At 46.4% G+C, this 57,671-nt stretch carries 43 protein-coding genes (1 of these 43 running past the window's edge); 32 read left to right on the forward strand and 11 right to left on the reverse strand.

Features of this window, described 5'->3' with window-relative positions:
* Positions 1-228: 228 nt before the first annotated feature.
* Complete coding sequence (locus tag ACESLK_RS18550) at positions 229-2,565, reverse strand: beta-propeller domain-containing protein (protein ID WP_373231189.1); 2,337 nt, start codon at positions 2,563-2,565, stop codon at positions 229-231.
* 31 nt (positions 2,566-2,596) lie between these two features.
* Between ACESLK_RS18550 and ACESLK_RS18555 the strand changes: the two genes are divergently transcribed.
* The 5 genes from ACESLK_RS18555 to hprK all read left to right on the forward strand — a co-directional run bounded on the left by ACESLK_RS18555 (position 2,597) and on the right by hprK (position 9,154).
* Positions 2,597-4,078, forward strand: coding sequence for an MDR family MFS transporter (locus ACESLK_RS18555; RefSeq protein ID WP_373231190.1), 1,482 nt, complete (start codon positions 2,597-2,599; stop codon positions 4,076-4,078).
* A gap of 147 nt (positions 4,079-4,225) precedes the next feature.
* On the forward strand, positions 4,226-5,758 hold the full coding sequence (locus tag ACESLK_RS18560; protein WP_373231191.1) for a spore germination protein: 1,533 nt from the start codon (positions 4,226-4,228) through the stop codon (positions 5,756-5,758).
* On the forward strand, positions 5,755-6,861 hold the full coding sequence (locus ACESLK_RS18565) for a GerAB/ArcD/ProY family transporter (protein WP_373231192.1): 1,107 nt from the start codon (positions 5,755-5,757) through the stop codon (positions 6,859-6,861). The genes ACESLK_RS18560 and ACESLK_RS18565 overlap by 4 nt, the downstream gene beginning before the upstream one ends.
* Complete coding sequence (locus ACESLK_RS18570) at positions 6,854-8,005, forward strand: Ger(x)C family spore germination protein (protein ID WP_373231193.1); 1,152 nt, start codon at positions 6,854-6,856, stop codon at positions 8,003-8,005. Before ACESLK_RS18565 ends, ACESLK_RS18570 begins: the two co-directional genes overlap by 8 nt.
* A 237-nt stretch (positions 8,006-8,242) precedes the next feature.
* On the forward strand, positions 8,243-9,154 hold the full coding sequence (hprK, locus tag ACESLK_RS18575; protein ID WP_373231194.1) for an HPr(Ser) kinase/phosphatase: 912 nt from the start codon (positions 8,243-8,245) through the stop codon (positions 9,152-9,154).
* A 14-nt stretch (positions 9,155-9,168) separates the two neighbouring features.
* Here the strand turns inward: hprK and ACESLK_RS18580 are convergent, their stop codons facing one another.
* The 3 genes from ACESLK_RS18580 to ACESLK_RS18590 form a co-directional block, all read right to left on the reverse strand.
* Complete coding sequence (locus tag ACESLK_RS18580; protein ID WP_373231196.1) at positions 9,169-9,960, reverse strand: GGDEF domain-containing protein; 792 nt, start codon at positions 9,958-9,960, stop codon at positions 9,169-9,171.
* Positions 9,957-10,247 (reverse strand): hypothetical protein, encoded by a 291-nt coding sequence (locus ACESLK_RS18585; protein WP_373231197.1) that lies wholly within the window; start codon positions 10,245-10,247, stop codon positions 9,957-9,959. The genes ACESLK_RS18580 and ACESLK_RS18585 overlap by 4 nt, the downstream gene beginning before the upstream one ends.
* Positions 10,248-10,323: 76 nt before the next feature.
* A complete protein-coding gene (locus ACESLK_RS18590) occupies positions 10,324-11,079 on the reverse strand; it encodes an EAL domain-containing protein (RefSeq protein ID WP_373231198.1) in 756 nt (251 codons plus the stop codon).
* Positions 11,080-11,408: 329 nt separating this feature from the next.
* Here ACESLK_RS18590 and ACESLK_RS18595 point away from each other — a divergent pair, with 329 nt between their 5' ends.
* From ACESLK_RS18595 to ACESLK_RS18630, 8 genes are all read left to right on the forward strand, one after another.
* Positions 11,409-12,308: a carbohydrate ABC transporter permease gene (locus ACESLK_RS18595; protein ID WP_373231199.1), complete on the forward strand. Its 900-nt coding sequence runs from the start codon at positions 11,409-11,411 to the stop codon at positions 12,306-12,308.
* A gap of 24 nt (positions 12,309-12,332) precedes the next feature.
* The gene (locus tag ACESLK_RS18600) at positions 12,333-13,172 is read left to right on the forward strand and encodes a carbohydrate ABC transporter permease (protein WP_373231200.1); all 840 of its coding nucleotides are present in this window, start codon (positions 12,333-12,335) and stop codon (positions 13,170-13,172) included.
* A 137-nt stretch (positions 13,173-13,309) separates the two neighbouring features.
* Complete coding sequence (locus ACESLK_RS18605; protein WP_373231201.1) at positions 13,310-14,716, forward strand: ABC transporter substrate-binding protein; 1,407 nt, start codon at positions 13,310-13,312, stop codon at positions 14,714-14,716.
* Positions 14,717-14,791: 75 nt separating this feature from the next.
* Positions 14,792-16,618, forward strand: a complete 1,827-nt coding sequence (locus ACESLK_RS18610; RefSeq protein WP_373231202.1) for a cache domain-containing sensor histidine kinase — start codon at positions 14,792-14,794, stop codon at positions 16,616-16,618.
* Positions 16,611-18,209, forward strand: coding sequence for a response regulator transcription factor (locus ACESLK_RS18615; RefSeq protein ID WP_373231203.1), 1,599 nt, complete (start codon positions 16,611-16,613; stop codon positions 18,207-18,209). The genes ACESLK_RS18610 and ACESLK_RS18615 overlap by 8 nt, the downstream gene beginning before the upstream one ends.
* A gap of 13 nt (positions 18,210-18,222) precedes the next feature.
* On the forward strand, positions 18,223-20,025 hold the full coding sequence (locus ACESLK_RS18620) for a hypothetical protein (protein ID WP_373231204.1): 1,803 nt from the start codon (positions 18,223-18,225) through the stop codon (positions 20,023-20,025).
* Between the two features lie 20 nt (positions 20,026-20,045).
* Positions 20,046-21,185 (forward strand): glycoside hydrolase family 88 protein, encoded by a 1,140-nt coding sequence (locus tag ACESLK_RS18625; RefSeq protein WP_373231242.1) that lies wholly within the window; start codon positions 20,046-20,048, stop codon positions 21,183-21,185.
* An 18-nt stretch (positions 21,186-21,203) separates the two neighbouring features.
* A complete protein-coding gene (locus tag ACESLK_RS18630) occupies positions 21,204-23,069 on the forward strand; it encodes a DUF2264 domain-containing protein (RefSeq protein WP_373231205.1) in 1,866 nt (621 codons plus the stop codon).
* A gap of 143 nt (positions 23,070-23,212) precedes the next feature.
* Here ACESLK_RS18630 and ACESLK_RS18635 read toward each other — a convergent pair whose 3' ends face one another.
* Together ACESLK_RS18635 and ACESLK_RS18640 are read right to left on the reverse strand one after the other, a co-directional pair.
* Positions 23,213-23,347 (reverse strand): GMC oxidoreductase, encoded by a 135-nt coding sequence (locus ACESLK_RS18635; RefSeq protein WP_373231206.1) that lies wholly within the window; start codon positions 23,345-23,347, stop codon positions 23,213-23,215.
* Between the two features lie 257 nt (positions 23,348-23,604).
* Complete coding sequence (locus tag ACESLK_RS18640; protein ID WP_373231207.1) at positions 23,605-23,778, reverse strand: hypothetical protein; 174 nt, start codon at positions 23,776-23,778, stop codon at positions 23,605-23,607.
* A gap of 529 nt (positions 23,779-24,307) precedes the next feature.
* Here ACESLK_RS18640 and ACESLK_RS18645 point away from each other — a divergent pair.
* From ACESLK_RS18645 to ACESLK_RS18695, 11 genes are all read left to right on the forward strand, one after another.
* Positions 24,308-26,053, forward strand: coding sequence for a cellulase family glycosylhydrolase (locus tag ACESLK_RS18645; RefSeq protein ID WP_373231208.1), 1,746 nt, complete (start codon positions 24,308-24,310; stop codon positions 26,051-26,053).
* A 574-nt stretch (positions 26,054-26,627) separates the two neighbouring features.
* The gene (locus ACESLK_RS18650; RefSeq protein ID WP_373231209.1) at positions 26,628-28,391 is read left to right on the forward strand and encodes a sensor histidine kinase; all 1,764 of its coding nucleotides are present in this window, start codon (positions 26,628-26,630) and stop codon (positions 28,389-28,391) included.
* Positions 28,375-30,000: a response regulator gene (locus ACESLK_RS18655; protein WP_373231210.1), complete on the forward strand. Its 1,626-nt coding sequence runs from the start codon at positions 28,375-28,377 to the stop codon at positions 29,998-30,000. Before ACESLK_RS18650 ends, ACESLK_RS18655 begins: the two co-directional genes overlap by 17 nt.
* 190 nt (positions 30,001-30,190) lie before the next feature.
* Positions 30,191-31,546 (forward strand): ABC transporter substrate-binding protein, encoded by a 1,356-nt coding sequence (locus ACESLK_RS18660; protein WP_373231211.1) that lies wholly within the window; start codon positions 30,191-30,193, stop codon positions 31,544-31,546.
* Positions 31,547-31,615: 69 nt separating this feature from the next.
* Complete coding sequence (locus tag ACESLK_RS18665; protein WP_373231212.1) at positions 31,616-32,488, forward strand: carbohydrate ABC transporter permease; 873 nt, start codon at positions 31,616-31,618, stop codon at positions 32,486-32,488.
* On the forward strand, positions 32,488-33,309 hold the full coding sequence (locus tag ACESLK_RS18670; RefSeq protein ID WP_373231213.1) for a carbohydrate ABC transporter permease: 822 nt from the start codon (positions 32,488-32,490) through the stop codon (positions 33,307-33,309). Before ACESLK_RS18665 ends, ACESLK_RS18670 begins: the two co-directional genes overlap by 1 nt.
* Positions 33,310-33,449: 140 nt before the next feature.
* Entirely contained in the window at positions 33,450-36,884 is a 3,435-nt protein-coding gene (locus ACESLK_RS18675; RefSeq protein WP_373231214.1) for a LamG-like jellyroll fold domain-containing protein, read from the forward strand.
* Positions 36,885-36,987: 103 nt separating this feature from the next.
* A complete protein-coding gene (locus ACESLK_RS18680; RefSeq protein WP_373231215.1) occupies positions 36,988-38,058 on the forward strand; it encodes a peptidyl-prolyl cis-trans isomerase in 1,071 nt (356 codons plus the stop codon).
* 141 nt (positions 38,059-38,199) lie between these two features.
* Complete coding sequence (locus ACESLK_RS18685; RefSeq protein ID WP_373231243.1) at positions 38,200-38,589, forward strand: TIM-barrel domain-containing protein; 390 nt, start codon at positions 38,200-38,202, stop codon at positions 38,587-38,589.
* A 149-nt stretch (positions 38,590-38,738) separates the two neighbouring features.
* Entirely contained in the window at positions 38,739-38,882 is a 144-nt protein-coding gene (locus ACESLK_RS18690; protein WP_373231216.1) for a hypothetical protein, read from the forward strand.
* Positions 38,883-39,005: 123 nt separating this feature from the next.
* Positions 39,006-39,167 carry an aspartyl-phosphate phosphatase Spo0E family protein gene (locus ACESLK_RS18695; protein ID WP_373231217.1) on the forward strand — a complete coding sequence of 54 codons (162 nt, stop codon included), beginning with the start codon at positions 39,006-39,008 and terminating at the stop codon, positions 39,165-39,167.
* A gap of 335 nt (positions 39,168-39,502) precedes the next feature.
* On the opposite strand, the gene ACESLK_RS18700 is transcribed toward ACESLK_RS18695, so the two are convergent.
* The 3 genes from ACESLK_RS18700 to ACESLK_RS18710 form a co-directional block, all read right to left on the reverse strand.
* On the reverse strand, positions 39,503-39,673 hold the full coding sequence (locus ACESLK_RS18700) for a hypothetical protein (protein ID WP_373231218.1): 171 nt from the start codon (positions 39,671-39,673) through the stop codon (positions 39,503-39,505).
* A gap of 123 nt (positions 39,674-39,796) precedes the next feature.
* Positions 39,797-41,293 (reverse strand): alpha-L-fucosidase, encoded by a 1,497-nt coding sequence (locus ACESLK_RS18705; protein WP_373231219.1) that lies wholly within the window; start codon positions 41,291-41,293, stop codon positions 39,797-39,799.
* A gap of 98 nt (positions 41,294-41,391) precedes the next feature.
* Complete coding sequence (locus tag ACESLK_RS18710; RefSeq protein ID WP_373231220.1) at positions 41,392-42,210, reverse strand: AraC family transcriptional regulator; 819 nt, start codon at positions 42,208-42,210, stop codon at positions 41,392-41,394.
* A 608-nt stretch (positions 42,211-42,818) separates the two neighbouring features.
* On the opposite strand from ACESLK_RS18710, the gene ACESLK_RS18715 reads away from it, so the two are divergent.
* The 4 genes from ACESLK_RS18715 (at position 42,819) to ACESLK_RS18730 (ending at position 47,542) form a co-directional block, all read left to right on the forward strand.
* The gene (locus ACESLK_RS18715) at positions 42,819-45,848 is read left to right on the forward strand and encodes a glycoside hydrolase family 9 protein (protein WP_373231221.1); all 3,030 of its coding nucleotides are present in this window, start codon (positions 42,819-42,821) and stop codon (positions 45,846-45,848) included.
* A 90-nt stretch (positions 45,849-45,938) separates the two neighbouring features.
* The gene (locus ACESLK_RS18720) at positions 45,939-46,163 is read left to right on the forward strand and encodes a beta-galactosidase trimerization domain-containing protein (protein WP_373231222.1); all 225 of its coding nucleotides are present in this window, start codon (positions 45,939-45,941) and stop codon (positions 46,161-46,163) included.
* 6 nt (positions 46,164-46,169) lie between these two features.
* A complete protein-coding gene (locus tag ACESLK_RS18725; protein ID WP_373231223.1) occupies positions 46,170-46,337 on the forward strand; it encodes a Beta-galactosidase C-terminal domain in 168 nt (55 codons plus the stop codon).
* A gap of 86 nt (positions 46,338-46,423) precedes the next feature.
* On the forward strand, positions 46,424-47,542 hold the full coding sequence (locus ACESLK_RS18730; protein WP_373231224.1) for a GNAT family N-acetyltransferase: 1,119 nt from the start codon (positions 46,424-46,426) through the stop codon (positions 47,540-47,542).
* Positions 47,543-47,605: 63 nt separating this feature from the next.
* On the opposite strand, the gene ACESLK_RS18735 is transcribed toward ACESLK_RS18730, so the two are convergent.
* Together ACESLK_RS18735 and ACESLK_RS18740 are read right to left on the reverse strand one after the other, a co-directional pair.
* Entirely contained in the window at positions 47,606-50,614 is a 3,009-nt protein-coding gene (locus ACESLK_RS18735) for a glycoside hydrolase family 2 TIM barrel-domain containing protein (RefSeq protein WP_373231225.1), read from the reverse strand.
* A 45-nt stretch (positions 50,615-50,659) separates the two neighbouring features.
* Positions 50,660-52,087 (reverse strand): alpha-L-fucosidase, encoded by a 1,428-nt coding sequence (locus ACESLK_RS18740; protein WP_373231244.1) that lies wholly within the window; start codon positions 52,085-52,087, stop codon positions 50,660-50,662.
* A 371-nt stretch (positions 52,088-52,458) separates the two neighbouring features.
* Here ACESLK_RS18740 and ACESLK_RS18745 point away from each other — a divergent pair, with 371 nt between their 5' ends.
* The 4 genes from ACESLK_RS18745 to ACESLK_RS18760 form a co-directional block, all read left to right on the forward strand.
* Positions 52,459-53,424: an ABC transporter permease gene (locus ACESLK_RS18745; protein WP_373231226.1), complete on the forward strand. Its 966-nt coding sequence runs from the start codon at positions 52,459-52,461 to the stop codon at positions 53,422-53,424.
* A 30-nt stretch (positions 53,425-53,454) separates the two neighbouring features.
* The gene (locus ACESLK_RS18750) at positions 53,455-54,348 is read left to right on the forward strand and encodes a carbohydrate ABC transporter permease (RefSeq protein ID WP_373231227.1); all 894 of its coding nucleotides are present in this window, start codon (positions 53,455-53,457) and stop codon (positions 54,346-54,348) included.
* A gap of 145 nt (positions 54,349-54,493) precedes the next feature.
* On the forward strand, positions 54,494-56,254 hold the full coding sequence (locus ACESLK_RS18755; protein WP_373231228.1) for a type 2 periplasmic-binding domain-containing protein: 1,761 nt from the start codon (positions 54,494-54,496) through the stop codon (positions 56,252-56,254).
* A 125-nt stretch (positions 56,255-56,379) separates the two neighbouring features.
* Positions 56,380-57,671, forward strand: the 5' portion of a protein-coding gene (locus ACESLK_RS18760) for a glycoside hydrolase family 43 protein (RefSeq protein ID WP_373231229.1). It continues 220 nt past the right edge of the window; the window shows 1,292 of its 1,512 coding nt (coding positions 1-1,292); its start codon is at positions 56,380-56,382; the stop codon falls past the right edge of the window.

Consider the following 57,671-nt stretch of genomic DNA (forward strand, 5'->3'; position numbering starts at 1 on the left):
GATTTGAACGTAGCATGGAAACACCATCCGTTCGGTATAAGTTTAGTTATATTATACCATATTAACGCGGTGTCGCATTAAATTAATTGGACATAATAAAAGCTGTCGAGACTTTCTCGACAGCCTGAGGACCCGTCAAGGGTCCTTTTTTTTCACCATATAGGAAATTATATAATTCCGAGGAGTTGGGCTACTCTCTTTCAAAGCCCCCGCCCGAATAAACGGGATTTAATGCTTCGGAGGTGCAGGGTAAGTCAGCGATCCATTTTCCTTTAAGCTGCTCATGTTGTTTGCTTTGAGCATCCGCTCAGACAGGGTGTACAGAGTGTTGCCGGCATATAGAATACGGCGAATGGATTTGCCATAGTCAAACCCGTATTGACCGCTCTTGCTCAGATCATTCTCAGATAGGTGGGTAATCCGTCCGCGCAGGTCAAAGCCTTTTTCTAGATCAATGTGGTATATAAAGGCACCCTGGTAGGTGAACTGACCATAAGCGGGGAAACCGCCTTGTTCGATAGGGTTCTTGTCTTTAATCTCCATTAACTCCACCGGAAAAGCCATCAGACCTTTGGATTTGGAGAATAAAAGCGCCTTATGGTTGTATAGCAGCTCGGATTGCGTTCCTCGATCACCGATTATTTCTTTGAATTTTTCCTTCGGCTGGCTCACATCCGATACGTCGAACAGCGCGATTTTCATTCCCTGGTAGAACGCCATCATCTCGTCCTGTCCCATTCCCTTAGAAGGAAGCTCTACGGTCTCCTTACCAAAGCCGATGATATGATTCTCGTCATACGGATGAAGATAATCGCTATAGCCCGGAATCTTTAATTGCCCCAATACAGCAGGCTTCACAGGATTGCTTAGGGCGATTGCGAACAGCGGATCAACGTTGCGGAATGTAACCATGTAAGCGCGGCTGCCCATGAACCGCGTCGAATAAATACGTTCCCCAGGTGCTAGATTCTCAAGCGTTCCCACGGTTTTCAGCTGCTCATCCAATACATACAGGTTGTTGGTCGACCTCTCCGCACCGCTAGCCCACATATCTCCCTTGGTTGTTGCGATTCTAAAGTAACCTTCATACTCATCCATGGAGAATTGATTCAGGATCGAGCCTGGTACGGAGCCTTCGCCGATATAGACGATATTCCCCTGATCGAGCCGGAATTTGTACACCTGCGTCTCTTGACGATAAGTGTCGCCGCTAGGCAAGTATTTCGCAATGGCAACATATAGGTGTTTCGAGGACGCGTAGATCGTTTGTCCAGAGCCAAGATAAGCAGTAACCTGCATTTCCTGTGCGGGCTTCGCAAGATCGACTGCGCCGATTAGCAGCGTGCTGTTTTCGGGCGATTCAGGGAAGTAACGGATATCGCTAAGCGGCAGCCTTTTCAAATCCTTGGAAACGGCTGAATCGCCGTACATAGGCTCAAAGTCGTTATTGTTGTATTTATTCGTGATAACATACAAGGAGCTATCGATTTTGCGCGAGGAAATATAGCTCCCCTCTAGCTCGGTTTCGCGAGCGAGCTTAGGCTGGCCGGAAGCGCTCATATCATATACTTTCGTCTGGACTGTGCTGCTCACGGGCCGTGGAGGCATAATTCCCATTTTGTTAGAAGAGGAACCTTCGCCAGCGGGGTCTGAACCTCCGATTCCAGGCTCTATCGGCATAGGAATAACTGTATTGTTCTGACCTATAACGATAAGTTGATTGTCATCGACGTACAATTCTTGCGGGTAAAACCCTTCTTTCGGAGAGTACTCCAATGTCGCGGCTAGCTTTGGTGCAGACGAATTGGAAATATCCGAGATCAGGATGCGGGAGCCGCTTAGCTGGTAGATAAAGCTGCCATCCGTTTTGGCCCAATCGGCTTCATCGACTCCTTCGACTTGAACATTTGTTTGAGAATAGTCGCCGCTTGCACTAGCAGGGGATTCTGAAGCTGCAGCTGATAGGCTGTTTTCTGCGACTTTTGAAATAACCGTACCATCGGCTGTTTCTGCGAAGCCTGTACTACCGCGATAATAGATGCTGGTGTTTTTCTCGATCTGTTTCAGTAATTGTTCCAGTTTCTGCTTCGTACCGATAATAGGAAGCTCAGCAGGCTCATCGATATGAACGATCTTGTTGATCCCATCCCATGCCACGACGGTTCCAAGTGACTCGGATATGGCTCGCAAAGGTACTAGTGTCACTTTCCCTTTTATCAGCGGTGCAACATCAAGCTTAATGATTCGGCCGTTCGCCATCAGGACGTTCGAACCCAAAGTTAGAGCAGCAGAACGATTCCCTCTGGTTAACGTGATCGTTTGCCGCTGCTTGGAGTCCATCTTCCAAGCTACCTTTGCGCCGAGAGCTTCTGCCACTTCGCGTAAAGGCACAACTGTTGTTTTATTGAGAGTAATAACGGGGGCAGACAGCTTCAAAGGGACGCCGCTCACCCAGATTTGAGTGCCGGATTGCGCGGATACGGTTTGCTTTAAGGGATCTGCTACGGAAGGGACCGCAAGCATGACAACGGCAAGTAAGGCTGCAACGAAAGCTTTCTTACGCATAATTATATCCTCCTAAGCTTGAGGGAATGGAATGACCGCAGGTTATGCAGCATCTTGTATGTTCATTGACGGCTTCTGGGATGATATGGTTGCAGTAAATTGGAAAGAAGGACATATGAAGATGTCGCGTAAAAAAACGAATCGTATAGTCGTGACGGTTGGACTTCTGGCCGCTTTATTCATGGGAGCGTTGGATGCAACCGTAGTCACGACGGCCACGCCAACAATCACGGATGAATTAGAAGGATTAAGCCTCATTAGCTGGATATTCTCGATCTATACGCTTACCATTTGCGTCTCGACGCCGATTTTCGGTAAGCTGGCGGATTTATATGGCAGGAAGTCAATTTTCACCATTGGATTACTGCTGTTTCTGGTGGGTTCAGTGTTATGCGGCGCTGCACAATCGATGTCCGAGCTGATCTGGTTTCGCGCGATTCAAGGTATAGGGGCCGGAGCGCTAACACCGGTAACTTTTACGATTATTGGGGACCTGTACACAGGAGAAGAAAGAGGTAAAGTTCAGGGCGTGCTCTCGTCTGTTTGGTCGGTTGCGGGTTTACTGGGACCGTTCGTGGGGGGATATTTCGTCGATGCGATGTCTTGGCGCTGGATTTTCTACATGAATGTGCCAGTGAGCGTGATCTCGTTTATTCTTGTGTTTGGTTTTCTTCATGAAGGCTTTAAGAAGGTATCCAAGAGCATTGATTATTTGGGAGCGTTAACATTCACGATCGGCATATCGAGTTTGCTGTTCGCTCTGCTCACGGGTGGAGAAACCTATGCCTGGAGTTCTCCAATAATAGTGGGACTCTTCTTTACAGCGGCACTATTCCTCTTGATCTTCTTGAAGGTAGAAGCTCGGGCGAAGGAGCCTATGCTTCCGCTAAGCTTATTCCGGGAAAGAAAAATATCGATTTCCTATATCTTAGGCTTCCTTGGCTTCTGTGTCGTGGCAGGTGCTTCGATCTATTCTCCCATGTGGATTCAAAAAGTTTCAGGCTTCAGCGCGACGAACTCGGGACTCATGCTCATGCCCATGTCGGTGGCTTGGTTAGCCGCGGCGAATCTATCGGGCAGGTTTATGTTCCGAGTCGGTGCAAGAATATTCATGTTACTTGGAGCGGTAGTTGTAACTCTAGGTGCAATATGGCTTTATCTCGTGGATATCCATTCTCCATATTGGTACTTTATTGGCATCGTTGTTTTCATGGGCTTCGGGATGGGCTGCATAAGCACGACAGCGATAGTTACGATCCAGAGCGCGGTTGGCGGAAATATGCGGGGAGTAGCCACCTCTACGAATTCATTAATGAGTGCGCTTGGACAAACCGTGGGCGTAGCGATATTCGGCATGCTTCTAAATCGCACCGTCACGGAGGATACCCCGGAACAATTGGCCAATGGGATGCACGTGATTTTCGGTTTTATCCTAGTGATTACGCTTGTTAACTTGCTCGTGGTTAACTTCCTGCCATCAGAGCGCAAGAAGGCGAAGAGCCAGAGTAACTAGCATATAACAAAGAGGCTGTGTTCGATCCCTGTAAGAAAAGAGAATCATTTGGCCACATTATGGAAACCTTACAACGGAGGTTGTTAATTCCAATAATGGAGCAGATCATCTATGTTCAAGTTTTTCTTCAGAAAACGCGTAAAAAAGATGAGCGCGGCTAATAATCAATCGCAAACAGATTCTTCGAATCCCAATTCCAAAAATATTCAAGATAACATCGACTATATCAAGAAAATAATGCATTCCCCGAATGATCTCCTTACGAGAATCTTTACCATCGGGGGGAGCGAGCATCTTTGCGCGATCGTTTGTATCGACGGATTGGTTGACAAAGACCTGCTCAACGGCAAGGTTATTCAGCAAATTCAACTGGGAATGTCGATTGCTCGCAAAGAGGTTCCAGCCTCGGGTGAAGACATCATTACCGAGCTGGAGAATGAGGTCTTAGCAACCTACGATATCAAGAAAGCATTTACGATGGATGATGTAATGTTCGCTATCCTTTCTGGGGATACGGCTTTATTCATCGATGGAACGGATCAAACGATCCTATTAGGGAGCAAGAAGTGGGAAAGCCGGAGCGTCGACGAGCCGGTAACAGAATCGCTGGTTCGCGGACCGAGAGAAGGATTTACAGAGAATATTCGCACTAACACTGTACTTATTCGCAGGCATATTCGCGATCCTAATCTGCATTTCGATTCTTATAAAGTGGGGAGACGATCGAAGAAGGATCTCATCGTCTGTTATATCGACGGGATTGTTCAACCTGAGCTTGTCGAAGAAGTTAAGCGCAGAATAGATACGATAGATATGGACGACGCTCCGGAATCGGGATATATCGAGCAATGGATTGAAGATAGTTTCTTATCTCCCTTTCCTCAGATTCTTCATACGGAGAGACCTGATAAAGTATCCTCAGCTATCTTGCAAGGAAAAATAGCCATTCTGTTAGACGGTACTCCTTTTGTGTTGACAATGCCAACAACATTCGTGTCATTATTACAGTCGCCGGAGGATTATTATGAACGTTGGCTGATTGGAACCTTGGTCCGTCTTTTAAGATACTTGGCGGTGTTTGCTGCTGTATTTCTTCCTGCTATGTATGTCGCTCTCGTCTCATTTCATCAGGGGATGATCCCCTCGAAGTTAGCTTTTTCGATTGCCGCCTCCAGAGAAGGCGTTCCATTTCCTGCCGTTCTTGAAGCGTTATTAATGGAAACGACCTTGGAGATGCTTCGCGAGGCAGGAATTCGACTGCCTAAGCCGATCGGTCAGACGGTAGGAATAGTGGGCGGTTTGGTCATTGGAGAAGCTGCAGTGCAGGCCGGCGTTGTAAGCCCCATTATGGTCATTGTCGTAGCAGTCACAGCTATTGCTTCATTTACCGTACCTTCTTATAGCGCTGGAATTGCCTTTCGAATTTTGCGGTTTATAACGATAATAGCCGCAAGCATCTTTGGCCTTTATGGCATTATGCTGGTATACATCATGATCAATATCCATATTGTCCGACTAAAAAGCTTTGGAATTCCGTACACTACTCCGTTTGCGCCAACCTTCTTGCATGATTGGAGAGATCTCTTAGTACGGGCGCCCTTGCACATGTTAGGGAAAAGGCCCCAGTTCATGCAGACGGAAGACGATAAGCGGATGGGTAAAAGAGGGAGCGGTTCATGAAGTCATTTGAATACGGTGACAACGAGATCAGTACTAAAGAAGTCTTCGCCATCGTAAGTAACATGCTGATTGGATTCGGCGTGCTTACACTTCCACGTTCCATCGTCACGGTAACCAAATCAGTTGATGGATGGATTTCTATATGTATAGGGGGGGTGATAGCGGCTTTTTTTCTCTGGGTAATTGCGAAGTTAGTTTCCCGGTTCCCCAAAAAAGGTTTTTACGATATCACTACAGCTATCATTAATAAACCCGCTGCTAATATTTTAACTTTAATGATTAGCGTATACACTATGATGTTTGTCTGTTATGAGACAAGAGGGTTAGCAAGCATAGCGAGATTATATTTGTATGACCGAACGCCCGAAGAAGTGATCTGCCTTGTTTTTCTTCTGGTGCTGATCTATGGCGTATCAGGTCCAAGTATCGCGTTATTGCGTGTTAATCTAATGTTCATGCCTATCGTGATTTCCATAGTGCTGGTGCTCATCTTCATGAACATCGGTTTTTTTAATTACCATCAGTTAAAGCCCTTTTTTATCACAGAATGGGTAGACGTGGTGAAAGCGTCGAAGGAGACGGTTTTTTCGTTCCTAGGCTTCGAGGTTCTTCTGTTTTATAACGTACATATCAATCAACCCAAGAAAACTGTAAAGGCAGCGTTGTTTGGAATTTCAATTCCTTTTATCCTTTATTTAGTAGTATTTATTTTTCTTATTGGAACATTTGGCGTAGAGGTTGTTAGCAACACGCTTTACCCGACAGCGGAATTGGCCAAACAGGTGGAAATCACGGGAGGTTTCTTAGAGCGGTTCGAATCTCTTTTTTTTACTATCTGGGTGATGACTTTATTTAACACGGCATCTATGGCTTTCGATGTAACGATTCTGGGCCTCATGTCCGTATTTAAGAAGGCGAAGAGAATGCCGCTTATCCTATTCTTGTCTCCCTTGATGTATATCATTATCATGCTGCCGCAGAATATTAAAGAAATCGCATCCTTTGGGGAATGGATCAGCTATGCAGGTATTCCGGTAGCCTTTCTGTTGCCGCTTGGTCTATTTCTGACAGCGAAGATACGAGGTGTGAAGGGTAATGCATAGGCTGGCAAAGTGGTTATGGATGGTTTGCATCGCCATGTTATTGACGGGTTGCTGGGATCGGGTTGAAAGTGAAGAGAGAGGCTTCGTGGTCGGGGCGGCCATTGATACAGCCGTTGAGAAGAAGCTGAAGCTAACCTTCCAGTTCGTGGTAACTAGCGCGTTTCAAGGAAAAGGGGAGGGCGGCAAGCAAGGCGGTGACGCATTCCTTAATGTCTCAATGGAGGGGCATACGTTATTTAAAGCGCTTAGAGATATGTCCACCCAAACAAGCCGTTCCCCCTACTTGCAGCATAATAGAATCATTCTCGTTTCAGAGGAAATGGCTAGGAAAGGGGATCTTGGCAAGGCTCTGGATCTATTCATTCGCGACCATGAGATGAGAAGGATAACGAAAGTTATGATTGCCGAGGGGGAAGCCAGCCCAATACTAGGCATAAAACCTTCTTACGAGAAATTGCCGGTGCTTTACATCGATTCCATTGCCGAGAATCCTTATAAGAGCTCGAAAATATTGTCCCCTACAATTATTGGGAAGGTCTATGGCTTTCTCTTAGGGAAAGCAAGCTTTGCCATACCCAGAATTGCAAAGATGAAGGATAAGGTTGAAGTGGCCGGGGCTGCCATATTTAAGGGCTCAAATAAAAGAATGGTAGGGTTTCTTAATGAGAATGAAACGATGGGCTTAAATTTTTTTACAGGGAAAATAAAAGGAGGCGGACTAGAGCTTAAATTGAATAATCAATACGTGGTATTTGAAATCAAGGGCTCCAAGCGAACCCTCGATGCGGATGTCTCCGATCCCGAACACCCGGTGTTTAACATTAACATCTTTACCGAAGGAAATGTGGCTGAATCGTCTACGAGCCTTGATTTTCTTGATCCGAAAGTCATTGCTGAGGTTCAAGCGAAGACTGTGGAGAAAATCAAGAGTTTAACGGAAGATACGGTAGAGAAACTGCAAAAGGATTATAAAACCGATGCGCTCGGCCTAGGAACATTCTTGAAACAAGAACACTATAGGGCATGGCAAAAGATCGAGAAGGATTGGGATCAAGGAAACAATTTGTTCTCAAAGTGCGTAATCCGCGTTCATGTCAAAGTGAAAATGCGGATCATCGGAGCGATTATTGAAACGGAAAAGTAGGTGGTCTTCAGATGTGGGAATCCATTATGGAAGAAATAATAGGAAGAATTCCGAAGGCTGTGGTCATCATATGCGCAGTGTTATCCTCGTTAATTCCGTGGTGCGTCTATAGGATTAATCAGTCCCTGCATCGCTATGGCGATCCTCCTTGGAAAAAGAAATAAGATGTTTGAGGAAATTCTTCAGCTCAAAGATGTACTATAATAGGAAAGGTGAGTTAGAGGCAGGAGGATGAATATGAAATCGATAACCGTGCAAAGCTTAATCGAGCCGCTCAATCTAGAGGTGCTTACAGGAGCAGATCAGCTGGACAGAATCATCACTCGCTCAAGAGCGCATCGTCCAGGCTTGGAATTTACGGGTTACTTTGACTTCTTCCCGATCGAACACGTTCAGGTGCTCGGAAAAAAAGAAATCAATTATCTACATACACGAAGCGAAGCAGAGCGAAGTTTGCACATCGGGAATGTGGTTAAGTATCATCCGCCGTGCTTCATTGTGACGTCCAATCAAGAGGGTCTGAAGTACCTAATGAAATATTGCGAGCAGGAAAAAATACCGCTGTTACGTACCGCAGAGCCAACAGTAGAGTTTATGGCGAAGCTTGATTCGTTCCTTATTAAGGCTCTTGCACCGAGTATGGCCATACACGGTGTGTGCGTGAACGTATCGGGTATCGGAATATTGCTTAGAGGTAAATCAGGCGTCGGCAAGAGCGAAACTGCCCATACTTTGATCCGGAGAGGACATCGTCTGGTCGCGGACGATGTCGTCCTTCTGAAGAGATTGAGTCCTCATACGCTGCTCGGGACGCACAACCATACTACCCGTGAATTTTTGGCACTTCGAAGCATTGGACTGATTAATGTCGTACGCATCTATGGAAGGAAAGCCTTCCAAGATGAAACCCGGATTGTACTCGATATCGAGCTGACGCAATGGCAGGATAAAGCCTTGAATAATGAGCTTGAGCTTGAGCCTAAATTCTCGGAGTATCTCGATGTCCGCATCCCTCATATCGAAATTCAGCTGCAGCCGGGAAGAGATGTTGCGGGACTTATTGAAGCCGCAGCAAACAACTGGTACTTAAAGCAGCAGGGCTATAGCGCTGCAGAGGAGTTTATGAAACGCCTGGAAAACGAGTGCTGATGTTATTGTAATTATCAAACCCGATAAAGCTTCGCTTCCGTAGACATAAGACTGGCTCTGGAAATAAGCTCGCGGAAAGGCAAATCGACAAATTCCGGAACGTTCCGCTCATTCACCCATCCCACGTCAGCCGAGATGCTGGCCATGCCGATAACCAGTGGTTCGGATATTCCTTCAATTAATTGCTGGACGACTGAATCCGCTTTTTTCGTAATGACAGTGAATTCGTCTCCAGCGTATCGACAGATAAAATCGTCAGGGCCGAAAAAAGATTTAAGTTTGAGCGCAAACTCGCGAATGAGATCGTCGCCGACTGGATGACCGAATTGCTTGTTCACTTCTCCGAAGCGGTTCAAATCGATAAAGAGGAGCTGAAAGGTCTCACGGCGGGCTAGTAGTTCCTCCCCGATGGCATGGATATAAGGAGAACGGTACAGGTTTGTCATCGAGTCGTTCCATTCGGCCAGTCTGGTGACGAGCGATTCCCGAGTTACCATGCCTGCAACGTGATCGTCTTGAATGACAACGAGTCGTTCGATGACTTTCTTCTCCATCGTGTGAATGGCATCCCATAAAAACGTGTGTAATGGCACGCTGATTGGATCCGGCGTCATCGCGTCGGCCACAATCCGGTTAGGATGGGTTGCGCGCACATCCCGAGAAGTAATGATGCCGGTGATCTGGCCGTCATCCATCACTACCAGAGATCCGATGCGGAGTTCGTCCATTACATTCGAGGCATGCCAAACGCTTTTATCCGAAGATACAGTATGAACGGGTACGGTCATGACATCCGCCACTTTCATGGCATATCCACCTCACGGTGTACCGAAACTTCGATTTTCAATTCCGAACGCAGCACCATCGAGTCGCTGATCATGTTCTCCGTTTCTTCCATAATAATGCGAAGCAGTACTTTTTCATCTAGCATTTGCAGTAAAGAACTGCGGATTAGGACGGCTTCAATTTTGGGGTGCTCCATTTTGATGATAGTGAATTGTTCCGGGGACAATGCTTCTGCCATTCGGCGCACCGCTTCCGGACCTATCGGAGCTCTTCTTCCAATGATGAGCATATCCTGCATGGGGGGCATTTCAAACTCGGAAAATTTTAACGAGAGCATGGCTCTTCTTGAATAATTAGATCTGGGGTCCAATTCAATAACTCCCTTAATTATCGATTAAGCGGAACACGTTTACAGAAGTGCCCGGCAGGGGTTGAGGTATGGTCAGCAGATAACCTTGGCCGAGTGTTACGCCAAGGTTATGAGCTTGAAGTAAATCCTCAGGTTCTTCAATTCCTTCCAATATGAGCTTGGATTCATCTGCGCAATAATCCACGAAGAACTTTATCATTTTCTGTTTTTTTTGGCTGCCGGACAGATTTTTGCTGAAAAATCTATCCATTTTAACGAAATGCGGGGTTAGCTCTATCATTCTTTTTAACGTGGTGGCTCCCTCCCCAACGTCGTCAAAAGCAATCAAGAAGCCATACCTTCGCAGGAGGTTGATATTCTGAGTAAACAATCCGTTATTCCAATCGCCCATTTCCGACCTTGCTTCATTGATTTCGAATACGATGCGGGAAGACAGCTCCCCATATTTCCGTACGACCTTATGTAGAAAGAGGGGGAAGGCAGCATCAGTCAAACTAGAGGGGAAAATATTAACGAATAAATACTCATCAGATTCCCTCCGGTCGGTTTCGGAAAAATAAAAAGCAATTGCGTTGTAAACAGACAAAGTATCTAGCTCGAACAAACTGCCCTGTTCTGCGGCAACCTGAAATAGGCTATCCGTTCCGGTAATGGACTTGCTGCGGATTAACGCTTCATAACCCAATGTTTGTCTACCGGGGATATGGCAAATCGGCTGGAAAAGATGAAAGAGGTCTCCTTGTGCGACAAGAGCTGCGATCGTTAGCATAATGGCTTCCTTTCTGGAAACGACAATTACGGTATCCAGGACGCCACAGACTAAATTACCATGTCTAAAGAACTATGTGCGATCCTTTATACCTATACTATTCGATTCGCCAAAAACCGACGAATTCCTACAAAACATACGTTCCCTTTTACAAAATTTTCTTGTCCTATTGGAATACATCCCGGATCCCATTAAAATAAATTGGGTAAACAAAGTAAAAATTAGCGAGAATATGATCAAAATACCGTCAAAGGCTGACGGTATTTTTTTTTATAATAAAGTTAAGTTAAAAACGACTGAACTGATCATTACGGATTGAGGTGTTATTTATGAAAGATACAAAAATCGAACGATTACTCAAGAGTGATACGTTTGCAGGCTATTTGTTCGTCGGTCCGATGCTTACCGGCGTGTTCATTCTTGTTCTGATCCCAATCATAGCCACGCTTGTGCTGGGCTTTGCGGATTGGAATTTCGTGCAGGGCTGGGATGGGATAAGCTGGGTTGGTCTGGATAATTTCCAGCGGCTGACGGAAGAGCCGCTGTTCAAGAAATCGCTGACGAATAACTTGATTTTCTTATTAGCGGTTCCGATCTATATGCTGATCTCCATGGTGCTGGCTATCTTAATTGATCGATATGTGTATTTGAAAGGGTATTTCAAGGTTGCTTATTTCATGCCCTATATTTCCACAACCGTCGCTGTTGCGATTGTCTTTCAGGTTTTATTCCAACCCTCCTATGGGCCGATTAACGAAACGTTGAAGTCGCTCGGTTGGGAGAATCCCCCGATGTGGCTTGCAGATCCTAACTTTGCATTAGCATCCGTCATGACGATCTCCGTATGGATCTCAATCGGCTTTAACATGATTATATATATGGCCGGTCTGCAGTCGATTCCGAGGGATCTTTATGAAGCGGCGGATATCGATGGAGCGAATGCCTGGGTCAAATTTAGGAAAATCACATTCCCCCTATTGTCTCCTACTTCCTTCTTCTTGCTCGTTACGGGTATTATTTCAACATTTAAAGTGTTTGATCTCATTGCCGTTATGACGCAAGGGGGGCCGATCGGTTCGACGAGTGTAATGGTCTGGTATTTATATGATCAAGCATTCGGGAACTTGGAGATCGGTTATGCATCCGCAGTGGCTATGGTATTGCTTGGGCTTGTACTTATTATTACTTTCGGGCAATGGTTTGCTCAGAAGAAATGGGTCAATTATTAAAGGGGAAGGAGGGGCGTTATTATTATGGTAACACTTTCAAGATTGAACTGGAGCAGAGCTATTATCACGTTAATCATGTTCGTTGGGAGCCTCTTATTCCTAGCACCGTTCTTCTGGATGCTCGTGTCCTCAGTTAAAGAAGAAATCGATGTATTTTCCTATCCCATTCAATGGATACCGAAGACTTGGAACGCGGTGGAAAATTATAAGGAAGTATGGTTCGGGGATTATCCGTTTTATCTCTATTATTGGAATTCCATTAAAGTCAGCATTACAACGACGGTCATATCCTGTTTGGTTTCAAGCTTGGCAGCTTACGGCTTTTCCAAGATTAAGTTCAAGGGCAGCTCATTTCTGTTCCTGATCGTTCTGGCTACCTATATGGTTCCTCCTCAAGCGATCCTGGTACCGCAATTTATTTTGTATCGTAATATCGGACTGTTCGACAGCCATTTAGGCCTAATCCTGTTAGGAAGCTTCAGTGTACTGGGGACGTTTATGTTAAGGCAGTTTTTCATGGGAGTAAATAACGAGTTTCTCGAGTCGGCTAGAATCGATGGCGCGGGTCACTTCCGAACGTTCTGGTCTGTTGCTTTTCCTCTCGTTAGACCGGCTGTTGCGACGTATGCCATTCTAAGGTTCATCTGGACTTGGAACGATTATCAGAATCCCCTTATTTTCTTGCGATCAGATCATTTGTATACGATCCCGCTAGCCATACAGAAGTTTACTTCAATGAGCGGAGAGTTCTATTCACTCATTATGGCCGCAGCAGTGTCTGCGATTGCTCCGCTCCTTATCATTTTCATCATTGGTCAGAAGAGCGTTATTGAAGGAATTGCGTTAGGTGGAGTTAAGGGTTAGCTAATAATAATGAAAACGCAAACAAAAGAGTAAAAATAATTCAAATAAAGTAAATATTGTTTTATATCGTACAGCGTTATTCCCGCTATACTTTGGTTGCAAGACAAGGTTTCCTACACATAGGAGGGTTCATATCGATGAGAAAAAAATGGTTATCCGGTATTGTGGCCGGCGTGCTCATGACAGGATTATTAGCAGGCTGCGGAAGTAGTAACAATAATAAACCGGCGGCAAGCTCAAGCGCGCCAGCGGCGTCAGCGTCAGAGTCTGCTAAGCCAAGTGAAGCTGCCCAGCCCGTAAACTTGCGACTGTACACTTTCGGTAACGAGCAAAGCTACAACTGGAAGCAAACGGTTGCTGCCTATGAAGCGGCTAATGAAGGTGTGAAGGTTGAAGTTGTCGTGCTTAGCGACAAGGGTGACACTCAGGATGCTATGAAGAAGCTGGACCTAGCAGCAGCTTCTAATGACGAGATGGACGTATTGATGTTCAGCGATCCTGCAAGTTATGCGCAGCGCGTTGCACTTGGTATGGCCGAGCCTCTTGATGAATTTATCGCCAAGGAAGGCTTTAAGCTAAATGAAGAATACAAGGTGGATACCGCTTTAGATGGCAAGGTTTATGCGTTGCCAGGTAAATTTAATCCTTGGTATGTATTGGTTAACAAGGATCATCTAGATGCTGCTGGTCTAAAGGTACCTACAGATTGGACTTGGGATGAGTACGCGGAATATGCGAAGACTCTTACTCAGGGCGAAGGTGCTGCTAAGCGTTATGGAGCCTACTTCCATGGCCCGCAAAACGGCGGCTGGATGGAATTCCTGAAGCTCATGATGATGAATCAACCGAAGGACTCTGAATATCTCAAGGCGGATGGAACATCTAATCTGGACAGTCCTAACTTTAGAAAAACGTTGGAGCTCCGCGTGAAGATGGAGAAAGAAGATAAGTCCTCTGTTCCTTACACAGATATGATCTCGCAAAAGCTTGCATACCGTACACAATTCTTTAATCAATCTGCAAGCATGCTTACAATCGGCAGCTGGATGAATACAGAGATTGGCGGTACAGAGAAGGTTCCATTGACGTTTAACGTAGCTGTTGCTCCTTTCCCTAAGAACAACCCAGAGGATCCAATTGGCTATGCTCCAGTAACCACGGATTATGTAGCGGTTTCTGCTAAGTCTAAGAATAAAGAAGCAGCTTACAAATTCGTTCGTTGGTACACAACGGAAGGGCAATTGGTACAAGGTAAAAATGTTCCGGCCTGGAGTAAAGTCACTAATGATGATATCGGCAAGCTTATCGACACCATTCTAAGCGGCACGAAAAATCCGGAGCTGGTAGACAAAGCTTCTCTGGTTAACACGCTTGTCGCATCGAAGGGTGCTGAGGTAGTCGCTCCTACATCTTACCAAGCCGAGGTTTACAAGGCGATCAATGAAGAATACGAGAAGCTGATCTTGGATAAACAAGACATTGACACAACAATCAAAAATAGCCAAGAGCGCACACAAAAAATTATCGAAACAAATAAAAAATAGATTTGATATAATGACCCTATAGGGGACGGCTAGCCGCGTCCCCTATTTTTTCAATTATTGGAAGGGGACATTACTGTGGTTAGGAAGCTTAGAGCTCTATTCTCTTTCCGTTCCATCCGGTACAAGCTTATGATTGCTTCTGTTGCCTGCATTTTGGTTCCTGCTGCGATTTCTTTGCTTATTTACAATTCGCTGACCCAGGAAGCCGTGAAGAAACAAGCAATGTCCAATGCGGAGGACTCGCTGTTACTTGTTAATGGTTCCGTAACCTTTTTGCTAAATAGCATGCTGAACATCGCTAATTCCATTCAGTTGAATGCCGATCTGAGTGCTTATTTTAAATTGATTAATGCAGGTAATGAAGATAAAACCGACCCCTATCGTGAGTTTTCAGACAAGAGACGGGTGATAGAGCAACTCGATGCCATGGCTATTGTTGGAGAAAAAATCAATGTCACCGTACTTTTAGCTAATGATGCGTATTTCACGAACTATTCCACAGAGGAGTATCATCCGTTAGCGATCAAGAACGAGGTGTGGTTCGAGAAGCTGAAGGAGTATAAAGGCTATGAGACTTTATGGATCGGCACTACACCAACCTCATTCCAGCTCGATAAACTGGAGAACCCTTATCAAATCTCCATAGCCCGCACGCTGCGGGTTGGAGAATCGGGCTCCATCTATGGTTATATCGTTGTGACGATTATGGAGAATAAGATTAACAAAATTTTCGATCAACTTTCCGAGGGTAAAGAGGTGTTACTTGTTGACGAGAATGATCGGATTCTATCTAGTGCAAGAAGCGAGCAAATTGGTCAGCCCTTCATTCATGCGAGGCCTTTGGAGGGGAAGACAGGCTCCTATATCGCACCGATTAATGAATCGAAATATCTAATAACAGAGCAGGCTCTTTCCGTCAACAACTGGCGTCTCGTGTCCATGCAGCCCTATCAGGCAGCGATTGTGGATATCAGCTCCATCTTCAGCCGCGTTTTTACCGTTCAAATCATTTCGTTTGTAGTCTTCTTGCTCCTGCTGCTTGTATTGCTGCGTGCATTTACGAAGCCTTTGATACGGCTAAGCAAGACGACGTCTGCCGTGCAGAGGGGCAACCTAAATATTCGTACGGGCGTTCGAGGTCAGGATGAGGTCGGTCGCCTCGGATTTCTATTCGACCAGATGCTTGATCGGGTTCAGGAAATGATCGCGGAGGTCTCGGATACGCAGGCACGTAAGCGAAAGGCTGAGTTGAAGATGCTGCAAGCGCAGATCCACCCCCATTTTCTATTTAATGTATTGAATTCGATTCGGATGAAGGTTATGCGGCGAGGTGATCGGGAGAGTGCCAATATGATTGGATCGCTGTCCAAGCTGCTTCGAATGACCATCAGCAGGGACAAAGACGAGATCCATTTGCATGAAGAGCTTGAGCTGATCACCTATTATGTCGAGCTGATGAATTTGCGTCAGAAGGAAGAAGTTAAGCTGTCATTAGACATTGCCCCTGACGCGTTTCATGTGCCAGTACCGCGGTTTTTTCTCCAGCCTATAGTCGAGAATGCCCTTATCCATGGGTTGAGCCAGAAGGCCGGAATTATTCGAATCGAAGCAGAGATCACTGAAGGGCGGTTAACCCTTAAGGTTGAGGATAATGGTGTCGGAATGGATGAGGCGAAGCAGGAAGCACTCAAGAGAAAGCTGCAGGGTGCGGAAAGTCCTTCTGAAATCGCCGTTGAAGAAAATGGACAGAGTGGATTCTCAGGCTTTGGATTGCTGAACGTCGTCGAACGAATGAAGATGATCAGCGGAGATGATTTTCAACTAGAGGTTAGAAGTGCCCGGGGAGAAGGGACAGTTGTTTGTTTGACCATTCGTTGCCAGGAGGAACAGACAGATGTATAACGTGATGCTGGTAGATGATGATTATCCGGTAATCGAGTTATTATCGGAGGCGATAGATTGGGAGCGGCTGGGGCTGCGGCTTATGGGCTGTTATGAGAATGGGGCTAGCGCTTGGGAGCATTCCGAGAGGGAGTTGCCGGATATTCTGATTACGGATATCGGCATGCCGAAGATGGACGGACTCGAGCTCTCTGCTCGGGTGAAGGAGCGTAAGCCTGGTGTTCGTATCGTTATCTTGTCGTGTCATGATGAGTTTTCCTATGCCAGGCAGGCGATGAGGCTGAATGTGCAGGAATATTTGCTGAAGGAATCGCTTGACCCGGAGGATCTTGTTGTTCTATTGAAGCAATTCAAGGAAAGTCTGGATGAAGAGCGTCAATGGGACGGGGAGCAAGCCCGTCTTCATGCACTAGAGAATAATACGAAGGAGCTTCGCAAGGAGCAAATTCTGAAAAATTTAATTCATCAGCCGCTGCTCTCTCCTTTGAAATGGTTGCAGGAGGTTAGTGCGTTTGGGCTCCTGCTACAAGGAGAGTATTGCATACCAGCAGTCGGTCATCTGGATGAATATCGGAAAGTGAAGCACCGATTTGCTTCAGATCAGACACTAAGGTTCGCTGTCGCTAATGTAATGAATGAGGTGTTGAATGAGGTGACGATTCATGGTCTTCATGTCTGCTACAACGAGCGGAAGCAATTGCTGCTATTCACTTACAAGCCGAGCTTAAAGACGAATATATATGATCTTGTGGTAACCTCCCTGTATAAGGTTCAGGCAACTCTTCTTAAAGTACTCAAGGTAAGGATGACCTTTAGAATAGGTAAAGGCTGCGGATCTCCAGAGAGCTTAAAGGAAAATCTGTATCAGCTTGTATCAAACGAGGAACAACGATTTTATCTTGAACAAGGGGAAATCGTGAAGGAGCAAGCCATTCCGTTATCTTCCCAGAACCTCTTCTCCGAATATGATGCTGCCCGATCGGAATTACGCGATGCGCTTCTCGCGAAGCGGACACAGGAAATCGGTGAAGTTGCGAGCACGTGGATTATGCGAATTAAAGGTGAGAAGTATCCGCCTGCTATGGTTAAGGATTGGGTGCTTAAACTGCTACTGGATTTGAAGCTTCAACAGAATTCCATGCACTTAGCAGGGACAACTCAATCAGCTGAGACTTTAAGCAAAGACATTGCGGACATTGATTCCTTCGCAGAGCTGCAGGAGTGGTTGTCCACCTATCTGCAGACGGTCTCAAGCGGCACAGAAGTCGCTGCGGGCAGCAAACGTCCGGAGATGAAGGAAGCGTATAAATATGTTTCCTTAAACCTGCATAGAAGAATAAGCTTGGAGGAGGTAGCCGAGCATCTCCATTTGAATGCCAGCTACTTTAGCCGATTGTTCAAGAAGGAGATGGGGATCACCTTCATCGAGCATGTCACGCACATGAAGATGGAACGGGCGAAGGAATTGCTCGATCAGACACCTCATACTGTCGGCGCGATTTGCGAGCAGCTGGGCTATGACAACCAAAGTTATTTTATTAAGACATTTAAGGCGCACACAGGGGTTACGCCGGTAGAATACCGGGGATAAGGCGGGATGAATGATGAATAGGGAACAAGTTGGTAAGCTTATGGGCAAGCTGTCTGCCGCAGATTTGACGTTATATTACCCAGGCGGACAACAGAATGAATTCTGGTCTGCCGTTCTCGATAGTCCGAGCTACGAGCAAGATGTACGTGCGGTGAAGGCGGAAGGTGCGCGATTATTGGGGACTCAGACGCCTGAGCTAACCTATGAGCTATTCTCCGAGTTCGAGCGTGAGGGTAAACGGCTTGGTTACGAGCATGTGTACTTCGCTCGCAGAAGAAGGCTGAATACCTTTGCTTTGCTGTCTTTGTTCGAGCCTGAGAATCTATCGTATCTGGAGGAGCTTTGTGAGATTATCTGGGCAATCTGTGATGAGTATACCTGGTGCTTGCCTGCACACTTGAAGGATTGCGAAGCGGATAAGACAATTGATTTGTTCTCTTCGGAGACGGGCTTCACGTTGAGCGAGATTAGCTTATTGCTGGGAGAGCGGTTCCCTCCTCTGCTGAGAAACCGGATTGCCGCAGAGGTGTCGGATCGCTTGTTCGTACCCTATTTGGAGCATGGGCCGCATCACTGGGAGACGGCTAAGCATAATTGGTCTGCCGTATGCGCGGGCTCCATTGGCGCTGCGGCATTGCTGCAGAAGGGTCCCTTGGCAAGGCTCGAGGAGATCGTGACCAAGGTGCTTGGCAGCATGAACTGTTATCTCGAAGGCTTCGGAGAGGATGGCGTTTGTCAGGAAGGGGTCGGCTACTGGAATTATGGCTTTGGCTATTACGTCTATTTCTCTGACCTGCTGAAGCGCAGAACACAAGGAAGACTTAATCTCTTTGCGAGCTTTAAAGTTCACCAGATTGCGTTGTTCCAGCAAAAAGTATATTTATATGGCAACGCGGTAGCCAACTTCTCCGATTCCGTGCCTTTTGTAGGCATTCAGATAGGACTTACTCATTATTTAGCCAACATCTATCCGGATATGGAAGTGCCTTCTCTAGAGCATCGGACAGAATACACGGATGATCATTGCAGCCGCTGGGCGCCTGCTCTACGAAATTTCATTTGGTTGGATTCTTCAAAGCAAACGTCTGATTGGGCAAGCGCAGCTTATTATATGGTCGATGCGCAGTGGTTAGTTTCCAGGCATGAGACTAATAATGGGCGTTTCGGATTCGCAGTCAAGGCAGGTCACAATGGGGAGCCGCATAATCATAACGATGTCGGACATTTCATTCTAATGGGCGAAGAGGCGATTATCGCGGCGGATCTTGGCTGCGGCGAATATACGCAAGCTTACTTCGGCGCTGGCCGTTATGATTATGATTGCAACGGATCGCAGGGACATTCCGTTCCTATTATCGATGGTTTTGGGCAGGTTGAAGGAGAGGGACATGCGGCGGAGAATGTGAAAGTCCAAACGGGAGCGGGTGAAGACTATATGGCTCTTGAGCTTTCGGGAGCCTACAATGTACCGCATCTGCGTAAGCTTAAGCGCAAGCTAGTCTGGCATAAGACTGACATGCCTTGGCTTTCGCTAGAGGATAAATTTACGTTTTCCTCTGTACCTAGGCGAATCACGGAGAGAATCGTAACGCGGTGCCGGCCAACGGTAATGGAGAATGGCATTGTTGGGTTATCGAACGGAGCTGATCAGTCTGCTAGCATTCGATATGATACTCATGGTGCGGACGTTCTGATTACGGCTCGATCCTACAGTGATCACTTCGGGCAGGCTTCGGAATATTATACGATCGATTTCGAATTGAAAGAGCTGAGTCTAGTTAATCGGTTTTCATTGACCATAGAAATGAAAGAATAAAGGAAGGCAGCGTGGTGGAGATGTCGAATATGGAGAAACCGGATTGGTTAGAGGAAGCATGGCAAGCAACGATAGACAAGGTAAGTCGGACTAGTCAGCGAATTGGTGCAGGCTTTCCTCACGCAAGTCCGAACGGCACATACGTGCTGGAGCATCCCTTTTGGTGGACGGCTGGTTTCTGGCCGGGATTGTTATGGCTGCTATATGAGGGGAGCAATGATGAGCGATTCCGGAGCATTGCCGAGCAGTGTGAGGAGCGTCTGGACGAGGTGTTAGACGGGTATGATCGATTGGATCACGACCTTGGCTTCATGTGGACGTTAACGAGCATTGCTTCTTATAAGCTGGCGGGTGGTGGGGAGCAATCGAAGCGCAGAGCGCTGAAGGCTGCCAATTATCTTGCTGCAAGGTTTAATATCAAGGGGCGCTACATCCGCGCTTGGAATCCTTGGTTTGAAGGGGAGAATAACGCGGGCTTGGCCATTATCGACTGCGCCATGAACACGCCGCTGCTTTATTGGGCGTCACGAGTCAGCGGTGATCCTCGCTATGGTCATATTGCCGAAGCGCATATGGACACTGTTCTGGAGCGCTTTATTCGTCCGGATGGGTCGGTTTATCATATTATCTCATTTGATCCGGACACCGGCGCGTTCGTCGAAGGGCTTGGAGGACAAGGTTATGCGCCTGAATCTGCCTGGTCACGGGGAACGGCTTGGGCTTTATATGGACTAACATTGTCTTACCACCATACGGGCAAGCAGAAGTACTTGGATGCTGCTAAGCGTGTCGCCCATTTCTTTCTTTCTCAGCTTCCGGACGATCATGTCCCTCATTGGGATTTCCGCCTTCCGCCAGAGGTAACGAAATACCGGGATTCGTCCGCGGGAGCTTGCGCTGCATCGGGCTTGCTTCTGCTTGCGGAGAAGGTAGGTCCTTTACAGTCGCAAGCGTATCGTGAACCGGCGATCCGCATATTGGAGTCGTTATATCGCAACTACTGTGCTTGGAGTGATCCTAGCGAAGAAGGTCTCATTTTACAGGGAACCAGTCACTACCCGGAGAACAAGAATATAGATGTACCTCTTATTTATGGAGACTTTTTCTTTGTTGAAGGTTTAGCCCGGTTAAGGGGAGCAAATACGAGTTTCTGGGAATAACAGACTGGGGGAACAGGGATGAGTGAGATCAAGCTGCCTATTCAATTAAATCCGTTGCGGACGAAGGATGATTTACGTCTGGCGTTTCAACAGCTAAGCGAGCCTTTGTCACCTTATTTAAGTGAAGGGAAAGCCCGACTGCTGCTTGGGGGGAGCGGAGCTAGCTCTTCGGAAGCGGTCGGCGAGATGGAAGGTTTCTGCAGAGTGTTATGGGGAATGGTGCCGCTATTGGCCGGTGGTGGGCATAGCGAGCTATGGAAACCCTATTTGCAAGGGATTATTAATGGAACGAATCCCCATCATGCTGAATATTGGGGAGAACCGGGCGACTATGACCAGCGTCTCGTTGAGATGGCTGTCTTTGGTATGGCTCTGTCGCTTATTCCAGAGCAAATCTGGGAGCCGCTGGACTCTGTACAGAAACAGCATTTATACGATTGGTTGAATGCCATTAACTCTCATCCGGTGTACGATTGTAATTGGCTGCTCTTCCACGTTCTCGTTAACATGGGGTTCAAAAGGGTGGGGCTACCTTATGATAAGGAAGGGATGGAGAAAAGCTTAGATCGCATAGAAGCCTTTGATCTCGGTGGAGGCTGGTACGCGGACGGGGTAGGCGGGCATAGCGATTATTATGTACCTTTCGCTCTTCATTATTATGGTCTTGTATATGCGAAGCTTATGGAGTCGGAAGATCCGCATCGAAGTCGATTGTTCAAGGAACGAGCAGTGCTGTTCGCCCAAGATTTCATCAGCTGGTTCAGTGTGGATGGTTCGGCGCTCCCCTATGGGAGAAGCTTGGCATACCGGTTCGCCCAGTCCGCTTTCTGGAGTGCACTTGCCTATGCGGAGATCGAGGTTTATTCACCTGGTGTCGTGAAAGGAATCGTACTTCGCAATTTACGGTGGTGGTTCGAGCAACCAATATTTCTCCCTAATGGAGTACTTAGCATCGGTTACACCTATCCGAATCTTGTTATGGCGGAGAACTACAATTCACCAGGCTCGCCCTATTGGGCGCTCAAAACCTTCCTGATCCTAGCTCTGCCAGATGATCATGCCTTCTGGCAAGCCGAAGAGCTGCCGCTTCCTGCTCTGCCGGAGAGTTCCGCTCAGCTTCCGGCGCATCTCGTCTTGTGCAGGGAAGAGGAGAGCGGTCATGTCGTTGCCTTCAATACGGGACATCCCTCTACGAACGAGCATACGCACACTTCAGCCAAGTATGAGAAATTTGCATATTCCACAGCCTTCGGTTTTAGCGTACCCCGTGCGGAATGGGGATTAGCGCAAGGGGCATTCGATTCGATGCTCGCTCTGAGCGAAAGGGATAACTTGTTCCGTGTGAGAAGGCGCAATGAAGAATATCGAATAGAGGATAATGTTCTGTTTACAAGATGGAAACCATGGCATGACGTAGAGGTAAGAACTTGGATCGTGGCAGGATTACCTTGGCATGTGCGGGTGCATAGAATTGAGACTGAACGAATGCTTACAGCCGCTGAGGGCGGCTTCGCACTAGCACGAGGCGAGGATTTAAGCTTGCATCAGGAAGCTTTTTCCGTGAAGGCGGCTTGCTTCAAAGGAGTGAGTGGAATATTAGGCTTTCACGGATATGCTGAGGCTGAAGCGGTGTATCCCCATGCGAATACGAACCTGCTCTATCCTCGCACGGTCATTCCTACCTTGAAGGCGGAGCTCGGCATAGGAATACATTGGCTTGTGTCCGCGGTTTATGGTAAACCGGCGGGTTTAGAGCAAGCCAACAGCTCGCTCAGTGAGGATCAGTGGGGACACAACAGCATACCAAGCGTTACCATAGAGCAAGGAGAAATCCGGATCAATATGTTGACTGGGTCTTATTCGATAGACAGATTATCCCATTAATCTGTGACGTCCACGTAAGTTGACATAGTCCGATTGCCACAGGTTGAAGTGTCGACATAACCGGAAAAGAGAATCAAATATCAATATTTAATACGGACCTCAAATAGACTGGGGATGAGTGAAAGCTTGATTTTGCTTGTGAGTCAAATTTGGATTTCGGATCCAATATAAGGCATGGCGCTGTTATCAGCCACATAGAGGCCGGGAACACCCCGAATTTGACCGAATGGGTCGGCCGCTGAAGTAGATGTCCCCGATCCGGCATGTTCCCGAATCATGCATATCCCTTGCAGGGGTCATGCAGATAGTCGGGTTGTCGTTTCGGGGTTCCAGACAAAGGTATTCAAAGAAGCGACAGGGCTTTCACCCGGAGAAAATCAGAGGTTGAACCCATCCTGACAGCAATGCAAAAAAAAGCGGTTTTTGCTCTAAAGCGAGCAAAAACCGCTTTTATTGTGCGCCAACCATGGGCGCTATCTACAGGGTGCAAGTCCCGAGTGACGAAGGCAAGTAGTAGTCATTAGCAGAATTAACATTAAACGGCTTGCATGTCACCCAGCAGGCATTCGCAGGAGATTTCCGTAATGGCGAAATGGGTCTGCTTTAACATTACATGCGCACTAAACGGATCCGTTGCAGATAAGTCATAAGTTGCGATAATTATATGCGAGAAGTCGACATGCTTGCCATAATCCCCCCACCAAAACATCCTCAAGGGTCGGTTGTCTATATTGTGCTATTACATGACTTAAAAATTAAGGTTAACTTCTATAACTTTCTATATAATCAGAAATTGAAATGAGAACAACAAGTCACTGTGGGAGTGATGCAGGTTTGTTTGTAATAAAAGTGAAACATGAAACGCTTTGAGGCAAATAGGTTTTCTTTTTTATTGCGACTTTTGAGAGCGGTTTCATGCTTTTGTGCCGAGAAGAGGGAACGGAAAGCGCGCTGGATTGCGCAGCGGGACCGGTCTTACTGAAGTCGATTCGAAAATGTCAATGTCAATAGGAAAAATTGTTCGCACCTCGCTTTTGGAGGTGAAACAATAAAAGACCCTGGCCGTCAGGCCGGAGCCGATGCGGAATGATGAATTCCGAGAGGCTTAATCATGTTATAGGGGGTGATGCATATCGTCTGACTTTCATGAAGTCATTCGAGCAAGCAGTTTCTTTATTCTTGCTTCAACAGCAAGTCGAGGAATATTGCAATAAAACAACTGACAGGAGGGATTTTCAATGAAAAGAACAAAATGGATAAGAAAACTGACTGCTTTGGTTGTAACGTTATCTATGATGCTTGCGTTTGGTTTTGGCAATTTGCAGCCCGTATCGGCAGAAGCGATATCTCCGTCGCAGGCCTATGTCCAGGCAATGGGCATAGGCTGGAACGTATTTAATACCTTTGATAGCTTGAGAACTGACGATTTCTCGCTATCTGATGAGACTTCCTGGGGGCAGCCGAGGGTAACTCAAGATTTGATTTTATCAGCTAAAGCTAAAGGCTTTGACAGTATTCGTATTCCAATGACCGCATACACAAGGTATACATTAGGCGCTGATGGACACTACGTAATTAATTCAGCATGGCTGGAAAGATATAAGGAAGTTGTTGACTGGGCCGTCGATGCGGGATTCTATGTTATGATCAACCTTCATCACGATTCCTGGATATGGCTTTCAAGCTGGGATGGAAATACGCAATCAGAGGAATATAAACGATATGTTGATTTATGGACGCAGCTTGCGGATTATTTCAAGGATGAACCCAATACCGTAATGTTTGAGACCATAAATGAGCCTGGATTTACAGCAGCTACAGGGAGTATCACTACCCAAGATAAATTGAATATGATCAATCAAGCTGCATATCAGGTTATTCGCAACTCAGGTGGAAATAATGCAACAAGAATGGTTGTCATTCCAACGTACTATACAAGCGCTGATGTTGATAAAGCAGATGCAACCTATAACTTTATTGCCGGTCTGAATGACCCGAACATTATTGCAACCGTGCATTTTTACAGTGACTGGGTATATAGCGGCAACCTTGGTATAACTGGCTTTGACGAACAGCTTTACATCGGATCCCCTGAAACGCCCAGAAAAAATATAGATCTGATGTTCAATACTTTATATAATTCTTTTATAGCTAAAGGTGTCGGAGTTGCCATTGGCGAATATGGCTGGTTAGCCCCTGATGAAGGCGCTGCAGCGAATCAACCGGGTGAAAAGCAGAAATATTTAGAATATTTCAACTACAAGGCGTCGCAATATGGAATTAGCCCGATGATCTGGCCAGGTGCATTTGATCGAGTTGCTGCACCCTATGCCTGGAATCCTTTATACGGGCCTGTAATAAATGCAGCTGTTCAGGGACAGCGATCCTCATATTCAACAGGGTTGAATGAAATTTATATCAAAAATAAGGTTACCAGCGGTATTCAGATTCCGCTTACTCTGAATGGGAATAGCTTTGTAGGGATTGCGGGATTAAATAAAAAAGATTATTCATATCATGCAGCAACTGCAACACTTACTCTTTCCAAAGAATTTGTAAATAAAAAATTCAATGGGGGTTACGGCATCATTGCTGATCTGGTTTTAAGATTCTCTTCAGGAGCCGATTGGCATCAATATTTAATCAAATATGCACCACCTGTATTTCAAACGGCTATAGGCACAACAACAGATGGCATTACTATTCCGGTAACCTTTAATGGTTCTAAGATAAGACGTGCTACAGCCTTTGACGGATCCGGCAACAGAATTGGGCCTAATTCTTGGTTCCGCTATATGCAGTTTGGCAATGAATTTACAGCAGACTATAATAATGGTACATTCAGTATCTTAAATGGGTTTTTTAACAGTTCCGTACTGGACGGAACAATAAAGTTTACTATCGAATTATACGATGGGCAAGTCATTAACTATGCGATACAGAAGAGTGGAACGGATGTAACAGGTATAGGGGTAGTTCCCTGATTGTCTCTCATTAACACTAAGAGGTTGTCCCAGAACTGGGACGCCTCTTTTTTCAACATGCTACACAAAACATCCATGGCATGTTAACCGCAACCCCGGCATGAAAGGTATGAGCATGCTGGGGTTGTGGTTTATGTGGTTCTCCATACTGGTAAGGAATGCAATCGGAATAAATGAGAATTCGAAGTGTTAATAACCCTTTGTTGCGAGCCTTTTGCGGGAATCATCCATACGTTATTCACTCGCTTCGATTAAGTTTGTTTTCTACAAACGTAGGTTAGGAATCTATCTTCATCAGCATATCACATTGTTGTTATGATAATGAAGCTGGAGAACGCTGGCTATCGAGCTGAAGTAATAGAACGATTCTGCAATCCGGAGCAAGGCGAACAAGCCTTGCTCCGTCTTGTCATTGACTCAGGAATTTTCGGATTTCCGTCATGTGTTGGATGTTCTTGTCGAGATGTGAGCGCTTCGATCCCATCATTTATGCAGTGTTCTTCGACGAAAAATGACTGTAAAATAGTTTTAGAAAGTAGATGAACATATGCGTTTTCGAGAAGAGGGAGAGAGAATGATAACGAATACCGCAAAGTTTAGTAGTATCAAATATAAGTTTGTTTTAGTATATCTGATATTGACTGTCGTCTTCAGTTCAACGATCATCATCTTCTGGGACTTACGAACGAAATTGGAAGTGGAGAGTTCGGCCAATGACTATATTAGCGATATGCTTAAGATATCGGGGGACAGCTTGACGGTAGCTTTAAAGGACATTTATGCGCTTGTCAGTATTGCGAGCGATGATAGTTTCGTGATTGATCTCGTGGCAAACGACAAAGAGCTGGAAGGGTACGCGTATTTGCAGCAAACTCGCCAAGTATCGAAATACTTAGGAAACATGTTTGTCTATAAGCATTATCTGAACGATATCATGATTGCCGACCTGGATGGACAAACTTATTCTAATGGAAATACGATCTCTTTTGACTATCTGAAGGAGCAGAGTTGGTTTTCCAAAATTGCAAATCCGTCAGGGGAGATCGCCTTTATTCAGCCGCATTATAATTCTTCTCAAACCTATGTATCTTCGTACAGTGACGATCGGGTTATGTCGATTGCGCGTTCGGTTCGGGACGAGAACCAAGTATTGGGCTTTGTTATTGCCGATGTCAGGAGTGAGCTGCTTCGCGATATTTTCTCCAGCAATATGCACGATGTGAATATGCTCGTTGCGGTTCGCAGTTCTGGAGAAACCGTCTATCATTCGCTCGACAGCGGAATCTCCTCCGGAGAGATTGCGCAGTTAACCCAAGACATGAACGATAATGAAGGAAACTATTATAAGAGGATCAACGGAAAAGATATGTTTATAGTATACCGCTACATGCCGACTACGGACTGGTTAATCGTGGGCGCCATTCCGAAACAAACGCTGCTTACCCAGTATAGCCAGACCCGGAACACGTCTCTGCTTCTATCCCTGCTATTTTGTATAGTGGCTGCAGGTATTTCCATCGTCGCGTCCTCCGTCTTGACCAAGCCGATTCTGCGTCTCAACAAAGCCATTAAAAGGTTTGACGGGAATCAATTGCTAGTCCATCTGGATACGAATTCCAAAGATGAAATCGGTCAATTGTCAAGACAGTTCAGCTTGATGGTTAAGCGGATTCAAGATCTCATTATTAACATCAAGATTCGTGAACAAGAGAAACGAAAAGCCGAAATACGTGCGCTGCAAGCCCAAATCAACCCGCACTTTCTTTATAACACGCTGAATACGATCAAGTTTTTATCGGTTTATCATGGCGCCGACAACATCCATGATGTAGCGGAATCCTTGTCTCGCATTCTGCACATTAACATGCAGGAAAAGCTCTATAACACGGTCGAAGAGGAAAGGGAATTCTTGCAATCCTACTTAAATATCCAGGAGTATAAATATTCTAACAAGTTTACATTCCGGTTCGAGATCAGCGATGATATTCGATCTAATCTCATTCCCAAGCTAGTGCTGCAGCCCTTTGTGGAAAACAGCTTGATTCATGGCATAGGGAAGAAAAAAGGTCCAGGTTTCATTCTGATTAAAGGGTATCGGCTTGGAGATACGATTGTTTTCAAAATCGTGGATGACGGCGTCGGTATGACGCAAGATCAAATCGATGATGTGCTCACAGGAAAGCAAGGAGGCTTAGGCATTCGCAATGTGGCCTCCAGGCTTGCGATTTCATACGGCGAGCCTTATGGCGTTACCATCTCAAGCGAGATTAACCTTATTACGAGCGTGGAGATCGTCATTCCCGCCATCTTCACAGAGGAGAGTGAAGCCATTGTATAGCGTTCTGCTCGTTGATGATGAGCTTCTGTCGAGAACTCACTTGAAATTGTTGGTTAAATGGGAGGACCATGGCTGCACGCTGGCTGGGGAAGCAGCGAACGGACGAGAAGCGCTTCAATTTCTGGAAGAAGGGAAAGTGGATATCGTGATCTCGGACATTCTGATGCCCGAGATGGATGGAGTGGCGCTTTCCGGCGAAATAAATCGGCGATATTCCGATATTCCGATCATCATGTTGAGCAACTATGACGATTTTGAATTGGTACGCGGAGCTTTGAAAAATGGAGCTGTTGATTACTTGTTAAAGCATCGTCTGAACGCCTCGGTTCTGCTGGAAACGCTGGATCGGGCGAAGGCGCAAGTCAACGAGGCTCGAGGCAAGCTGCGGGATTCGGGTCAAATTCGACCGCGAGCCGACCAACTGCATGCGTTAAGAGAAAAGTTCGTGGTTCAGCTGTTAAGCGGATACGTCAAAGCGGAAGAAGTGGAGGAACACCTGCGTCTCCTGCAGATGAGATTGGATGCCAAGCACGTGTTGCCTGTCGTTATGGAAATCGACGGCTTCCATGAAATTGTCGCCAGCAGGGGATTGAAGGAGGAATCGATTCTTCAGTTTGCGATTACGAACATTGTAGAAGAGATCCTGCTGGAATACGATAAAGGAATTATCAGTCATGTAGGCAACGGAAAATTCATCCTGCTGCTTTCATTCGCCAACACAAAGAGTATGGCTTATATTGATCAAGTCATACAGGGAATTATTGACCGTTCCAGCGTCTGCCTAAAGAAATTCGTCAAGGTTTCGGCAAGCTTTGCGATCGGAAAACCGTGCTTCTCCATCCTTGAGGTTGGAAAAAGCTACGAGCAGGCCGTCGAAGCGCTGCGGGAAAAATTTTACCTCGGGAAGAGCAGCGTGGTTCGAGGCGGAGCAGCCAAATTCAACGCCAGTCCTATGCTCAGTCTCGATCCTAACGATGAACTGAGACTGATTGCAAGCGTGAAATCGCTGAGTCGCGATGACGTATCGGAAATCCTGGAGTGCATTTTTTCCAAATTAAAAGGGAATATGGTGAGCCCGGTGAACGCCAAAATGGTGTTCAGCGAATTGATTAGCGCCATAAACCGCCTTTGCAAAGAATATCACTTGGACATGGCTGATCTTTACGATCAGAACGAGGTTCCGCACGAAGTATTGGTCCGGCTGGAAACCTTGAACGAAATCCAATCCTGGATCAGGGCAGTGTTTGATCGGTTATTGACAATGCTGGCACGCAAGAGAAACGAAAACTTATCGCTATTCATCCAACAAGCCGTTCATTACGTGAATCATCATTATTGCGAAGACATTTCACTTTCCGACGTTGCAGGAGCAATTGCAATCAGCAATAATTACTTGAGCTCGCAGTTCAAGGAAGAAATGGGCATCGCTCTGACCGAGTACATGAGCGATTTACGGGTAAACAAGGCGAAGCTGCTGCTTGCCGAAGGAAAGCTGGATCTGAAAGAAGTAGCCCGGCAATGCGGGTTTAATTCGTACACTTATTTTCTCCAAGTCTTCAAAAGGAAAACCGGCCTGACGCCAAAAGAATTTCTTCGTCATGACGCTTAGGGGGCAATAGGGGATCCTGATTGGGATTAAGGCAACGAGGGAGCGAAAGCCCTCTCTTTTTTTATTGGTAGAACAGAGCTTGGATCGTAAGGATTTATAGTAATTCGGAGAATCTTGTAATTAATGCGGAAATCAATTGACCTATACTCAAAGTGTAAACAAAACAACCTAATCACGTGGAGGTCAGAACATGAAAAAGAAAGCACTAAGCATTATCGCGGCGGTTCTTCTTGCCAGCATTTCTTTAACGGCTTGCGGAGCCGGGGGGAGCAAATCTTCCGAAAGCTCCAATCCGGGAGCCAGCGCAAGTACAGACATGACAAGCACGGCAGAAACAAATTCGGCGCCGAAGGAAATAACGATGCTGATGTTTACGGATTGGTATAAGCCAGGCATACAAGCCGTCGAGAAAGACATTAACGATAATGCCGACAAGCTGGGCTTCAAGCTGAATATCGAGAAGATCGCAGGCGGTCAGCAGGGTGAGGATTTGTATCGGGCTCGCGCTGCAGCCAATGAGCTTCCTATGCTGATTGCCCACTACGGAATATCCACTGGTTTGAAGGATTTAGGTGGATTTGAACGATTCCAGGAAGTAGGCGGCGATTGGACAAAAGATATTCCGGAAGCCATTATGGAATCGTATATAGATTCTGAGAGCGGCAAGGTGTACGGGATTCCGTTCGACAGCATTAACGTGTCCGGTGTCTTCTATAATAAAAAAGTGTACGAAAAGCTGAATCTTTCCGTACCGAAGACGTATGCGGAGTTCCTGGCGAACTGTGAGAAGATTAAAGCGGCAGGAATTACGCCGATCTACTTGTCTGCTAAAGATACTTGGACGGTCAACCTCTTTGATGGTGAGGGTTGGCATATGGAGAAAGAGTCGCAACCCGAATTTGTTGCGAAGCTCAATAACAACAAGGCTCATTTCACCGATTACACCGGCTTTAAGAATGCCATTCAAAAGCAGAAAGAGCTCTTGGATAAAGGATACTTTCAGAAGTCGTATCTTGCCGATGGCTATGACGGAGCCCATAAGGCGCTTGTCGATGGCACGGCGGCGATGGTCGTTAACGCTACGTGGATGATGGATGAAATCAAGGCGAAGTTCCCGGATCAAGCGAGCGATATCGGTGCCTTCCGTGTGCCGTTCGATGATAACAACAAGGTCAGTATCTTTACACCATTCACCTTATCCGCTACGGATAAATTCGAGGATAAAGAGTTATTGAAGAAGTTTATCGACTACTTCACTTCCCAAGCTGCGCAGCAGAAGTTCTTTGACGCGCAAGGCGGCATTTCGTATCAGAAAGGGGTTACCTCCTCCTTACTTCCTGCGCAAGCGGATCTCAAAGCTTATGTTGACCAAGGCGGCGGGTCCAATTACTGGGCTATCAACCTGAAATATGATGCCGTTTCCGATTCGAATAATTATATCCTGGACTATTTTACAGGCGGCAAAACGTTAGACGAGGTCATTACGGCTATGGATACGGTATTTGCCAAGAGTGCCAAGGCCAAAGGAGATCCAAACTGGAAGTAATTCACTAGGACGATAGGGGGGGCCGATTCCATAAGGAGTCGGCCTCTTATAGAAAGAGAGTGGAGAACCATGAGTAAAGCGTTGTTAAGAAATTATCCGTATGTCATGCTGCTTCCCGGATGCCTCGTTTTTTTGGTGTTCTTTATCGTTCCCACCCTTCAAGGGGTTTATTACTCCTTCACGAATTGGAACGGCTTCGAGGCATCCTGGGTAGGTTTTGATAACTTTATATCGTTCTTCCAGGATCGCGATTTGAGCAAGATTGTCAAGAATACGTTGGTGTTTACAGCGGTTACTACGTTCTTCAAGGTTGGGCTAGGTATTGCGGCAGCTGTTTTTCTTAACAGGAAATTAAAGACAAAGTACTTTTTGCAGACCGTCATTTTTTCTCCCGCCATTCTAAGCAATGTGGCTGTGGGTTTGATGTTTGTGGCGATTCTTCATCCCGAAGCAGGCTTGGTCAACAAGCTGCTGAATGGTCTTGGTCTTGATTTTCTGGCGATGGATTGGCTGCATGACAGGCGCCTCGCGTTATATGGTGCTTCCTCAGTCGAAATATGGAAATGGACCGGCTTTAATATGGTGATCCTGCTCGCAGGCTTGCAGACGATTCCAAGGGACTTCTATGAAGCGGCTGATACAGCCGGCGCATCCGCTTGGCAGAAGTTCCGGCATATCACGCTGCCGCTTCTGATGCCGGCGATCAATAATGTGCTCGTTCTGAATCTGATTGGCGGTTTGAAGGTGTTCGATATGATTGCCGTTACAACGAATGGTGGGCCGGGAACGGCCACCGAAGTCATTAACACCTGGATATACAAGGCATATGGATCAGGACTCCTGGGGCAATCAAGCGCCGGCAGCGTCGTGTTGGCCGTGTTGGTCACACTGGTCTCCCTCTCCACCTATTATGTTTTGCGGAAAAGAGAGGTGGAACTGTAATGAATCGAAGAACGATCTCCCGTTTTGTTGTCGAAGCGGCATCGGTGCTGCTGAGTTTGTCGATTCTCATTCCTTTCTTTATGGTGGTCATCAACTCGCTCAAGGATCTTGCAGGCTCAGCGGAAATGTCCCTAACCCTCCCGAAGATTTGGCATTTCGAAAATTATGTGACTGTCTATCGGGAAGCAAATATCTTGCAGGCGTTTAAGAACAGCTTCGTCATTTCGTTCGCGGCTGTGGCAGGGCTGGTCATTTTCTCAGCGATGGCCGGCTATGTTCTTCAGCGCAGGAAGAACAAGTTCACCGAAATGGTGAACCTCGCCATCATGTTGGGCTTGGTCGTTCCAATGTTCATTATTCCAACTTATGTCCTGGCTAAAAATCTGCACTTGACAGGCGGGTTGGAAGGAATGATTCTGGTCTGCATTGCGATCAACTTTCCGATTGGCGTATTTCTATTTTCCGGTTATTACAAAACGATTCCGAAGGAAATCGACGAGTCTGCGCTGCTGGACGGCTGCGGGCCGTATTCGCTCTTCTTTCGGATTATCTTACCGCTGTTAATGCCTATAACCGCTACGAATATTGTGATTCAATTTTTGTCTGTCTGGAACGACTTTGGCACATCCATCTATTTCCTCAATTCACAGGCGAATTACAATCTGATTATGACCACTTTCCTCTTCTTCGGAACGCACTCGGCGGACTGGAACTACGTGTTCGCGGATCTGGTCTTTATCTCGGTTCCTGTTATAATTATGTACCTTTTCTTCCAGCGTTTCGTGATCTCAGGGCTGACTAACGGAGCCGTCAAGGGCTAATGGAAGAAGGATGTTTGCAAGTCCCTGGAGGTGAGCATCATTTTCCGATAAATCGCGAAGAGTTGCAATCGCAATCTTGGGACATCGGGAAAAGCTTGACACAAGGTGAAGATGATACATTACAAGGAGGAACAATAAGAATGATGAAGTTTAGGTTAAGGATCGTTGCTTGTTTCACTTTAGCGCTGCTTGCTTGTCAATTGCTTGCGCCGGCGGTCAGCTTGCTCCCGGGTGGCGCTCGGACGGCTTATGCCGCTGCGACTCCGACACATTTGTATGCGATGAATGAGGGAAGCGGAACAACGGTAACGGATTCCGCGGGAAGCTCTAATGGAACGTTGAACGGAGGCGCATCTTGGACGGCTGGGAAAAGCGGGCAAGGTGTCAGCTTGGACGGAACGGACGATTATATCAGCTTTCCGGCTCTTGTTCAGGGGTATACCGACTTTACGATTTCGACTTGGGTGAAGCTGGATGCCCTGCATACATGGGATCGAATTTTCGACTTCGGCTCCGGCACGAATGCGTATATGTTGTTGACGCCCAAGTCCGGCAGCAACACGCTTCGTTTTACAATTACCAATAGCGGAGGCGGCGGTGAACAATTCGTTGAAAGCGCCAAATCAATCCCTACGGGCGCTTGGATGCATTTGGCTGTCGTTTTATCGGGTTCTACCGCAATTCTTTATGTGAACGGGGAAGAGGTTGCGAGAAATACGATCAGCCTGACGCCTGCGAGGCTTGGCACATTAACGAATAACTATATCGGCAAAGCCCAGTATACTGGGAATCCTTATATGCAAGGAACGGTAGACGATTTCCGGGTATATAACTCGGCTTTGTCGGCTTCGGATCTCAGTAGTCTGGTGCACACCCCTTCCGCGTATTATGTCGATTGTTCGGCAGCAATGAACGGATCGGGAACGATTGCCAGCCCGTGGAATGCGCTGACTAGCGTAAACAATAAATCCGGTGGGTTTGGTCCTGGCGATGCCATTTATTTGAAAAAAGGCACAGCATGCTCAGGACAACTGAAGCCGACAGGTACCGGTACGAGCGTTTCTCCCATTGTTATCGACTCCTATGGTACGGGAGCACCTCCGATCATCAACGGCGGCGGAAGCACAGAAGCAGCTGTCTATTTGCTAAATGAAAGCTACTGGACGGTACAAAATCTGGAGGTTACTAACGATGCTTCGCAGGATGAGATGAGAAGCGGGATTTTGGCAGAAGTTACCGACAGCAACACGTACTATGGCATTACCATTCGAAATAATAACGTGCATAATGTTAGAGGAGTATCGATTGGAAACAATGAAAAATACGGCAGGTATTCGTCCGGCGGTATTACGGTCCGGGTTCCGAGTAAATACCATGTTAACCAGCCTGGCACAGGACATTTTGAAAATGTGCTCATCGATTCCAATAACGTACACGATGTAGGCAGCATAGGAATAACAACAACATCAGGGGATGGAATCGTTCCTCACACTTATATTAAAAATTTGGTTGTTCAAAACAACAACATCCAAAGCGCCCAAGCCGATGCTATCTATATCGGCGCAGCGGATTCGCCGTTAATACAGTATAACACGTCCTATGATATCGGCTTTCAAGCAATCAATTCTGGAGCTATCGCTCATATGTGGTCATCTGCTACCTTGAATCCTACGTACCAATTCAACGAAGCCGCCCGCATTTTCAAGACGAATGATTCCCAGGCTTGGGATTGCGATTGGGGGATCACGTCCGGGGCATGCACCTATCAGTATAACTACAGCCATGACAACTCAGGCGGCTTCTACCTCAATTGCGCGAATTGCACCAGTTGGAACTACAAGAGCACCGCAACACAAGTCATTCGCTACAATATCAATCAGGGCAGCAGCCGGATCAATAATGCCGGCGATAATGCGAGAATGCTTGTTTACAACAACGTATTCTACAGTCCGAATCAAGTCTTTAATACCAATCCATACAGTTGGAGTAATTTGACTAATGTTCAATTTAGCAGTAACGCACTTGTCTCCAACAATATTTTTGTTGGCGCGGCCGGATCGGTATTAGCTGAAAAAGCAGGTCTTGTCTACGATTCGAACTTGTATTATGGCTTTACTTCGCCAACGGATGCCCATGCAGTTACAGGCGATCCCAAGTTTGTGAACCCTGGAAGCGGCGGAGATGGAAGAAATACGGTTGACGGTTATCAGTTGCTGACAGGGTCACCGGCGATTGGCGCAGGTGCAGTAATCGCAGATAATGGCGGACTGGATTACTGGGGAAATACGGTATCCGCTACGGCGGCGCCTAACATCGGAGCCTATAACGGTTCGGGTATCGCCAATGCGAATCTGGCATCCAACCCGGGCTTTGAAACGGGAAGCTTAGGGGTATGGAGCTCCGGCGGAAGCGTGGTTAATGACGGCAACGCGCATACAGGTTCCTATGCGGTGAAGCTGACAGGCTCGTCTGTCGGTGCGAACCAGACGGTGAGCGGCTTGAAGCCGAATACGACTTACACATTGTCCGGATGGGCGAAGGTGTCGAGCGCAGGGGATATCGCATCGATCGGCGTCAAAAATTTTGGCGGCAGCGAAACCTATCAAACCACCAACGCCACAGGCTATTCGAAAGTATCCGTAACCTTCACAACCGGTTCTTCCAATACGAGCGCGAACATTTATATCTGGAAAGTTTCCGGAACCAGCACCACCTATGCAGACGATTTTGTCCTGATTCCAGGCGGAGCGACCAGTAATTATGTTATGAATGCAGGTTTGGAGCTTGGAATTTTCGGAAACTGGACAGGCGCTTCGGCATCTGTCGTGAATGATTCGGCAAATGCCCACAGCGGATCTTATGCCGCCAAGCTTGTCGGCTCCTCGGCAAGCATCAGCCAGACGGTCACTGGGCTGAAGCCGAATACGCTTTACAGATTCAGGGCTTGGGTCAAAACGGTCACACCGGGAGACAGCGTAACGATCGGCGCAAGCAGCTTTGGCGGCACCAATGCCTCCAGCACTGTGTCCGGTATGGGTTATACCCAAGGCACAGTAACTTTCACGACAGGTCCGAACAATACATCGGCTACGATTACCTTGTCGAAGCTGAGCGGAACCGGAGACACCTACATCGACGATATCTTCGTCAGACCCGGCAATATACCACTCGCAGGTGTAGGCCAGCCTGGATTCGAGGCCGGTAATTTAGGTTGGTGGAGCCCTTATGGCACACCAAGCGCAGTTAATGACGGGAACGCTCACAGCGGTTCGTATGCAGTAAAATTACCAACGTCGACAGGGATCGATCAGTGGGTTTATGATCTGAAACCGAACACGACGTACACGCTTACCGCTTGGGGGAAAGCTGGCTCAGGAGGAAGCTTGCTTTTCGGTGTCAAGAACTATGGCGGGACAGAACTGACTTATACGTTTACTTCTACGAGCTATACGAAAGCATCGATTACGTTTACAACAGGAGCAACCAACACGACCGCGGACATTTATTTCTATGGATTAAGCGGAACCAATCCCTCTTATGGCGATGATTTCGTGATTACCGAACAAGACATCTAACACAATTACCGAGCAAGACAATTAACACAATGGAATGATCTTATGGGGAATGTCCACAATTGGGTTGTTCCCCATGAGATTTTATGCACATTGAGGAGGCACAATGAAAAAGAGGCGGCTGTGGGGCGTATTGCTCATTTTGGTTGTTGTGTTGATCGGGGCTTGGATAACGAAGGCTGCAATAAAGCAAGGGCATGATCAGCCGATCGCTTTTGTTAATCAAGAAGCCATCTCGCAGAAGGAGTTCGCGTTTTTTCTGGATCAGCAAAAGGCTTCGGTGCATGACTATTTTAAACAGATATTTGGCGCAGGGGACTCCCCCACCTTCTGGAGTGATTCATTCGGAGGCGAAGTTCCTATGAATAAAGCGAAGCAGCAAGCCATGGATCAGCTTGTTAAAGTGAAGGTTCAGCAAATCGAAGCCAAGAAGTACGGTATTCTCGATGATGCTTCTTACGATGCGTTTCTTTCCGGCTTGACAAAGGAAAATGAGCGCCGCAGCGCAGCTATTGCCAAGGGTGAAATCATTTACGGACCGACCCAATACACGGAACACATGTATTATGGATATGTACTGAGCAATTTAGCCATAAAACTTAAAAATACGTTAGCTGAAAAAAGTTGGAAGATTACAGAGAGTGAGTTGCAAAGCTACTACGATCAAATCAAGAATAAATATTTCAGAAATCCGGAGCCGATGACGATTCAAAGGCTGGGCATATTATTTGCGGATGATCAAGGAAATATCGATGAAGGCGAAAAGAAAACCGCATTATCAAGGCTTCAGCAACTCGTGGCTGAATTGGAAAGCGGCAAAACGTTGAATGAAGAAATCGCACGATTGAAACAGGAAACATATCTCCGAATTGATACTGACGAGCAAGAGTTAGGGAAATTTGACCGCGCGGATTACCAAGCTAACGGACCAATCAGACGGACAGCCGATATGCTTGAAAAGGAGCAGACAAGCGAAATTTTCGAATTTCACGGCGGTTTTTATATTATAAAGCTCCTAGAGAGGGAAGATCATGGATTAAAGGATTTCGAATCTGTCAAGGACGATGTGACGGAGAAATATATAGATAAAAAATATGACGAGACGGTAAATGAGTGGGTACGGGAAGCTGAGGTAAAGATCGATCAAAAGGTATATGACAGCTTCAAAATTCAATGAGCTTTTTGCTGAGACAAGATAAATGGGAGTGAGGGTTACACATGTTAAGAGCATGGGCATTGCGGGAATCCCGTGGTGGACTACTGATATAGGGGATTCAATGGAGAGAATACGGACGATCCTTCTTTCCGCGAATGCTTTATCCGTTGGTTTCAGTATGGCGCATTCTGCCCGGTATTCCGCTTGCATGGCGATCGGCAGCTTACTCAAAAGCCTATCGGTACGACAGGCGGGGGCCTATGTGCCAGCGGGTCGGATAACGAAGTATGGAGTTACGGGCAAGAAGCGTATACGATCGCAAAGAAATATCTTCAAATGCGGGAACGCCTCAAGCCGTATATCACTCGTCTCATGAAGGAGGCACATGTAAAAGGCACCCCGCCAATGCGTCCGTCGTTCTATGATCTCCATCAGGATCCCACAGCTAGGGAGGTTGATGATCAATATATGTTCGGACCCGATATCCTCGTTCGTTGCACCGGTATTGAAAGAAGGAGCGAGAAGCCGAAGCGTCTATTTTACAACCGGTAGCAGGTGGTTGATCCTTATACGGAACAAGTCCTCGATTGAGGGCAGCATGTGGTTGTTGATTCGCCATTGGAAACCATACCTTTGTATCTGCGCGAAGTATCGGATGTTCCGTTGAGTCTGAAGCAGGACGAATTGTTGGGGGGATGAGCATGCAGAAAAAACGCATGTCGGCCATACATTTGCGCGATCCGTTTGTGCTTGCCGACACCAATGAGAAAAAATATTTTTTGTACGGGACCCTTGGTTACGACATTTTCCGGACTATGCATGCTAGCCATTCAAGCTCCAAATGATTCGCCAAACGAACGACCTATGCTATTCCAAGTGATGGTGGAAGGCAACAATCTTACCATTGGATAAGTTTACTGAAGCATGTGATGAAATAATCTTTACAGTTTAGCTGTGGAGGTCACAACATGAAAATGGAAAATTTGCGCGATCAATTATATCAATTAGCTTTATTACATCGATATAATCTCCTTCATCCTGATGTCATACGTAAGAGTCAAGAGCTAGATCTTCTGATAAATGAAATGACTTATGTAAAGCCGAAGGGTCCTCGTGATGAAATTGAGTAAGCGAATTCGAATCGGCACGACTATTGCGATTGGAATTCCAACTGATTATTGCACCAATTTATGAATGAATCCATCTTAAGGCGAATACGCAGAGAACTCCCTCACCTCGTCATTGCCGCGAATATGCATCGTGCGATTCTGCCTGGACAAAGTCAGATAAAGGCCGCGTTGCGCAAAGAGGATTCCGAGCAAAGGCTCCGTTTTCGATCGTGAACACGTTCCTAGACCGCATGTGTCTGTCAGGGATATTTGTGAGTTGCAGGATGAGCAATGGCGAATCGTTGACGAAGGTATGCGCTGCTATCAACGGATTGCCCCGCTTATAAAAGACGGGATCAGCTTTTGGTTAGGAACCAACAATAGAGAGCTACCGCCATCCGCTGGATGGGCAATGTATACTTTGAATGAATAGAAAAGGCACCGAAGGAGTTGCCTTCCTCCATACCTTCGGCGGTGAATTGCCGGAGCAACTGGAAATACAGCTTCCCGCTCCATACAACTTTCAAAATAGCGGATATGTATTCCGACGATTCGACTGCTTTCTGTATCAAACGTGAATTCTCTCATAATGCGAAAAAAAGCCGGCTACCGTAATCAAGGTAACCGGCTTCGTTCGTACCAAATGATAGTTATGGCTTAAGTTCAATCGCCAGGCAGTTGACGTACGGCGTCGGCTGCCGGTCCGGCAGCGAAACAATCAGAGCTCCGTAAGGCTGTTCGAACGGAACTTCTCCCACGCCAAGCAGTCGCACGGATTCTACTTGGTCTGCCGGTGTCAATGTGCGTATGACGGCACGTTGATCTTTCGGCCAACGCATCTGGAATGCGTACAGTGTATTTCCCTTTTGGGTGAAACGGAAGTCGCCGGAGTTCCAATCTACCCTGTCTTCCTTGAAATGATCAATGACGACGCTGGAATAGCCTTCGCCCGATATTCGGAACGGCCTGGTGCCGTACACGCCTTCCCCGCAAATCCGGATCCATTTGGCCATTTCCTGCAGGATATAAGTGCACTCGTCATCGATCGTGCCGTCCGGCTTCTGCGGAATATTGAGGAGCAGGTTGCCGTTCTTGGCAATGATGTCGACCAAAATTTCAATGACGTGCCCCGGTTTCTTGTATTCGTTTTTCACATGGTAGAACCAATCCCCTACACACGTATCGGTCTGCCACGGGTCAGGCTTGATGTCCGGCTCCTGGCTGCGCTCAATGTCGAGGATGCCGATACGGTAAACGTCTGGCCTGCGGTCTTTCTGGTTATAAACTGCGCGATTAACCCCGCCGTTGGCCGCAGCGCTCGTATTGTACAAGTGAGCTGCCGCATTCAGCCCGGCAGCGAATAACGGGTCATCCAAGGAGGCGTCCCGTCTATCCCAGGCACTAGCGAACGGAAGCCCTCCATCGGAGTACAGCAGATCCGGCTGGTACAAATCGATGACTTCCTTGATGATGTCGAACCAGCGCTGATTCCACCAAGGATTGGCTGAATACCATGGCGTCGGTGCGAATAGCGGTTGGTCCGGATCATAATGCTCGCGGTTCGGCAAATACAAATCCTCGTACTCGGGATCGTTTCCGTCATAAGGGATGCCCGCGTAAAGGCCTTCCTTATCCTGTCCTTTATTAAATTGAAACCAGCTGAACGTCGCTCCCAGATGCTCGGTCAGACCGAAAGGCAGTCCCCGGCGGGAAGCTGCGGCTTTCCACATCGCAACGATATCCTTCTTCGGTCCCATATTGACCGAATTCCAACGGTGGATTTTCGAATCATAGTTGAAGAAATTGTCGTGGTGCATAGCCTGTGCAACGAAATACTTGGCGCCGGCAGCCACGTACAAGTCCATCAGCGATTCAGGATCGAATTTTTCCGCTTTCCACTGCTGAACGATATCTTTGTAGCCGAATTTCGACGGATGCCCGTAATGGCGAATATGGTACCTGTATTGGTCGGAACCTTCGCTATACATGTTCCGGGCGTACCAGTCCCCGTACATCGGAACAGATTGAGCGCCCCAATGCGACCATATGCCGAGCTTGGCGTCCCGGAACCATTCCGGGCACTCGAATTTCCTGAGCGATTCAAATGTGGGTTCGAAAGAACCCTTGGCGATTTGCGCCTTAACCATGCGGATTAAGCCTCCTATTTTTTGCTGCAGCCTTATCTTAGCAATATTGTGTTCTACTCTTGAATATAGAATCCTAACTTCCTCTTGTATAAAATTATCTATTTATTCAGATCACGATACCTCTCTGGAGTTATGGTTTCAAGCTTCCTAAAAGTGGTTACAAAATGACTAGCATCCAAAAAGCCCACCGAAGAGGCGATTGCCTTGACGGTGAGGCCTTTTTCGTTTATAAGGAACTCTTTGGCTTTCTGAATGCGCAAGTGTATGAGGAATTGGTAAGGACTCATCCCTGTTGTTAATCTGAATAGGTAGTTCAATTGTTGTGAACTGACACTAGTATATGCTGCCATATGGACCAATCCAAGAGTTGGATTTGAATAATTCTCATCAAGAAAACGAAAAAGAGGCATTAATCGGACATGATGTTGGGAAAGGGAACGTTGATTATCGACCTGTCCATGTTTTTTCAGATCAATCAGAAAGCGATAGACAAACGCAGAACCATCCATTCCGTTAAAATCGAGGTTCCGTCCTGCCAACGTTCGACTCCTATTATGCAGAGTAGTTAGAGGGGATTTTAGTTCCCAACGAATAACAGTGGAAGTTGCCAAACCGAGAGAGGAAACGATGAAAGGCGCGTGTTTTCCATTGAAGGTTATATACCAAGTTGACCAAGGCTGCGAAATAGCAACATAACGGTGGGGAACGTTGGGGTGTAACAAAACCCCTTGATTTGGCGATAAGGTTAAGGATTTGCCGGAGCATTCAAATAATCCTTCTCCGCTCGTTGTCTGCAGCCAATGATAACAGTGATAACCTTCCGGTCTTATAAATTCTTCCTGCCATTCATTCCAACCCATCGTTTCGATGTAAATGGGCAGAGTACGGTCCAAGGCTGTGACCATCATCTGTTTCATGTAATGCCGCATCGAATCACAACTTTCATTTTTTTATATGACTCAAGAAGTATACAAGAATTCCTGGTGGTGAGCCATCACCTATTATTCATGTAAAATGATGAACAATAGGAGGATGGGCTAGCTATATGTCTGATTTCATTCAAAATTAATGTGGCAGAAATTGGAGTTCTATTATTAAACACAATGTCGAAGGATTTTTCTATCCCTCATTTTGCTGATCTTCCTATCCTTAATAACGTCCGATGCCTTCCGTTCCACTCATGCGTGTCTATATTATGCTATTAAGCGGCTTGATACTCAAGGATGATTTTCATTCCTTGAAATATAATCAATATGAACATTATCAAAATGAGGGCGGGGAAAAAGTGAAGTGATGCCGGGAATTTTGTAAGCGATTTTATGAATCTATTGAAAGCAGTTTGGACTGCTTTCAATAGATTGGACACAAAGAACCAAGAGAATTACGATTCGTTTCCCATTTTAGAACTCTTAAATACTTGAAGGAGGTGACTGAGGCAGGAAACCAATAATTGCTTGGTTTAGAAGTGATGTATCAACGTGCAGGTAAGGCTATGACTATTAGCAATTAAATTAGGAGGTATCTTATGAAAGCGAAAAAATTATTAACTCAAATCGCATGTATTGCAGTAGTATTTGCTTCAGTAATCTCACCAGCGGCAGCTTCTACAAGTTACGGCGCACCAGCAGGGTGGAGAGACATTCCGGACTATCATATATTCACAGATACATACTACGGGTGGTCCGGAAGTAGTGGCGAATTGGAAACTATAAACGGTCAATTGCCTGTTGACACTCAAGAAATGTATGAAAATTTACCTTCGTTGAGATTTAATGTTACACAACCGAATATGGCGTGGATGGTGGCCATACTTGTAATGGCAGGATGGGCCAGTCATGATGTATCCGCCTATGTTCCAAACGGATTCCTGGAATTTAATGTAAAAGGGGAAGTTGGCGGAGAACAGTTTAAAATCGGTGCAGTTGATCATGTGTCCAGGCGAGAACCGGATGAGATAACTATTACAGTACCAGTAGCGGATTACACTACAGTTACCACCGAGTGGCAACATGTAAAGATACCCTTAAAGGATATTTTAGACCCATCGCTCGGTATAGAAGCATACAATGCAAAGGCCATCATTCTGGACAGAGTAAACAATGAACCGTTTAATGTTTTGTTAAACCAAATCAAATTTACTACTACTGATATAGAACAAGGATATGAGGCTATTAAACTAAATCAGGTAGGTTACCTGAATTCTGCTGAGAAATATGCCTATGTTTCCGGATTTGAGGATGAACTCCAAGCTACAGTGGGCACTGAGTTTCAGGTAAAGAGAGTTTCTGATAATTCAGTTGCTTATACTGGGCAATTGGTCCTCGTTAAGGATTATGACATTGATTCCGGAGAACGGGTTCTAAAAGCCGTATTTACGGATCTTGAAGAATCCGGTGATTATTACATTACAGTTAATGCAGACGGTATAGAAGACTCCTTCAAATTTAAGATAGGAGATGACGTTTTTAAGCCTCTATTGTCTGATGCGGCAAGATATTTTTATTATCAACGTTCAGGAACTGCACTTGAGCCGCAGTATGCTCCGGATTTCCCAAGGGCAGATATAACACCTATGGATACGGCTGCTCCCTTTGAATCCAATTCTGCGATTACAAGAGAAGTATCGAAAGGATGGTTTGATGCCGGCGATAAAGGAAAGTTTTTAAGTAACGGAGCATGGACGGCAATGACTCTATTATGGTCATCTGAGTTGTTCCCGGAGTCATATTCTGATAATCAGTTTAATATTCCAGAAAGCGGAAACGGTGTTCCTGATATCCTTGATGAAGCTAGATGGGAACTTGAATGGATTCTAAAAATGCAAGATTCTGTTAGCGGTGGTTTTTACGCAAAAGTCGAGTCAATGAATAATGATGATAATAATAGAGCTATAAGGGATAAAAGAGACGATGTTACAAATGTGAGGCCGACAAATGATACTGCATGGGCAGCAAATATTTTAGCTCATGCTTCAATGGCTTATGCTCAATATGATCCAGTGTTTGCTGATACATGTTTAAATGCTGCTATAAGTGCATGGATGTATCTCGAGCAGAATCCCGATAATATTAAAGGGCCAGACGGAACTTATGCGACTGACTCCGATAAGGACTCGAGGCTTGTGGCCGCTGCATCTTTGTATAGGGCTACCGGCGGTGCACAGTATAACGATTACTTTGTGAATAACTATGCACAAAGTCAGACTTCATTTGATAATCCGGAAGGAGATTGGGTCGGTATCTGGCATTACGCTTTCTTCCATTATATGAAATCTGAAAACCTCGACATGGATACTGTAAACTGGTATAAAGATAATTTTACGATTTGGCTAAACAAAGAAATCAATAGATATCAAAGCAATGCTTGGAATAACACAATCTTTGAAGGTAATTATTACTGGGGCAGTAACAACATGATGCTCGGTACGGTTAACGAAGCTCTGATTGGTTCCAAGCTTCTTGGAATGAATAACGAAACCATTAACAATATGGCTCTTTCTGCATTAAACTATATGCTAGGAGCTAATGCAATGAGTAAGAGCTTTGTAACAGGATATGGCGACAATGCCATAAAAACCGTATTCGGTACTTTTAACAATGACCCAAGACCGGGGGTACCAAAGGGGTGGATCCCGTTAGGTGCTAATAAGTATAACGGTGGAGGCTCGTCAAATTTCCCTGCCAAAGATTTTCTGGATAGCGATAGCGAATGGACCACAAATGAGCACTCTATTGGTTCTAATGCAAGTCTAGTGTTTATCTCCGCATTTGCTAACAGTTATCATTTCAATGATCAGACAACACCTGTTACAACAGCAACCGTAACTCCTGCAGCACCAACCGGAAGCAATGGCTGGTATACATCGGATGTGACAGTCAGCTTAACTGCCAACGATGATTTGTCGGGCGTAGCCAAGACGGAGTATAGTCTGGATGGCGGGACTACATGGCAAACCTACACGGTGCCGGTCACGTTGAGTCAAGATGGTCAATATACAGTGAGCTACCGTTCGACAGACAACGTCGGGAATGTTGAAGCTGCTAAAACCATCAGCTTCAACCTGGATTCGACAGCGCCGGAAATTACGGTAACAGGTGTGGAATCCGGTACGTACAATGATTCATTGGATGTTACGCCAGTCATCACGCTGGACGATAGCTTGTCCGGAATTGACGCCAGCAAGACGACGGTCACGTTGGATGGGAATGGTGTGGAGCAAGGAGCAACGATACCACTCTATACACTGCCGCTCGGTTCTCATACCTTTATCGTAACTGCAAGTGACCTAGCAGGAAATACGAGCAGCCAAGAGATCGTATTCCAGACGACTACCAGCATCCAATCCATGCAGGCCTTGGTGACACTCTTTACGAATGCCGGATGGATTGATAACTCAGGTATCGCAAATAGCTTGCAAAGCAAATTGGCTTCGAATGCTCTGGCTGACTTGGTGAGTCATGTGACGGCACAAAGAGGTAAGCATATTTCGGTTGAAGCTGCTGATTACCTGATCCGGGATGCGGAATACTTGTTGTCCTTAACGACAGGTCAATAACAGATTTGAGCATAATAAAGGCTCAACCAGTGGATAATCACTGCAGTTGAGCCTTTATTATTCATAGCGCAAAATATTTGATAACCTGCTGTGGCCAATGGTGCGATATTCTCGCGCCTGCGGGAGCGGAGCCGATCATGGTACAATGATGATTTCTTCGCCGGCGAAACGGCTGTAACGGTTCACAAGCTGGGACAAGGCCAAGTGCTCTACCTAGGAACCGTCGCCGAAGAGAACTTCTATTTGGACTTGTTCCGCGAGATTGCCAATAGGATTGGCTTGATCCGCTTTGACGGACTGCCCGAAGGAGTGTAAATTTCAGTGCGGAGGAAGGGAACGGCGCGTTATCTATTCATAATGAATCTCAGCCGCAAACGGCAAACCGTAACGCTCGAAGGCGAATATGCTAGCCTGCTGGGAGAGGACCGGGTTGGAACGGTTTTGGCCATGGAGCCATATGGGATCGAGATTGTGGAGCTTACAGAGTAAAGGCAACCCGACGCATCCCTGAATAATCGGAGGTGAAGAGAGCTTGAATGGGAAGTAATATATTTTAACTGATGGAGTGGAACGCTATGGTTGAATACAGGATGGCAAGACCGAATGAACGCGATGAATGCATTGATTTAGCGAACTACGCTTTCCGCTTGGATTTTGAAACCCTGATGCCGAAAGTATATGGAAAGAACATCGATTCTCCAGCTATGCATAGGGTAGCTGTGGATGAAGAAGGAAGGCTGCGCGCGCAGGTGGCAATTTTGCCGTTATCTATGAAGGTGTGTGACTGTTCCCTTCAGATCGGATATTTGGGCACCGTGTCGGTGCATCCCCGGGCACGCGGCGAAGGGCATATGAAGGTGCTCATGAACATGTGGCTGGAGGAATTGCGCAAATCGTATGATATGGTCGTACTATATGGCCAGCGTCAGAGATATGAGTATTCTGGCTTCACTCTTGGCGGTGTTAAGTTCAAGTACATTGTGGGGGATGCCAACGTACGCCATGCCTTGAAACATGTGGACGAGAAAGGGCTGTCCTTCTGTCCGTTGTTCGAGGCCAAAGGGGCAGGAGACTTTGCATATAGGATTAACATGGATCGGCTTGCATACGTGCATCGTGACGCGCAGCATTTACCCCTTATATTGAACAGTCTTCATCAGAATGCGCTGGGCGTGATGGAAAAGGGCAGGTTGATCGGGTATCTGATTGCAAACCAAGCAGGTGATGATATATCCGAAATCTCGATGGAAAATACGGAAGATATATTGCGAACGATCAAGGCTTATCTGGCACACATCGGCTCGGAGCAGATTGTTATTTACGCCCCAGAATATGATGCTTCGCTGAATGCCAGCCTTGGCAGTTTTGCTGAGGATTTCATTATAGAGACATCTGATATGTACAATATTTTTGACTTTGCCAATGTGCTGAAGGCGTATCTGACGCTTAAGCATAAGACTACCGGACTTGTACTGGGACAATTCTCCGCAGTAATGGATGGGCAGCCAGTCACTGCGCACGTGGACGCGAGTGGAGTGACTATTGAGCGGTCGGCTAAGTCTTGTGCAGTTGTCCTTAGCAAGGAGGAGGCACAGACGCTTCTGCTCACGCAACACGGTCGGTATATGGCCGTTCCCGCACCTGCCGGCTGGTTCCCATTACCCATATTCTGGTACAAGGTTGATAAGTTCTGACGGCATACTAACAGTTGGAATAACTGGTCAGGGTCCAATTCCCCGCTTGCTGCGGGGACAAATTCATTGGGCTTGGGTTGGCTTAATCCAAAATTGAAAATCAAATTCTCTTTCTTTTAATTGATATTGATCTAATAAGAATGGTCCGCAGCTTGCTGAACCCATGCCGGATTGTTTGTAATCGATGCACACAACAGAGTATCCACTCTTTTCCAGCTCGTAATGATGTTTCTTTGTAGAAAGCTCTTCTTGCGTGTATTCAGACGCATTAAATGAAAATGGTTTTTCTGCTTCAAGTGTGACCAGGGTATCGCTGGAGTTGATTTTCACATATTCGCAGCCGTAATGGGAGGAATTCTCTTGCGGCTTGATGTAATCCTCATGCATTTCGGAAATAGGTTGTGAGAACACACCCATATAGGAAGCTTGATGCTTATCAATGTAGCTTTCATGGGGTCCATATCCGTAATACTCTACCTGGTCAAACTCTTTGCTCATAAACATTCTCACACCAAAGCGCGGCAAGTAAGGACGTTTATCTGCAACTTGAACTGTATATTTCATTTTAATTTCACCGCTATTGAAAATGGCGGCTTCTGTCTGCAGATGAAAGGTGTTGTGGTATGAATGACCTCCAAGAGCAATCCTTGAGCTTATCAAGATGTGTGTATCCGCATGCTCAGCCGAAATACTGTAAACCTTTGTCGTAAGGCTCCCAAAGCTAAACATATTCCATTTATGTTTTATCCATTCGTTATCAGTTGGAGCTCTATAAGCATTATATTCCATTGGTTTTTCAATTAAGGCTTTATTATTGAAATTCAACTGATCAAAAAGCGCAATCGATTTATTAAATCGATATTCGAAGTCTTTACCGGAAATATAAATGTATTTCTTGTCTTCCGAATAAACAACAGGCACATCCACTTGAGCAGGCTCGATGATTTTTGGTTCTTGGCAAATGAAGATTTGATCGAAACCCATTTCATAGCCTTTGTCCGCCCATAAGGTATCATGCTTTTGTGTAAAGATAAAACGCACATAAACACTTGTACCTGTTAACTCTGCAAGCTTTGTGACGGTAATGATTTTTGAAGATTTAGCCGGCACCTGAATATCCAATTTCTCTTGAAAAATCACTTTTCCAAGGTCTGTAACCTGGGCGGTACATTCAAGCTTATCAGACAAATCGGAGAAATCATACGTATTGATGAACTCAAATTCCCCTTTTGAGGTATCAACCGGCTTGATTCGAACAGGACGATAAACATTCTTTGCTTCTTTTAATCCTGTATGAGGAGTGCGGTCGGGATAAACTAATCCATCGATGCAGAAGTTACTGTCATGACGCGGTTCATTAAAATCCCCGCCATAGGCATACTTGGCTTTGCCGTTGCTGTCTATCCCGATTTCTATCCCGTGGTCGCACCATTCCCAAATAAAGCCGCCGCTAAATCTGTCATTTGAATAAATGACTTTCCAGTAATCCTCTAAATCCCCGGGTCCATTCCCCATGGCATGACTGTACTCGCATAATACTAATGGACGCTTTTCATTTTCCTTCTTCAGAAAATCATTTTGCATCCACTCGGATGATGTATACATAGTAGAAACGACATCCAAAGTTGCTTCACTGTCATCAGCTTTCTCTGAGCCTTCTAATTCGTGCATGCTTTGATAATGGACTAATCTTGTTGGATCGAATTCTTTAATGTATTTAGCGGCTTTTTCCATGTTTTTGCTGTAACCGGCTTCATTGCCCAGAGACCATATCAGAACACAAGGGCGATTAAAATCTCTGGTAATCATGAGGTCAATTCGATCTAAGATGGCTTTTTCATAGTCGTCTCGAACGACAAGCAAAGCAATCCCGGAATAGTCTCCATTGTTATCTTGTGTATGTGCTGCCTCTACAGAGCCGTGAGCTTCAAGATCCGCCTCGTCAATGACGTAGAAACCATGTTCATCGCATAACTGAAGAAATATGGGGCTGTTGGGATAGTGTGATGTTCGAATGCTATTGATGTTATGCTTTTTCATTAAATAGAGGTCAACGAGCATTTGCTCCCTGTTAATAACGGCGCCCGTTACAGGGTCGCTGTCATGACGGTTAACTCCTTTGAATTTAATCGCCGCACCATTCAATAGGATGACTCCGTTTTCAACTATAATCTCCCGCAGGCCAACCTTTTCGCCAATGATTTCTTGATCCGTATGCAACGTAATACGGTACAAATAGGGATTTTCCGCATTCCACAAGCTGGGATGATCAATGCGGAAAACGTGAGTTGTTTCTCCGGGTTTAAGGCTATTCTCACTAAGGAAATCACCGCTTTGATCGTATAGCTTTATTGTAACGTCAGTATTTGCGGTTATTTCGACAGAAATATCCGCTTTCGAGTAAGAATCATGGAGTTTGGAAATAACGTGAAACCCTTCGATTTTATTCTGCGGTCTTGAGAGGATATACACATCTCTGAAGATGCCTGACATGCGCCATTTGTCCTGATCCTCCAGATAGGTCCCGTCACACCATTTGAGCACAGCAACTGTAATTGTATTCGTACCGCTGACAAGGTATTTGGTAATATTAAATTCGCTTGTCATGTGGGAAACTTGACTGTATCCGACAAATTGGTTGTTGATATACAGATAAAAGCAGCTGTCAACACCCTCAAAGTTTAAAAACCGCTCGAATCCAACGGATAAATCCATTGTAAATTCCCGGTTGTAAATACCTGTTGGATTCTGATCAGGCACATAGGGCGGATCATAAGGAATAGGGTAATGAATGTTTGTATATTGAGGTACATCATATCCATGCAGCTGCCAATTGGATGGAACAGGTATTTCTTTACCGTCTTCCATCTCAAGGAAGTTTTCTTCCAAGTCATGAAAGCTTTCATAGTACCTGAAGTTCCATTGTCCGTTAAGCATAAAGATATGGTTGGACGTTTCCCTTGGCGCGAATGCATCTTGTTCCGGAGAAAAAGGTATAAAATAGTTGCGATTTTTTTCCGTATTTATATGCGGCTGCTGAGGGTCTTCATGAAAAATTGGATTCGGAATCAAATTCAAACCTCCTGATATAAACGGATTGATTTCGCTGCCAGCCCTCTAGTTATGCGTGCTGCGGTAAACTTCGAAGGCTGAAAGGGTGGGACACCATCGTGATTGTTCAATCGTCAGGCGAATTGATCTTGCCATTACTTCCGGGAACCGGCAGATGCGTTTGTACCCAATAATCGTGTATTCACAGAGAAGTACCCACGAGCCTTCCTGTTGGTATTCGATGCGAAGCTTTTCAATTCGTTGACCGGATTGAATATGCTCTTGCAGTACAATCGTGTCGAAGGTATGCTCGGAATTCAGTTCAATGTCAATCGCGGCATGCTCCGTACCTTCTTTGGGACACCAGAACGTATGTTGATTTCCGTCAAATATCCGACTGACATTGTGGGTCTCGTTCAACGTTTCTGTTGCCGTAGCATGAGCGTCTGATGTGAGATTGCACCCAAAGGTGGATCTGAGAACCTGTCCGAGCTCGGACAGTCGCTTGACATCGTTCTCATGAATGAGTCCACGGGTATCAGGGGGAAGGTTCAGCAGAAACGTCGAATTCCCGCCTACAGATTTATAGTATACATCCAAGAGTTCTTCCAAGCTTTTGACTTTGTCATCCTCAGAGGTATGGTAGAACCACCCTGGTCGAATGGAGGTGTTCACCTCTGCCGGATACCAAATCAGTTTATTGGCACCTCGAACAGCCTCTCTGCTGCCCAAATTCTGGTCGCGGGTGTTTACTCGCTTGGCAAACTCCCCGTCGTCAGCATGCTGGGATTGTTCTTGAATCTTCTCACAATCCTGGAGCTCTGCCGGAACGACACTCCACTCGGATTCGCGGCAGTGGCCTGCCTCATTACCGCACCAACGGACATCCGGACCACATACGGATATTACCGCGCCGGGCTGTAATTCACGAATGACCTCGTAATATCCATCCCAATCGTAGATTTGCTTTAACCCATTGGGTCCCTCGCCGCACGCCCCATCAAACCAAACACAAAAGATGTCCCCATAGTCGGTCAACAGCTCACGCAATTGCGCTTTGAAATAGTCGTTGTATTCAGAAGTGCCGTAACGCCCATCATGACGATCCCATGGGGACAAATACACACCAAATTGGAGTCCGCCTTTGCGGCACGCATCCACTACTTCTTTCACCATGTCGCCGTTCCCGTTACGCCAAGGGCTGTTTTTCACCGAATGCTCCGTGTAGGCGCTGGGCCATAGGCAGAATCCGTCATGGTGCTTGCAGGTCAGGATCAGGCCGTTCATTCCCGCTGATTTGCAAGCTTCCACCCATTGAACCGCATCAAACGCTGTGGGATTAAAAAGACCCGGGTCTTCATCGCCGCCTCCCCATTCCTGATTCGTAAAGGTGTTGATGCCGAAATGAATAAATGCATAGAACTCCAATTCTTGCCATGCCAGTTGTCGTGCTGATGGCACAACTTGTGCCGCGTTTCGGATAAATTCATTCATCTGTGGTAACAAGATAATCACCGCCATATAAGAAAAGTAAAATACATAAGCTATCATAAATGCTATTTCGAAAATACGAAATATAAGATATGACGGCTCATATATAAGAATTTGAAAGTTTGCTATAACGCCAATGGAGCCAAAGCGGTTTTTCCTCGGGTCCTTTGGTATAAACGTTGATACGATATGACTGCAAGGAACATTTGTCTATATTGTGCTAATTCCATGACTCGAAAATCAAGGAAAACCGTCATGTCGTCCTATATAATACAGAATGTGAGGGAGAGGCGACATGTTCTGTGGAGTGGAGCAGGTTTGTTTGCTCCGATAGGTCCCAATGGGGATGTTGATCATTAGAAGGGGGAAATACTGTGCAAGCCGATTCCGTAACATTCATCTCGACTACGAAGAAAAGTAAGCGGTTACGAAAGCCCGGAAAACACGGAAGATACCAGTTGTTTTTGATGGCGTTGCCGTTCCTGATTTTAGCCTTTTTGTTTTCATATTTGCCTTTGTATGGCTGGATTTATGCATTTTACGATTACAGTCCGGCACTTGGTATTTCCCAGTCGCCGTATGTAGGATTGAAATGGTTTACAACGATGGTTTCGAATGAAGTGCAACGGGCGGAAATTGTTCGTGTCATGCGCAATACCTTAGCTATGAATTTATTGGGTCTGATGACTTCTGTGGTTCCGGTCATCTTCGCCATCTTCCTGATGGAGATCAAATCAACGTGGTACAAAAAAATGGTTCAGATTTTAACCACGCTGCCCAATTTCATCAGCTGGGTGCTCGTCTCTGCCTTTGTGTTCACGCTGTTCTCCACTCAGAGCGGCTTTATCAATCAGGTGCTGATGAATTTGGGATGGATATCGGAGCCGATCAATTATTTGGCCTCCGATGATCATATCTGGATCAAAATGACGCTCTTGGAAATGTGGAAAGGGCTGGGCTGGGGATCAATCTTGTACATCGCAGCCATTGCCGGGATCGATCAGGAATTGTACGAAGCGGCCAAAGTGGATGGCGCAGGAAGGTTCAGATTGATGTGGCATGTAACCTTGCCGGGACTTATGCCGACTTATTTCGTCTTGCTGATGCTGTCCATCGCCGGGTTCATCAGCGCAGGCTTCGAACAATTTTATGTGTTTAAGAATCCGGTCAATCTACAATATATCGAAGTGCTGGATCTTTACGTTTACAACATCGGGATCGCGAGTTCCAGTTTCTCGTACTCTACGGCTGTCAGCATTCTGAAATCGTTGATCAGCATAATCCTGCTTTTCGTTGCAAACCGGTTATCTAAGATTGTCCGGGGAGAAACTATCATTTAATTCGGCATCTGCCAGGAAAGGAGAACTAACATGGGCTCGTTGACAAAATCTCGATTCAGTTTGTTTTCAATCCTGAACTACACCGTGTTCGGATTGTTTACGCTGCTTTGCATCTTTCCGTTCTACTATTTGTTTATCAACACGATCAGCGACAACGATTTGAGCAGCAGGGGGCTGATCTTGTTCTATCCGGAAGGGATTCATTTTCGGAATTACTTGGATGCTCTCAATATTCCGGGTATTAGGCCCGCATTGCTTGTATCGGTGGGCCGAACCGTTATCGGGACAGTAGCGACTGTGGCGGGATCTGCGTTCCTCGGCTATTTATTCACCAGGAACGAGATGTGGGGACGCAAGTTTTGGTATCGTTTTCTCGTCCTTACAATGTACTTCAATGCAGGGATTATCCCTTGGTTTATTACGATGAAAAATTTGGGCTTTATGAACAATTTTTGGGCTTACATCATTCCGGCCATTGTTGTGCCGTTCAACATTCTCTTGGTGAAAACGTTTATCGAATCGACGCCGATCGCGCTGCAGGAATCGGCGCAAATCGACGGCGCAGGCTATATTACAATCTTCTATAAGATTGTCGTGCCTTTAATTATTCCGATTCTGGCCACACTCGCCATATTTACGGCTGTCGGCCAATGGAACAGTTTTACCGATACGCTGTTTCTCGTTAACGATTCCAAGCTGTTCACGCTGCAGTTCATATTGTACCGCTATTTGATTGAGGCGGATACGCTTGCGAATTTACTCAAGAACTCGATCACTACCAAGCTCGACACTTCTCAAATGCCGACTCCGATGACGGTACAGACAACCGTTACGATGATCGTCGTTGCGCCGATCCTGTTCGTCTATCCTTTCTTCCAGCGCTTTTTCGTTAAAGGCATTATTATTGGCGCCGTTAAAGGTTGATATTAAAGTGAATTCCATGGGGAGGTGATCAGATTTTGGCGTAGATGGCTCCGCACGAATCATATGACTGTCTTTTTTGAAATGGAAAGAAAAGGGTAAAAGGTCAAAGTGAAAGCAGAAAATATCAAATTAGAGGTGAAATGGAATGTTCACAAAAGGAAAAAAATGGGCAATCATAATGTGTATATTGAGCTTAGTTCTCGCTTTATCGGCATGCAGCGGAGGGAACACGCCATCGGCTTCGTCTAGCCAACCGGCTTCCTCATCCGAAGGCTCACAACCCGAACAAATGCCGGAGTTAGAGCTCACAGTTCTCTCTATGCTGACCGGCTACGTCGGCCCGCAAGAGGGTTGGTTCGCCAAGGTCATCAAAGACAAGTTCAATATCAAACTGAATTACGTGGCCAGTTCGCCAAAAGAAATGATTGCTTCGAGGATGGCTTCCGGCGATCTGGGCGATCTTGTCGTGTTTGGGAACGAAGACAAAAAGGCATATACGGACTCCATTAAAGGCGGACTGCTGCTGGAATGGACCAAGGACGGCCTGCTGGACAAGTACGGGACGAACATGAAGGGGTATGCAAGCAAAGGGCTTGACGCGAACATGAAGATGTTCGGCGACGGCAAGCATATTTACGGTATCGGCGAATCGGTCGGCGACGGCGAAGGCACGTCCGAGCAAAATAAGCTGACGATGGGTCCGAGCATCCGTTGGGACCTGTATCAGAAGCTGGGCAGCCCGAAGATTACCAAGCTGGATGATTACTTGCCTCTCTTGAAGCAGATGCAGGAGCTGGAGCCGAAGAGCGACTCCGGCCGGAAAACCTACGGTTTCTCGCTTTTCGGGGATTGGGACGGCAACTTCGTCAATCTGGCGAACACCATAGGGGCATATTACGGCTATCAGACGGGCGACGGCTTTAATCCGAGCGATATGATCCTAACACACGCAACGGAGCAAAAATATCAGGCTCGTCTCGACGAGAACGGCTATTATTTGCAAGGTCTGAAATTCTACAATAAAGCCAATCAGATGGGTCTGCTCGATCCGGACTCGGTAACGCAGAAGTTCGGGGACGTTGCCAACAAGCTCAAGGACGGCCAGTTCTTCTTTGTTCCGTGGACCTGGATGGAAGACACGTACAATATCCCGGAGCACACGTCAGCTGGCAAGGGCATCATGCCCGTTCCGTTCGAAGAAGAGACGGCGATTTCGTTCGGCTATACTCCATATGGCGGCGAACGTAAATGGGCGATCGGCGCCAAATCGAAAGATCCGGCTCGCGTCATGATGCTTATTGACTGGCTGTACTCCACCGAAGGCGTGATGACGGTCCAAAACGGACCGAAGGGCCTGACTTGGGATATCAAGGACGGCAAGCCGTACGTGACTGAATTCGGCTGGCAGGCGTACCAGAACGCTAAAGAAACGGATGTTCCGGCCGAATATGGCGGCGGCACGTACGATCACGGCGGAGCGAAGATCAATAACTCTACGCTTAATGCCAGCTTGATCAACCCGGAAATCGGCGAACCGTATAACCGCGACCTGTGGTCGTCGACGCTCGACCATAACCCGAATCCGGTCATTGTAAGCTGGCGCGAAGCGATGGGCGCTAGGACGATGAAGGAATACTACACCAACAACAACAAGATCGCCGTAACCAAACAGACCTTCACGGGCGAAGCTCCGATTGTGCTTCCTACGGACATCCAGCAGAAGCAGAACGAAGTCGGCAAGGTCATTAAAGAATACTCCTGGAAGATGATCATCGCGAAGACCGACGAAGAATTCAACAAGCTGAAGAAACAAATGATCGATAAGGCCAAAGGTCTTGGTTACGATGAAGTCGTCGCTCATCAAGTCGATTCAATGAAGAAGACGGTTTGGGCGCAAAATCCGTAATCGCATCTTGCCGAATCGGGGCAACCGTCCGTTACATGCTCGACAAGCAACGGACGGTTCCGAGGCGCGGCTCACAATAAAGCCGGAATCATTACACGATATAGAACGATTAGGAGTGCAATATTGTGCAGTATACGAATCCGGTCATACCCGGCTTTTATCCCGACCCGAGTATTTGTCGAGTCGGGGATGATTACTATCTAGTGACAAGCACTTTCGAATATTTTCCAGGTGTCCCAATCTTTCACAGCAAGGATCTTGTCCATTGGCGCCAGATAGGCCATTGTCTTACGAGTGAGCGACATCTGCCGCTTGCCAACGCTTGGAGCTCGGGCGGGATCTTCGCCCCGACGATCCGTCACCATGACGGCTGGTTCTACATGACGACGACGAATGTAAGCGGGATGGGCAACTTCTATGTTCGAAGCCGGCACCCCGCCGGACCGTGGTCCGACCCCATTCTCGTTGCTCAGGGTGGCATCGATCCGTCTCTATTGTTCGACAATGACGGGCGGGTCTATTTTCAAACAACATGTACGGGCGATCAGGGCGATGGCATTTATCAATGCGAGATTGACATATCGACCGGCCGCATGTTGACGGAGAGCCGTCTGCTCTGGAAGGGAACGGGAGGAGCGGCTTCGGAAGCCCCTCATCTTTACAAAATCAACGGACTTTATTATTTAATGATTGCCGAAGGCGGGACGGAATACGGCCATATGGTGACGATGGCAAGAAGCAGCGCACCCTTTGGGCCATATGAACCGTGTCCGAGTAATCCAATCTTGTCTCACAGAAGCCTAAAGAGCAATATACATGCAACCGGACATGCAGATATAGTACAGGCGCATGACGGCAGCTGGTGGGCGGTTTTTCTGGGAATTAGGCCTGTTTCCTATCCCATGCGACATCATCTGGGCAGGGAGACTTTCCTGGCGCCCGTGTTATGGACGGCTGACGGCTGGCCCATCATCGGTCATGGCGGTCGTGTCGAGTCTGTTATGGAGGCTCCGCGCTTGACAGAAGTTCGGTGGCCGGATAAGGCAATCCGAGATGATTTTGACGATCAAACACTGGGATTCGACTGGACGTTCTTGCGGAATCCTGCGCAGGAAAGCTGGTCGCTTCACGAATGCCCGGGGAATCTTGTGTTACGCGGTAATAAGGTTTCGCTTGATGATGCCGGCGCTCCAGCCTTTGTCGGCCGTCGTCTAAGTCATTTGTCATGCAACATAGCTGCCGCGCTGAATTTCGAACCGCTCATTGAGGGCGAAGAAGCCGGACTTACCGTGTTTATGAACGAAAAGTATCATTACGATCTGTTCGTGAAGCTCAAAGATGGACGCAAGGCGATCGTATTAAGGAGAACCGTTGGATCGATGCGAATGGAAAGCACGCTAGATTGCGCAGCGGGACC

The sequence above is a fragment of the Cohnella sp. genome, assembly GCF_041640265.1.
In the GTDB taxonomy this organism is placed as follows: Bacteria; Bacillota; Bacilli; order Paenibacillales; family Paenibacillaceae; genus Cohnella.

Excerpts from the sequence above, each read along its gene's own strand:
- ACESLK_RS18755 (WP_373231228.1), top strand. The coding sequence starts at position 54,494 with ATGTTCACAAAAGGAAAAAAATGGGCAATCATAATGTGTATATTGAGC.
- ACESLK_RS18605 (WP_373231201.1), top strand. The coding sequence starts at position 13,310 with ATGAGAAAAAAATGGTTATCCGGTATTGTGGCCGGCGTGCTCATGACA.
- ACESLK_RS18625 (WP_373231242.1), top strand. The coding sequence starts at position 20,046 with ATGTCGAATATGGAGAAACCGGATTGGTTAGAGGAAGCATGGCAAGCA.
- ACESLK_RS18690 (WP_373231216.1), top strand. The coding sequence starts at position 38,739 with ATGCAGAAAAAACGCATGTCGGCCATACATTTGCGCGATCCGTTTGTG.
- ACESLK_RS18615 (WP_373231203.1), top strand. The coding sequence starts at position 16,611 with ATGTATAACGTGATGCTGGTAGATGATGATTATCCGGTAATCGAGTTA.
- ACESLK_RS18730 (WP_373231224.1), top strand. The coding sequence starts at position 46,424 with ATGGTTGAATACAGGATGGCAAGACCGAATGAACGCGATGAATGCATT.
- ACESLK_RS18665 (WP_373231212.1), top strand. The coding sequence starts at position 31,616 with ATGAGTAAAGCGTTGTTAAGAAATTATCCGTATGTCATGCTGCTTCCC.
- ACESLK_RS18555 (WP_373231190.1), top strand. The coding sequence starts at position 2,597 with ATGACCGCAGGTTATGCAGCATCTTGTATGTTCATTGACGGCTTCTGG.
- ACESLK_RS18705 (WP_373231219.1), bottom strand. The coding sequence starts at position 41,293 with ATGGTTAAGGCGCAAATCGCCAAGGGTTCTTTCGAACCCACATTTGAA.
- ACESLK_RS18580 (WP_373231196.1), bottom strand. The coding sequence starts at position 9,960 with ATGAAAGTGGCGGATGTCATGACCGTACCCGTTCATACTGTATCTTCG.
- ACESLK_RS18670 (WP_373231213.1), top strand. The coding sequence starts at position 32,488 with ATGAATCGAAGAACGATCTCCCGTTTTGTTGTCGAAGCGGCATCGGTG.
- ACESLK_RS18695 (WP_373231217.1), top strand. The coding sequence starts at position 39,006 with ATGAAAATGGAAAATTTGCGCGATCAATTATATCAATTAGCTTTATTA.
- ACESLK_RS18715 (WP_373231221.1), top strand. The coding sequence starts at position 42,819 with ATGAAAGCGAAAAAATTATTAACTCAAATCGCATGTATTGCAGTAGTA.
- ACESLK_RS18620 (WP_373231204.1), top strand. The coding sequence starts at position 18,223 with ATGAATAGGGAACAAGTTGGTAAGCTTATGGGCAAGCTGTCTGCCGCA.
- ACESLK_RS18650 (WP_373231209.1), top strand. The coding sequence starts at position 26,628 with ATGATAACGAATACCGCAAAGTTTAGTAGTATCAAATATAAGTTTGTT.
- ACESLK_RS18560 (WP_373231191.1), top strand. The coding sequence starts at position 4,226 with ATGAGCGCGGCTAATAATCAATCGCAAACAGATTCTTCGAATCCCAAT.
- ACESLK_RS18660 (WP_373231211.1), top strand. The coding sequence starts at position 30,191 with ATGAAAAAGAAAGCACTAAGCATTATCGCGGCGGTTCTTCTTGCCAGC.
- ACESLK_RS18550 (WP_373231189.1), bottom strand. The coding sequence starts at position 2,565 with ATGCGTAAGAAAGCTTTCGTTGCAGCCTTACTTGCCGTTGTCATGCTT.
- ACESLK_RS18680 (WP_373231215.1), top strand. The coding sequence starts at position 36,988 with ATGAAAAAGAGGCGGCTGTGGGGCGTATTGCTCATTTTGGTTGTTGTG.
- ACESLK_RS18590 (WP_373231198.1), bottom strand. The coding sequence starts at position 11,079 with ATGCTAACGATCGCAGCTCTTGTCGCACAAGGAGACCTCTTTCATCTT.
- ACESLK_RS18710 (WP_373231220.1), bottom strand. The coding sequence starts at position 42,210 with ATGAAACAGATGATGGTCACAGCCTTGGACCGTACTCTGCCCATTTAC.
- ACESLK_RS18600 (WP_373231200.1), top strand. The coding sequence starts at position 12,333 with ATGGTAACACTTTCAAGATTGAACTGGAGCAGAGCTATTATCACGTTA.
- ACESLK_RS18645 (WP_373231208.1), top strand. The coding sequence starts at position 24,308 with ATGAAAAGAACAAAATGGATAAGAAAACTGACTGCTTTGGTTGTAACG.
- ACESLK_RS18585 (WP_373231197.1), bottom strand. The coding sequence starts at position 10,247 with ATGCCCCCCATGCAGGATATGCTCATCATTGGAAGAAGAGCTCCGATA.
- ACESLK_RS18640 (WP_373231207.1), bottom strand. The coding sequence starts at position 23,778 with ATGTTTTGGTGGGGGGATTATGGCAAGCATGTCGACTTCTCGCATATA.
- ACESLK_RS18595 (WP_373231199.1), top strand. The coding sequence starts at position 11,409 with ATGAAAGATACAAAAATCGAACGATTACTCAAGAGTGATACGTTTGCA.
- ACESLK_RS18630 (WP_373231205.1), top strand. The coding sequence starts at position 21,204 with ATGAGTGAGATCAAGCTGCCTATTCAATTAAATCCGTTGCGGACGAAG.
- ACESLK_RS18740 (WP_373231244.1), bottom strand. The coding sequence starts at position 52,087 with ATGAATGAATTTATCCGAAACGCGGCACAAGTTGTGCCATCAGCACGA.
- ACESLK_RS18675 (WP_373231214.1), top strand. The coding sequence starts at position 33,450 with ATGATGAAGTTTAGGTTAAGGATCGTTGCTTGTTTCACTTTAGCGCTG.
- ACESLK_RS18570 (WP_373231193.1), top strand. The coding sequence starts at position 6,854 with ATGCATAGGCTGGCAAAGTGGTTATGGATGGTTTGCATCGCCATGTTA.
- hprK (WP_373231194.1), top strand. The coding sequence starts at position 8,243 with ATGAAATCGATAACCGTGCAAAGCTTAATCGAGCCGCTCAATCTAGAG.
- ACESLK_RS18635 (WP_373231206.1), bottom strand. The coding sequence starts at position 23,347 with ATGATTCGGGAACATGCCGGATCGGGGACATCTACTTCAGCGGCCGAC.
- ACESLK_RS18750 (WP_373231227.1), top strand. The coding sequence starts at position 53,455 with ATGGGCTCGTTGACAAAATCTCGATTCAGTTTGTTTTCAATCCTGAAC.
- ACESLK_RS18565 (WP_373231192.1), top strand. The coding sequence starts at position 5,755 with ATGAAGTCATTTGAATACGGTGACAACGAGATCAGTACTAAAGAAGTC.